This window comes from Pseudomonas sp. B21-019, assembly GCF_024749225.1.
Classification (GTDB): Bacteria; Pseudomonadota; Gammaproteobacteria; order Pseudomonadales; family Pseudomonadaceae; genus Aquipseudomonas.
Genome location: NZ_CP087193.1, coordinates 2405001 through 2458841, shown reverse-complemented (window position 1 = coordinate 2458841; position 53841 = coordinate 2405001). Strand labels below are relative to the sequence as shown.

64 protein-coding genes and 1 pseudogene (2 of these 65 running past the window's edge) are annotated in these 53841 nt (G+C 58.2%); 21 read left to right on the top strand and 44 right to left on the bottom strand.

Going from position 1 to position 53841, the window contains the following annotated elements:
* The 3 genes from LOY36_RS11155 to LOY36_RS11145 form a co-directional block, all read right to left on the bottom strand.
* Window positions 1–557, bottom strand: partial view of a DJ-1/PfpI family protein gene (locus LOY36_RS11155; RefSeq protein WP_258673512.1) — the 5' portion only. Its footprint begins 13 nt before the window's first position; the window shows 557 of its 570 coding nt (coding positions 1–557); its start codon is at window positions 555–557; the stop codon falls past the left edge of the window.
* Between the two features lie 153 nt (window positions 558–710).
* The gene (locus LOY36_RS11150) at window positions 711–1367 is read right to left on the bottom strand and encodes an HAD hydrolase-like protein (RefSeq protein WP_258673508.1); all 657 of its coding nucleotides are present in this window, start codon (window positions 1365–1367) and stop codon (window positions 711–713) included.
* Between the two features lie 130 nt (window positions 1368–1497).
* On the bottom strand, window positions 1498–1722 hold the full coding sequence (locus LOY36_RS11145; protein WP_258673507.1) for a hypothetical protein: 225 nt from the start codon (window positions 1720–1722) through the stop codon (window positions 1498–1500).
* Between the two features lie 2 nt (window positions 1723–1724).
* Here LOY36_RS11145 and LOY36_RS11140 point away from each other — a divergent pair, with 2 nt between their 5' ends.
* A complete protein-coding gene (locus tag LOY36_RS11140) occupies window positions 1725–2624 on the top strand; it encodes a DMT family transporter (RefSeq protein WP_018930051.1) in 900 nt (299 codons plus the stop codon).
* 259 nt (window positions 2625–2883) lie between these two features.
* Here LOY36_RS11140 and LOY36_RS11135 read toward each other — a convergent pair whose 3' ends face one another.
* The 5 genes from LOY36_RS11135 to LOY36_RS11115 all read right to left on the bottom strand — a co-directional run bounded on the left by LOY36_RS11135 (window position 2884) and on the right by LOY36_RS11115 (window position 7691).
* The gene (locus LOY36_RS11135) at window positions 2884–4494 is read right to left on the bottom strand and encodes a gamma-glutamyltransferase family protein (RefSeq protein WP_258673505.1); all 1611 of its coding nucleotides are present in this window, start codon (window positions 4492–4494) and stop codon (window positions 2884–2886) included.
* An 81-nt stretch (window positions 4495–4575) separates the two neighbouring features.
* Window positions 4576–5355, bottom strand: coding sequence for an amino acid ABC transporter ATP-binding protein (locus LOY36_RS11130; RefSeq protein WP_084320064.1), 780 nt, complete (start codon window positions 5353–5355; stop codon window positions 4576–4578).
* A gap of 2 nt (window positions 5356–5357) precedes the next feature.
* Window positions 5358–6131, bottom strand: coding sequence for an amino acid ABC transporter permease (locus tag LOY36_RS11125; protein WP_007941905.1), 774 nt, complete (start codon window positions 6129–6131; stop codon window positions 5358–5360).
* 12 nt (window positions 6132–6143) lie between these two features.
* The gene (locus LOY36_RS11120; RefSeq protein WP_258673502.1) at window positions 6144–6950 is read right to left on the bottom strand and encodes an ABC transporter substrate-binding protein; all 807 of its coding nucleotides are present in this window, start codon (window positions 6948–6950) and stop codon (window positions 6144–6146) included.
* A 72-nt stretch (window positions 6951–7022) separates the two neighbouring features.
* Complete coding sequence (locus LOY36_RS11115; protein ID WP_018930317.1) at window positions 7023–7691, bottom strand: GntR family transcriptional regulator; 669 nt, start codon at window positions 7689–7691, stop codon at window positions 7023–7025.
* Between the two features lie 1828 nt (window positions 7692–9519).
* On the opposite strand from LOY36_RS11115, the gene LOY36_RS11110 reads away from it, so the two are divergent.
* Window positions 9520–9816: a hypothetical protein gene (locus LOY36_RS11110; RefSeq protein ID WP_258673501.1), complete on the top strand. Its 297-nt coding sequence runs from the start codon at window positions 9520–9522 to the stop codon at window positions 9814–9816.
* A gap of 139 nt (window positions 9817–9955) precedes the next feature.
* Entirely contained in the window at window positions 9956–10273 is a 318-nt protein-coding gene (locus LOY36_RS11105; protein WP_258673500.1) for a hypothetical protein, read from the top strand.
* A 203-nt stretch (window positions 10274–10476) separates the two neighbouring features.
* On the opposite strand, the gene LOY36_RS11100 is transcribed toward LOY36_RS11105, so the two are convergent.
* Entirely contained in the window at window positions 10477–10854 is a 378-nt protein-coding gene (locus tag LOY36_RS11100; protein WP_081626537.1) for a c-type cytochrome, read from the bottom strand.
* Between the two features lie 347 nt (window positions 10855–11201).
* Between LOY36_RS11100 and LOY36_RS11095 the strand changes: the two genes are divergently transcribed.
* From LOY36_RS11095 to LOY36_RS11085, 3 genes are all read left to right on the top strand, one after another.
* Window positions 11202–11735, top strand: a complete 534-nt coding sequence (locus tag LOY36_RS11095; RefSeq protein WP_258673499.1) for an HD domain-containing protein — start codon at window positions 11202–11204, stop codon at window positions 11733–11735.
* 154 nt (window positions 11736–11889) lie between these two features.
* Window positions 11890–12618 (top strand): helix-turn-helix transcriptional regulator, encoded by a 729-nt coding sequence (locus LOY36_RS11090; protein WP_064617062.1) that lies wholly within the window; start codon window positions 11890–11892, stop codon window positions 12616–12618.
* Between the two features lie 332 nt (window positions 12619–12950).
* Window positions 12951–13625 (top strand): polysaccharide lyase family 7 protein, encoded by a 675-nt coding sequence (locus LOY36_RS11085; protein ID WP_258673498.1) that lies wholly within the window; start codon window positions 12951–12953, stop codon window positions 13623–13625.
* A 299-nt stretch (window positions 13626–13924) separates the two neighbouring features.
* Here LOY36_RS11085 and LOY36_RS11080 read toward each other — a convergent pair whose 3' ends face one another.
* Window positions 13925–14941, bottom strand: a complete 1017-nt coding sequence (locus tag LOY36_RS11080; protein ID WP_258673496.1) for an AraC family transcriptional regulator — start codon at window positions 14939–14941, stop codon at window positions 13925–13927.
* 131 nt (window positions 14942–15072) lie between these two features.
* Between LOY36_RS11080 and LOY36_RS11075 the strand changes: the two genes are divergently transcribed.
* From LOY36_RS11075 to LOY36_RS11065, 3 genes are read left to right on the top strand one after another with little or no spacing between them, the layout of a single operon-like run.
* On the top strand, window positions 15073–16257 hold the full coding sequence (locus LOY36_RS11075) for an acetyl-CoA C-acyltransferase family protein (RefSeq protein ID WP_258673494.1): 1185 nt from the start codon (window positions 15073–15075) through the stop codon (window positions 16255–16257).
* 16 nt (window positions 16258–16273) lie between these two features.
* Window positions 16274–17125, top strand: coding sequence for a 3-hydroxybutyryl-CoA dehydrogenase (locus LOY36_RS11070; RefSeq protein WP_258673492.1), 852 nt, complete (start codon window positions 16274–16276; stop codon window positions 17123–17125).
* Window positions 17112–17756 (top strand): TetR/AcrR family transcriptional regulator, encoded by a 645-nt coding sequence (locus LOY36_RS11065; protein ID WP_258673490.1) that lies wholly within the window; start codon window positions 17112–17114, stop codon window positions 17754–17756. Before LOY36_RS11070 ends, LOY36_RS11065 begins: the two co-directional genes overlap by 14 nt.
* A 163-nt stretch (window positions 17757–17919) precedes the next feature.
* On the opposite strand, the gene LOY36_RS11060 is transcribed toward LOY36_RS11065, so the two are convergent.
* Window positions 17920–18228 carry a cupredoxin family copper-binding protein gene (locus tag LOY36_RS11060; protein ID WP_007941931.1) on the bottom strand — a complete coding sequence of 103 codons (309 nt, stop codon included), beginning with the start codon at window positions 18226–18228 and terminating at the stop codon, window positions 17920–17922.
* 14 nt (window positions 18229–18242) lie between these two features.
* A complete protein-coding gene (locus LOY36_RS11055) occupies window positions 18243–19211 on the bottom strand; it encodes a metallophosphoesterase (RefSeq protein WP_258673488.1) in 969 nt (322 codons plus the stop codon).
* A 153-nt stretch (window positions 19212–19364) separates the two neighbouring features.
* Here LOY36_RS11055 and LOY36_RS11050 point away from each other — a divergent pair, with 153 nt between their 5' ends.
* Both LOY36_RS11050 and LOY36_RS11045 read left to right on the top strand, forming a co-directional pair.
* Window positions 19365–19877 (top strand): sigma-70 family RNA polymerase sigma factor, encoded by a 513-nt coding sequence (locus tag LOY36_RS11050; protein ID WP_007941935.1) that lies wholly within the window; start codon window positions 19365–19367, stop codon window positions 19875–19877.
* Entirely contained in the window at window positions 19870–20613 is a 744-nt protein-coding gene (locus LOY36_RS11045) for an anti-sigma factor (protein WP_258673485.1), read from the top strand. The genes LOY36_RS11050 and LOY36_RS11045 overlap by 8 nt, the downstream gene beginning before the upstream one ends.
* Window positions 20614–20817: 204 nt before the next feature.
* Here the strand turns inward: LOY36_RS11045 and LOY36_RS11040 are convergent, their stop codons facing one another.
* The 3 genes from LOY36_RS11040 to LOY36_RS11030 all read right to left on the bottom strand — a co-directional run bounded on the left by LOY36_RS11040 (window position 20818) and on the right by LOY36_RS11030 (window position 22299).
* Window positions 20818–21393, bottom strand: a complete 576-nt coding sequence (locus LOY36_RS11040; RefSeq protein ID WP_258673481.1) for a hypothetical protein — start codon at window positions 21391–21393, stop codon at window positions 20818–20820.
* A 237-nt stretch (window positions 21394–21630) separates the two neighbouring features.
* Window positions 21631–21762 carry a hypothetical protein gene (locus LOY36_RS11035; protein ID WP_256597093.1) on the bottom strand — a complete coding sequence of 44 codons (132 nt, stop codon included), beginning with the start codon at window positions 21760–21762 and terminating at the stop codon, window positions 21631–21633.
* Window positions 21763–22104: 342 nt separating this feature from the next.
* A complete protein-coding gene (locus LOY36_RS11030) occupies window positions 22105–22299 on the bottom strand; it encodes a hypothetical protein (RefSeq protein ID WP_019649233.1) in 195 nt (64 codons plus the stop codon).
* Window positions 22300–22477: 178 nt separating this feature from the next.
* Between LOY36_RS11030 and LOY36_RS11025 the strand changes: the two genes are divergently transcribed.
* The gene (locus LOY36_RS11025; protein WP_081625797.1) at window positions 22478–22672 is read left to right on the top strand and encodes a hypothetical protein; all 195 of its coding nucleotides are present in this window, start codon (window positions 22478–22480) and stop codon (window positions 22670–22672) included.
* A gap of 283 nt (window positions 22673–22955) precedes the next feature.
* On the opposite strand, the gene LOY36_RS11020 is transcribed toward LOY36_RS11025, so the two are convergent.
* The 3 genes from LOY36_RS11020 to LOY36_RS11010 form a co-directional block, all read right to left on the bottom strand.
* Window positions 22956–23291, bottom strand: coding sequence for a hypothetical protein (locus LOY36_RS11020; protein ID WP_019649234.1), 336 nt, complete (start codon window positions 23289–23291; stop codon window positions 22956–22958).
* A 107-nt stretch (window positions 23292–23398) separates the two neighbouring features.
* Complete coding sequence (locus LOY36_RS11015; RefSeq protein ID WP_018927984.1) at window positions 23399–23635, bottom strand: hypothetical protein; 237 nt, start codon at window positions 23633–23635, stop codon at window positions 23399–23401.
* A gap of 100 nt (window positions 23636–23735) precedes the next feature.
* The gene (locus LOY36_RS11010; RefSeq protein ID WP_258673478.1) at window positions 23736–24962 is read right to left on the bottom strand and encodes an RtcB family protein; all 1227 of its coding nucleotides are present in this window, start codon (window positions 24960–24962) and stop codon (window positions 23736–23738) included.
* A 91-nt stretch (window positions 24963–25053) separates the two neighbouring features.
* Between LOY36_RS11010 and LOY36_RS11005 the strand changes: the two genes are divergently transcribed.
* Both LOY36_RS11005 and osmE read left to right on the top strand, forming a co-directional pair.
* A complete protein-coding gene (locus LOY36_RS11005; RefSeq protein ID WP_258673473.1) occupies window positions 25054–25293 on the top strand; it encodes a hypothetical protein in 240 nt (79 codons plus the stop codon).
* Window positions 25294–25304: 11 nt separating this feature from the next.
* Window positions 25305–25664, top strand: coding sequence for an osmotically-inducible lipoprotein OsmE (osmE, locus tag LOY36_RS11000; protein WP_258673470.1), 360 nt, complete (start codon window positions 25305–25307; stop codon window positions 25662–25664).
* A gap of 52 nt (window positions 25665–25716) precedes the next feature.
* Here the strand turns inward: osmE and LOY36_RS10995 are convergent, their stop codons facing one another.
* On the bottom strand, window positions 25717–25920 hold the full coding sequence (locus tag LOY36_RS10995) for a hypothetical protein (protein ID WP_007941550.1): 204 nt from the start codon (window positions 25918–25920) through the stop codon (window positions 25717–25719).
* Window positions 25921–26142: 222 nt separating this feature from the next.
* On the opposite strand from LOY36_RS10995, the gene LOY36_RS10990 reads away from it, so the two are divergent.
* Complete coding sequence (locus LOY36_RS10990; RefSeq protein ID WP_258673469.1) at window positions 26143–26505, top strand: NUDIX hydrolase; 363 nt, start codon at window positions 26143–26145, stop codon at window positions 26503–26505.
* Between the two features lie 3 nt (window positions 26506–26508).
* Here LOY36_RS10990 and LOY36_RS10985 read toward each other — a convergent pair whose 3' ends face one another.
* From LOY36_RS10985 to LOY36_RS10945, 9 genes are all read right to left on the bottom strand, one after another.
* Window positions 26509–27207 (bottom strand): alpha/beta hydrolase, encoded by a 699-nt coding sequence (locus LOY36_RS10985; protein WP_258673466.1) that lies wholly within the window; start codon window positions 27205–27207, stop codon window positions 26509–26511.
* A 40-nt stretch (window positions 27208–27247) separates the two neighbouring features.
* A complete protein-coding gene (locus LOY36_RS10980) occupies window positions 27248–28021 on the bottom strand; it encodes a 1,6-dihydroxycyclohexa-2,4-diene-1-carboxylate dehydrogenase (protein ID WP_019649239.1) in 774 nt (257 codons plus the stop codon).
* 24 nt (window positions 28022–28045) lie between these two features.
* Window positions 28046–29059, bottom strand: coding sequence for a benzoate 1,2-dioxygenase electron transfer component BenC (benC, locus tag LOY36_RS10975; RefSeq protein WP_230172039.1), 1014 nt, complete (start codon window positions 29057–29059; stop codon window positions 28046–28048).
* 10 nt (window positions 29060–29069) lie between these two features.
* Window positions 29070–29558 (bottom strand): benzoate 1,2-dioxygenase small subunit, encoded by a 489-nt coding sequence (benB, locus tag LOY36_RS10970; RefSeq protein ID WP_258673464.1) that lies wholly within the window; start codon window positions 29556–29558, stop codon window positions 29070–29072.
* Window positions 29555–30919, bottom strand: coding sequence for a benzoate 1,2-dioxygenase large subunit (gene benA, locus LOY36_RS10965; RefSeq protein WP_258673463.1), 1365 nt, complete (start codon window positions 30917–30919; stop codon window positions 29555–29557). Before benA ends, benB begins: the two co-directional genes overlap by 4 nt.
* A 295-nt stretch (window positions 30920–31214) precedes the next feature.
* Window positions 31215–32174 (bottom strand): AraC family transcriptional regulator, encoded by a 960-nt coding sequence (locus tag LOY36_RS10960; RefSeq protein ID WP_019649242.1) that lies wholly within the window; start codon window positions 32172–32174, stop codon window positions 31215–31217.
* A 114-nt stretch (window positions 32175–32288) separates the two neighbouring features.
* Window positions 32289–33218: a catechol 1,2-dioxygenase gene (catA, locus tag LOY36_RS10955; protein WP_258673461.1), complete on the bottom strand. Its 930-nt coding sequence runs from the start codon at window positions 33216–33218 to the stop codon at window positions 32289–32291.
* Window positions 33219–33269: 51 nt separating this feature from the next.
* The gene (gene catC / locus LOY36_RS10950; RefSeq protein WP_007936026.1) at window positions 33270–33560 is read right to left on the bottom strand and encodes a muconolactone Delta-isomerase; all 291 of its coding nucleotides are present in this window, start codon (window positions 33558–33560) and stop codon (window positions 33270–33272) included.
* Window positions 33561–33570: 10 nt separating this feature from the next.
* Window positions 33571–34719 carry a muconate cycloisomerase family protein gene (locus LOY36_RS10945; protein WP_258673460.1) on the bottom strand — a complete coding sequence of 383 codons (1149 nt, stop codon included), beginning with the start codon at window positions 34717–34719 and terminating at the stop codon, window positions 33571–33573.
* A gap of 129 nt (window positions 34720–34848) precedes the next feature.
* On the opposite strand from LOY36_RS10945, the gene LOY36_RS10940 reads away from it, so the two are divergent.
* Window positions 34849–35751, top strand: a complete 903-nt coding sequence (locus LOY36_RS10940) for a LysR family transcriptional regulator (RefSeq protein WP_258673459.1) — start codon at window positions 34849–34851, stop codon at window positions 35749–35751.
* 144 nt (window positions 35752–35895) lie between these two features.
* Here the strand turns inward: LOY36_RS10940 and LOY36_RS10935 are convergent, their stop codons facing one another.
* From LOY36_RS10935 to LOY36_RS10915, 5 genes are all read right to left on the bottom strand, one after another.
* The gene (locus tag LOY36_RS10935) at window positions 35896–36147 is read right to left on the bottom strand and encodes a DUF1652 domain-containing protein (RefSeq protein WP_258673457.1); all 252 of its coding nucleotides are present in this window, start codon (window positions 36145–36147) and stop codon (window positions 35896–35898) included.
* Window positions 36148–36223: 76 nt separating this feature from the next.
* A complete protein-coding gene (locus tag LOY36_RS10930) occupies window positions 36224–37123 on the bottom strand; it encodes a polysaccharide deacetylase family protein (RefSeq protein WP_019649246.1) in 900 nt (299 codons plus the stop codon).
* 221 nt (window positions 37124–37344) lie between these two features.
* Complete coding sequence (locus LOY36_RS10925) at window positions 37345–37503, bottom strand: hypothetical protein (RefSeq protein WP_019649247.1); 159 nt, start codon at window positions 37501–37503, stop codon at window positions 37345–37347.
* Window positions 37504–37564: 61 nt separating this feature from the next.
* Window positions 37565–37876, bottom strand: coding sequence for an AzlD domain-containing protein (locus LOY36_RS10920; RefSeq protein WP_162830927.1), 312 nt, complete (start codon window positions 37874–37876; stop codon window positions 37565–37567).
* Window positions 37876–38574 (bottom strand): AzlC family ABC transporter permease, encoded by a 699-nt coding sequence (locus LOY36_RS10915; protein ID WP_258673455.1) that lies wholly within the window; start codon window positions 38572–38574, stop codon window positions 37876–37878. The genes LOY36_RS10920 and LOY36_RS10915 overlap by 1 nt, the downstream gene beginning before the upstream one ends.
* Before the next feature lie 379 nt (window positions 38575–38953).
* Between LOY36_RS10915 and dapA the strand changes: the two genes are divergently transcribed.
* Both dapA and LOY36_RS10905 read left to right on the top strand, forming a co-directional pair.
* Window positions 38954–39829, top strand: a complete 876-nt coding sequence (gene dapA / locus LOY36_RS10910) for a 4-hydroxy-tetrahydrodipicolinate synthase (protein WP_258673453.1) — start codon at window positions 38954–38956, stop codon at window positions 39827–39829.
* 60 nt (window positions 39830–39889) lie between these two features.
* Window positions 39890–40285: a DUF2784 domain-containing protein gene (locus LOY36_RS10905; protein ID WP_258673451.1), complete on the top strand. Its 396-nt coding sequence runs from the start codon at window positions 39890–39892 to the stop codon at window positions 40283–40285.
* Window positions 40286–40287: 2 nt separating this feature from the next.
* Here the strand turns inward: LOY36_RS10905 and LOY36_RS10900 are convergent, their stop codons facing one another.
* The 6 genes from LOY36_RS10900 to LOY36_RS10875 all read right to left on the bottom strand — a co-directional run bounded on the left by LOY36_RS10900 (window position 40288) and on the right by LOY36_RS10875 (window position 46343).
* On the bottom strand, window positions 40288–41865 hold the full coding sequence (locus LOY36_RS10900) for a sensor domain-containing diguanylate cyclase (protein ID WP_258673449.1): 1578 nt from the start codon (window positions 41863–41865) through the stop codon (window positions 40288–40290).
* 165 nt (window positions 41866–42030) lie between these two features.
* A complete protein-coding gene (locus tag LOY36_RS10895; RefSeq protein ID WP_258673447.1) occupies window positions 42031–42798 on the bottom strand; it encodes an ABC transporter ATP-binding protein in 768 nt (255 codons plus the stop codon).
* Between the two features lie 21 nt (window positions 42799–42819).
* Window positions 42820–43533: an ABC transporter permease gene (locus LOY36_RS10890; protein WP_258673445.1), complete on the bottom strand. Its 714-nt coding sequence runs from the start codon at window positions 43531–43533 to the stop codon at window positions 42820–42822.
* A complete protein-coding gene (locus LOY36_RS10885; RefSeq protein ID WP_019649253.1) occupies window positions 43530–44219 on the bottom strand; it encodes an ABC transporter permease in 690 nt (229 codons plus the stop codon). Before LOY36_RS10885 ends, LOY36_RS10890 begins: the two co-directional genes overlap by 4 nt.
* 84 nt (window positions 44220–44303) lie before the next feature.
* Window positions 44304–45083 (bottom strand): ABC transporter substrate-binding protein, encoded by a 780-nt coding sequence (locus LOY36_RS10880; protein ID WP_408981120.1) that lies wholly within the window; start codon window positions 45081–45083, stop codon window positions 44304–44306.
* 90 nt (window positions 45084–45173) lie between these two features.
* Window positions 45174–46343, bottom strand: coding sequence for a M20 aminoacylase family protein (locus tag LOY36_RS10875; RefSeq protein WP_258673440.1), 1170 nt, complete (start codon window positions 46341–46343; stop codon window positions 45174–45176).
* A gap of 84 nt (window positions 46344–46427) precedes the next feature.
* Between LOY36_RS10875 and LOY36_RS10870 the strand changes: the two genes are divergently transcribed.
* Window positions 46428–47417, top strand: a complete 990-nt coding sequence (locus LOY36_RS10870) for a LysR family transcriptional regulator (protein ID WP_196808882.1) — start codon at window positions 46428–46430, stop codon at window positions 47415–47417.
* Between the two features lie 6 nt (window positions 47418–47423).
* Here LOY36_RS10870 and LOY36_RS10865 read toward each other — a convergent pair whose 3' ends face one another.
* On the bottom strand, window positions 47424–47951 hold the full coding sequence (locus tag LOY36_RS10865) for a DUF3087 domain-containing protein (protein ID WP_258673437.1): 528 nt from the start codon (window positions 47949–47951) through the stop codon (window positions 47424–47426).
* Window positions 47952–48179: 228 nt separating this feature from the next.
* Between LOY36_RS10865 and ppnN the strand changes: the two genes are divergently transcribed.
* Window positions 48180–49553 (top strand): nucleotide 5'-monophosphate nucleosidase PpnN, encoded by a 1374-nt coding sequence (gene ppnN / locus LOY36_RS10860; protein ID WP_018928007.1) that lies wholly within the window; start codon window positions 48180–48182, stop codon window positions 49551–49553.
* A 286-nt stretch (window positions 49554–49839) separates the two neighbouring features.
* Here ppnN and LOY36_RS10855 read toward each other — a convergent pair whose 3' ends face one another.
* The 4 genes and pseudogenes from LOY36_RS10855 to LOY36_RS10845 form a co-directional block, all read right to left on the bottom strand.
* Entirely contained in the window at window positions 49840–50199 is a 360-nt protein-coding gene (locus tag LOY36_RS10855) for a DUF6124 family protein (protein WP_258673426.1), read from the bottom strand.
* Window positions 50200–50627: 428 nt separating this feature from the next.
* Window positions 50628–52064, bottom strand: a complete 1437-nt coding sequence (locus LOY36_RS10850) for an FAD/NAD(P)-binding protein (RefSeq protein ID WP_258673423.1) — start codon at window positions 52062–52064, stop codon at window positions 50628–50630.
* Between the two features lie 59 nt (window positions 52065–52123).
* A pseudogene (locus tag LOY36_RS29115) lies at window positions 52124–52214 on the bottom strand (ABC transporter ATP-binding protein); the annotation flags it as partial.
* Window positions 52215–52346: 132 nt separating this feature from the next.
* Window positions 52347–52910 carry a helix-turn-helix domain-containing protein gene (locus LOY36_RS10845; protein ID WP_018928010.1) on the bottom strand — a complete coding sequence of 188 codons (564 nt, stop codon included), beginning with the start codon at window positions 52908–52910 and terminating at the stop codon, window positions 52347–52349.
* Between LOY36_RS10845 and LOY36_RS10840 the strand changes: the two genes are divergently transcribed.
* On the top strand, window positions 52905–53841 hold the 5' portion of the coding sequence (locus LOY36_RS10840) for a DMT family transporter (protein ID WP_258673421.1). The gene runs 92 nt beyond the window's last position; 937 of the gene's 1029 nt are visible here — the first part of the coding sequence; its start codon is at window positions 52905–52907; its stop codon lies beyond the right edge, outside the window. The genes LOY36_RS10845 and LOY36_RS10840 overlap by 6 nt on opposite strands.

Here is a 53841-nt window from a genome sequence, read left to right as displayed (position 1 = left end):
GCTGCCAACATTGACCTGAACTGAGAAATGATCTCTGAAGATAACCCGGCAGCTTCGAACACTGCACAGGTAAAGCTAACGGGTGCAGGACCTGGCGCAGTTATGATGCGGTCAGCAACCACAGCTACTGGACTGCTTCGATAAAGCGAGGCCCCTTCATAACCTGCGGCATTCTGTTGTAAAAAGTCAGCGCTGTTCGAGGTATGAGAAACCGTGTCGAGAAGCCCGGCTCTCGCAAGTGCCAGCGTTCCCCCACAGATACCGGCAATTGTCGCGCCACTTGAACGACTAGTATGAAGAAAGTCCCGAATATCCGGTGCATCTGCACGTTCCCAGATCATTCCACCGATGACGACAACAACGTCCGGTTTCCAGTCCAGGCATTGTTGCAAGCTGCAATTCACAGTTACTTCCAATCCACCCTGCGAGCGGAACTGCCCCGTAGTAGAGGTGAAAAACCTAACGTCGATCCCGTAGAACGGGGATGCGGTTCCTGCAATGAAAGCATATTCCCAGTCCGCAAAACCGGGTGTCAGTATCAATCCCACGCGTGCCATCAGTCAGAATCCTCCATGAAAACGAATAACATAAAGCGACAACACATAGGTCTCAACGGCTGCCTTGGGTCGAAAGTTTCCCCTCACCACTGACAGCTCTCGGCCAGAGGCTGATTGTTGGAATCGGCTGAAATCGCCACTCAGTGGTCAAGCCTATAAACTTGCGGATGACTCAAGGTGCGTATCACTTCCTGCCAGTCGCCGTAATTCGCTCACATCGGCGAACCACTCATGGGACTGAAGACTGTGGAATGCATCATATGCTCCATACCCCCAGGCGACCGCACCAAAGGCGATACCGGCAGTCGCTGCTGCTTCACCATCCGTAGGCTGGTCGCCGATGTAGATAACTTCCTCTTGCGCCACGTCGAATTTGCGCATGACGCGGCGCAAGCGAGACGCCTTGCCGAAAATGGAGGCGCCGCACTCGAAGGCCCGGATATGTTGACAGCTGGAGCCCAAAATTTGCGTGATATTTTCTTGGGAATTAGAAGACACCACCGCCAGAATCAGTCCTCTCTCGTCAAGATGGGCGAGGGTATTGGCGATGTTATTAAACAGTGGGATCGAGCTTCGATGTTTCTTCATCAAGCTCATGAAGGTTCGCGCCACCAGAGGCAACTTCCAGCGAGGCATTCCGATATGAGCCATGATCTCCCGAGCCCCCTGCTTGCGCAGACCGTCCAACTCTTGCGGGTGAATTCGACTGAATGCGTGTCTGTCAGCGACCTGGTTGAACACTGAAACAAAGAACGGAAAGGAATCAGCGAGCGTGCCGTCGAAGTCGAAAATGGCAAGCCGGTATGACATGTGAAAGCTCCTTCCTGTGGTGGTGGCAGCCGAGTCCAGGCGGCTGCTTGTGCTGGGCGAGTAATTCACCCGGTTGGTGGGAAAGGCGCATTATCCCTGCTACGGAATCTGCCCGGAAGGAGTAAGTGGCTTAACGCTGTTGCCGTATCTGACTACCTTCAAGGCCTTGACTTGATTTATCGAACTCGCCGAGCATATTCCGATGATTGCCAAGGCCAAAGTCGTTTTTCTCGCCACCCGCAATCACCTCAACCATCCGCTTCAGCACGCCTTCACGGCGATGCACGGGAGTAAACGTCCCGTCGATGTGGGGCGGCATTCTATCGAACGACAAATCAGCGACAGGGATCGTCATCAATGCAATCTACTTTCAGCAAAGGCATCATATTTGCCCTCTCCGCCGCGGCACTGAACGCAACGATCGGTGTACTCAGCAAAGTACTCATGAGTAATGGCTTCACCGCCAGCAGTGTCGCTGTCATCAAGACCGTACTGGGTTGCATGCTTCTCTCGATCTTACTGCTTTTCCTCAAGCGCCCGGCGTCGACGACCAAATGGACTCAGGCGGCTATCTGCGCATTCCTTGGCATCTTTGTGCTGTTCCACTTCGAAACGTCCGCCTATCGACATTACGCTGCAGCAGGTGTGGTGGTTGTGCTGATGGCCAGTGCCTCAATTTCCTCGATCATTCTGGGGCGCATTTTCCTCAAGGATGCCATCACCGCGAACGCTACCGTGGGCGCCGCACTGGCTATCGCTGGGATCGCGGTGATCTTCGGCGCCGACCTGCAGCAGGGCTTTACCTTACAAGGTGCTGCGCTAGCCTCCATGGCCGGCTGCGGCTATGGGGCCTTTTCGGTTGCCATGAAGCGGATGGGTGTGTCGGGGGGGCTGCACTTCACGCGGCAATTGTTGTTCTTTGGCAGCCTGTACCTGCTGATGCCGGCAGCGGCCGATGGTTTCGCGATCGGCGAGCTGTCGCCGCTGGCGATCGCCGCACTGCTGGCGCTGGCCGCGCTGCCGACAATCCTGGGCTTCTTCTGCACCACCAAGGCCATCGAATATCTCAAGCCATCCCAAGTGCAGGCGCTGGAGCTGACCGAGCCGTTGTTCGCCGCGCTGCTGGCGTTTGTGGTGCTCAATGAAGTACCGCGCGAAAGCCTGTACGCAGGGGCAGTACTGATCATCGTCGGCCTGTGTTTTTCCAATGAGCTGATCCGCTTGGGCAGCAAAGCATCCGTCCCTTCGACCGAGTGAGCTACTTTCGGATCCTGATTGTTTTAGCAATCAGTGGTTTTGAAGTGTTTTCAGGGCTTTGTCGTTTCTGGGGATGCGAGCGAGCAGCCCCTCTAAGCCCCAGCAATCTCCACTGAACCTACCGCGCCCCAACCACGTCCAGTCGAACAAAGCTGGAGAACACGCGAGGCCACGCTGTGCATCAGTTCCGCGCACGGATGCACAGCGTATTTTTCACGCAGAAGAGACCGAGTCGTCTTCGTTTGTTTTCAGCTACCCGTTACCACACAGCAATATGGGAATCGGCCCGCGGCTCGGTGCCGCCGCACAACACACCGGTGTCAGGGTCGCGGATGATGATCTGCCCTCGGCCATAGTTGATCAGGTCGCAATCGACCTGAACCTTATGTCCGCGCCGGGCCAGCGAAGCGGCCAAGTCCCTCGACGCCCCCTGCTCGATGCCGACTTTCATGCCTCCCAGCCATTGCCATCGCGGTGCGTCCAGCGCCGCTTGAGGATTGAGACCAAAATCCACCAGGTTCATGACCATCTGCACATGGCCTTGGGGCTGCATGTAGCCACCCATGACGCCGAACGGTCCCACCGGCGCGTCACCTTTACTGATGAAGCCAGGAATGATGGTGTGGAAGGTCTTTTTGCCCGGTGCCAGGCAGTTGGCGTGGTCAGGGTCGAGACTGAATTCCTGCCCACGGTTCTGCAAGGCGATGCCGCTGTCTGGCAGCACCACGCCGGAACCGAAGCCGTGGTAGTTACTCTGGATGAAGGACACCATATTGCCCTGCGCATCTGCCGTGGCCAGGTACACCGTACCGCTGGCGTGAGGATCACCGGGATCAGGTTGCTGAGCCTGATCAACGATCTGTTCACGGCGTTGGCGGCTATAGGTGTCGCTGAGAAGATCAGCCACCGCCACACGCATGTGCAGCGGATCGGTGATGTAATGCAGGCCATCGCTGTAGGCCAGCTTCATGGCTTCCAATTGACGATGCCAGGTCTGCTGGCTGTCTCGGTGATCGAAGTCGAAACCCTGGAGGATTTTCAGGGTCATCAGGGCCACCAATCCTTGCCCGCTTGGAGGGATTTCCCACACATCGTAACCGCGGTAATTGATGCTGATCGGGTCCACCCATTGGGCGCGATAGTCCTGCAGGTCGCTGGCTCGCAGGTAGCCGCCGGTGGCGCGGGAATGGGCATCCAGCCGCTGAGCCAGAGCGCCGCGATAAAGGCTTTCGCAAGCACTGTTCGCCAGTTCTTCCAGCGTTCGGGCTTGCGCCGGATTGCGGAATAATTCACCGGCCTTTGGCGCACGGCCATCAATCAGGAACGTGTCGAACCAGGCGTCTAGCACCGGGTCTCGATGGGGGCTGAATTCATCCAGAGCAGTCTGCCATTGTCGGGCGACCACCGGCGACACTGGGAAGCCCTCCCGGGCCAGACTGATCGCGGGCTGCAGCAACTCGGCAAAGGGCAGCTTGCCGAACCGTCTGGACAACTCCGCCCAGGCCGAAGGGCAACCGGGCACCGTGACCGGCGTCCAGCCATAAAGCGGCATCTGCTCGTGACCACACGCCTTGACTGCATCGATCGTCAGTGCCGCCGGCGCTTGGCCGTTGCCGTTCAGTCCGTGCAATTGGCCTTTGCTCCAGACCAGAGCAAAGGCGTCGCCGCCCAAGCCGCAGCCGGTGGGTTCAACTACCGTTAGCGCCGCCGCTGTAGCGATCGCGGCATCAATGGCATTACCGCCGTTGCGCATAATCTCGATGCCGGCCTCGGCGGCCAGTGGCTGTGAAGCCGCGACCATGCCACGGCGGGCAAACACACTCTGACGTTGCGACGGATAGGGATATTCGTGGGCAGAAAATTTCAACATGGCAAAAGCTCTTCCAAACAAAGATTCATTGGCCGCAGGTATCCGGTTCCATTACCGGGTAAGAAAGACCCGACTGAAAAGTCACAGCACACGGCTGAGAAAGGCCTGAGTTCGCGGGTGTGTCGGTCGACTGAAGATCTGCTCCGGCGGACCCTGCTCAATCAGTTCGCCCTGATCGAGAACCACCACGCGATCAGCGACTTCCCGGGCAAAACCCATTTCATGGGTGACCACTACCATGGTCATGCCGTCATCGGCCAACTGCTTCATCACCTGCAGGACCTCGCCGACGGTTTCCGGATCCAGGGCGCTGGTGGGCTCGTCGAACAGCATGGCTTGAGGTTTCATCGCCAGCGCCCGGGCGATTGCCACGCGCTGCTGCTGTCCACCGGACAACATCGATGGATAATGCATGGCCTTGTCCGCCAGGCCGACCCGGGCGAGCAAGGCCCGGGCCTGTTCCAACGCTTCGGCGCGTGGCACACCGAGCACCTGGATCGGTGCCTCAATGATGTTTTCCAGCGCGGTCATGTGGGGGAACAGATTGAAACGTTGAAAGACCATGCCGATGTCCCGACGCTGGCGAGCGATGTTGCGCTCGGAGTCGCGCACCAGGCTGCCGTCGGCGCGCTCGCGGTAGCCCATGGAGCGACCGTTGACGCGTATGCGCCCGCCTTGAATGTCCTCCAGCAGATTAATGCAGCGAATGAAGGTGGTCTTGCCTGAACCCGATGCACCGATCAACACCACCACTTCACCGCGCCGCACCTGCAAGGAAATCCCCTTGAGAATCTCCAGGTCGCCAAAAGACTTATGAATGTCCAGGGCCTCGATAATCAGTTCTTCACTTTTGTGCGCCATGCTTAACGCCCCCTAAGCAATTTGAGCGTGCCGCGGCCAAACATGCGACTGCCGGCTGCTGGCGGTGCGGGTCGATCGGACTGTCCGAAACGCGCTTCCAGCCAACGCTGGAAGAAGCCCCAGAGGGTGGTCAGCAGCAGGAAATAAATCGCCACCACCAGGTACAGTTCAAATACCCGGAATGTCGCCGACGTGACCATTTGCGTACTCAGCAGCAACTCCTGCACACCAATCACGCTGACCAGCGTCGTGTTCTTGAGCATCACGTTGAATTCGTTGCCCAACGGCGGAACGATGACCCGGAACGCCTGAGGCAAAACGATACGCCGCATCAATTTGGCGAAGGTCATGCCCAGCGAACGCCCAGCCTCGTACTGACCCTTGTCCACGGCGCCAATCCCGGCACGAATGATCTCGGCCATGTAGGCGCCTTCGTTCAGGCCCAAGGCGATGATCGCTGCCTGAATATTGCCCGGCACCACCAAACCAAACAGTTCCACGTCCTCGAAACGGAAAATGCCGCCGGCCGCCAAAGCGGTATAGAGAAAAACGATTTGCACCAACAGCGGCGTGCCGCGCATCAGCCACACATAAAACCGTACCGGCAGGTTGAGCAACGGGTTGCGCGACAGACGCATCAGCGCCGCCGCCAGCCCCAGCACGCAGCCCAACGCCATTGCCAGCACACTGATCAGGCAGGTCAACCAGAGCCCAGTGAGGTACACCCCGCTGGGCTGCAAAAGGTATTGCCAGAACACATCCCAATTGAAATTCATCGAGCGCTCGCCTCAGTCGAGTGTGTCGCTGGAAACATGCCATTTGCTCAACAACTGCACATAACTGCCGTCACTGCGCATGTCACTGATGATCTGCTGTACTGCGGTGGTGAGCTGGGAATCATCCTTGCGGGTCCCTAAACCCGTGAGAATCCGGCTGAAGGCTGGCACCCCCTCCTCGAATAAATCAGGCGCCATTGCGGCGTAGTAACCTGCTGTTTCTACGGTGGTGCCGTAAGCGTCCACCTGACTGATACGCAGCGCCTGGAAGGCGTCAGTATCACTGTTGTAAACCACCAGTTTCATCGGTGTCTTGCCAGCCTTGGTGAGCTTTTCATTCTCGGCGTCCAACAAGGTTTTGATCGTGGAGCCATTGAGCACTGCCACCTTGTGCCCAGACAGTCCATCCAGGGTTTTGATCCCCTTGGGATTGCCTTTGGGAACGACCACTGACTGGCTGGAATACATGTAGTTGACGATGTCGATCACTTCCCGGCGTTCGGGCTTGTCGAACAGCTGATCGACGATCATGTCGCACTGCTGGGCGAGCAATGCCGGCAGCAACCCGGAGAATGGAATGACCCGCCATTGCACCGATTTGTCTCCCAGGCGCTTGGCGATTTCCAGCCCCAGATCGACAGTCAGGCCCCTGGGTTTTTGCGCCTCATCGAAAGACACCAAGGGTGGCGAGTCCATGCCCGAGCAATACGTGAGTTTTTCGGCCTTTTGCAGTCGTTCCGGCACTTGGGGCGTGGCGAACGCCCACTGTGCGCAGAGTCCCAGGGATACAGCAGCAAGCAACACACGGCGTTTATGCATGACCAGACACTCCAGTTGTTTAGTAACGGGGCAGTACTCAAAGTCAACACACGGTCGGGCTCGAGCCCGATTCTATTTTTCCGATTGCAGGAACTGAATCAGCGCCGGCACTGTGCCCTCGATGTGCTGACGCACCACCGACTCGGCCTGGTCGGCATCACCTGAGCGAATGGCATCAAGGATCACCGCGTGTTCCTGGCGGGCACTCAAGGGCTTTTCACCGTGTTGCAGCCACAGGCGCATGGGCGCCTCGATCAGCGAGTACAGGGCCGAGATTTGCTTCATCAAACGCGGACGGCCGCTGAGGCTGCACAGGTATTCATGGAAAGCCCGATGACGGCTGACCCATTCCGCGCTTTCGTCGCGGTAGTCATCCATCTCGTCCAGCATGCGTTCCAGAGCCGCCAGCTGACGCTCACCGATCTTGGCCACGGCGACGCGGATGGCCAGGCCCTCGAGGGCACTGCGCATCTCGAAGACTTCGTGCAGTTCGTCGATGTTCAGGCCGCTGACTATCGCCCCGCGGTTAGGCCGCAAGGTCACCAGGCCTTGAGCATCGAGGCGTCGGAAGGCTTCGCGCACCGGCATGCGGCTCATGCCGATCTCAGTGGCGATGTCCTCGGCGATCAACCGGTCGCCTTTGCGGTAACGGCCGCCACAGATCGCTTCCAGCAGAAAGTTGTAAGCCTCCTCCTCGGCGGTCAGGGGCTGACGCTCAATGTAAGCGGGAGCGAATTGCATAAAGTCACCTTTTGCAGTTTTGTATCCAATTATCCATGGATTCAAAAAAGCAGAAACCGTGCCAGACTGTGTAGCACTGCTTCAAGCGCTTAATTGGAAAGGAGTTTCGACTCAAGAGACGCTGATCTATAGATCAGCGTGGTACTCACCGTGTGCTACGAAATGGCCCAGTGCGCCCCAAATGGGTGAAAAATGGTACCCAGGTAACAAATCATTTCGCCGAATGCACCCAAAGCCCTTGGCGCGTTCTCTGAGTAATTGCACAGACTTGCCCACCCATTTACATTCGGCCTGACCAGTCATTTGCAACCGATTTGACCAGCACGTTTCGCGGACATGACCGGCAGAGAATGGCCCAAAGCTGACCCCTCAGGATTTCGTACTCTCAGACCCCATCCGCGAATTTGCACACCACTGACGACATATTGGTACGTCTGGAGAGGGGCATGACCACCACGCAAAAACTGACTCAAACAAGCTATGTGCATTGTCAGATTAACCAAAGGTTATGGTTTGTCATGAAATGAAAAAGCGCTGTCGCCAAATGAAAGGCTGGCGCGCGCCCTGCCTATAAACTCCTCCTCAAGCCTGCGCAGCAAGCCCAGGGCTCTCACGGGCACGAAATATCTATGGAGAAATCTGCGCATTTCCCACGAATGGAGAAGAGACAATGAGTGAGCGGTCGATCCAGCCACGGCTGATCGATACATCCTACGATTACCTGCTTCAACGTTGAATCTGGACAATTAAGAGTTTTATTAGTAAGCGCTTAATGTCCAGCCTACAAATATATTACTGAAAGCCCACGACCTACCGTGCACTCACCTTAATAAAACTCACCCTTAAAAACACGCCCCTAGAACTACATTGCGGAAGACAAAAATAAGTAATGTTTTTGCGATTTGTTTTTTGTTGCACTCATGAATCTTATAATCAGAAACCATGACAAAATTTGCAGAGATATCACTTCAACACCCTCAACGTTGGAAGCTTGATATAAATAATCGAATCTTATTCGACGACGCCATTCAAATACACTTAACAAATATTGAGGGCATCATTGTAAAAAACATGCTCCTCAAGGAGGAGCGCGTAATCAGTAGAGCAGAGCTAATTAGTAGTATTGGGAGAGATCCTGAGCGCTATCGCGGCCTGGAGATGAGTTTGAGTAGACTGCAAATAAAATTCAAGAAAAACGCTGGAGGAAGGCATCTCTTTCGCGCAGTCAGAAATCGCGGCTACTGCCTCACTCAAGCCATACATATTAATGGGGAGCCGTCTCGGGAATTTACGTGAGGTAAGCGGCAATACACCCCTCGCATGGTCATATGGCTGATGATGACTAACGAACGTATGAATTTAGGGGTGGCCGTGGGCGCAGCGTTCAAGATGAGTGAGTTCACTTTTTACGATTGACCTTGCGCTTTGATACTGGTGTAGCGGCGTTAAAAAACTGTCGCATAACTTCTAAGTTATGCGACGACTCACTCGGGCTTGACAGTAAAGGCTTTGTGATATCACGCAAGTCTGCCGCAGGTTCTCAATTATCTGCGACATGAAATGTGATAGATGTGACATTGAGAATGTTGGAATGTTAATCCGATATGCTCGTCCCCCACTCCAGGCAAAAATCTGGAGCCGCAGCAAGGCCTGCTGGCGAGTTTGTATCTGTCACGGTTGATCGGAAATGGCCGTTTTCAGCCGGCCGCGACCGACTGAAAACGCCCCAAAGCGGACGCTGGCAATGGTAGAGGTTGACTGTCCATCTAACTGCATAGCAGCATGCCGGCCAGCACTCTTTCGCTAATCCGCCGATGCAAGGATGCCTATGTCTGTAGATCTTTATGAGTTGTTGGAAAGCGTAAACGATGAGCAATCGTTCATCGGGTTTATCGAGGCGCTTGGTTCTGATTTTTCCAATGAGCGTGTGTTGAAGAAGACGACGCCATCATCCCCCTATGGACCCGGTGCCTTGGGGTGGGAAAATGGGTCTGTAGATACGTTTCTTGATGCAGCGGCTGCTTGGGCGAGCGCCAGTAGCAGGAGCTCTCTATCGAATGCTCCGGTATCAAACGTATGGCTGCGTTGCGCGACCATATTGTTGGCTGGCAAGTTTTATGAGTGAGCGCCAGCCCGCTCTACCTTCAGAGTGAATCGAAAAACTCATTCAGTCCGCTTTTGGTCGTTGGCAGTCGATCTCGATGGGCCGCAATCGACCAGAGGCATGCTGACCGCAAGTTATCTTAATCGAAGGAGCGTTTTTAGTGAGCGGCCATAACCACGACTTGAGAACCGACTTCATAGAGGCGCTCAAGGAAATCACCGCGCTGATGTCCATTGCATACGAACAAACCGGCCCAGTACCGGATGACCATGCGTTAGCTCAGGCAGGTTTAGAGAATGGTGGTGAAATCGTTCTCGATTATGTCGATCACAACGAGGCTGGAATAGCGTTCGAACACCTGCTTTACATGATTAATGAGCCACCGCTTATTGTTTCTGAAGAATGCACAAAGATATTGGCCCGAATCGCGAAGACCCTGGAGATGCCGTTTACAGGGGACGAAAGCAGCCGCCTATGAAGGGCCGCTATTGGCCGTTACTTGCCTGTCACGACCGCAGCCGACTGCTGCTTGATGCGAAGAGCCACCCGAGCTTGTATTAATCGGAGATTGTTCATTATCGATGTGCCCGCGCGAGGTCGACTGACTCACCGGCATTGCCCCACAAGCCCTAAAACCTGAAATGGCATTTAAATTTCTGTGCCTGCCTCTCATCTCTAAAATCATCGATTCTTTGAAATCACACCACCCATGTATTCATTTAAATCGCGTAGATCTTTAATCCTCCAAGCGTACGGCGATAGCTTTACACCATTCTCTCGCAACGTTCTTGGAATCAAGTCTCCATTTGGACGAAGTATTATCGATGATACAATTACGCCCGGATAATCATTTAATCGCTTTTTGAAAGCGGATGTTGTTAGATCAGGCGTAGGAGGATTGCTTTTATTAGCCAATGGTCCTGTTGCTTTAAGATCTACTCCGTGGCACATGCTGCATCGCTGTAAATAGAGATTTTTTCCATTAACATTATCCGCGAAGGATAGTGATGCTTGAATTAGCGATGCAATTCCTAGCGAAGCGATGAATAACACTTTCATTGTTTCTATCTTCCTTGATGGGATCAGCGCCGACTGGAGGCGATTTGGTGCGCAGGAAAGATATCAGCCATCGTGTCCGCACGCACCGTCATTTCTGATGCCCATTGAATCAACTCCTTTTCCAGGCGCATCCCGCCGACCGCTTCTGGCCGTTCTCTGCCGTACATGGTTGCAAAGCATGCTGCTCGAATCCAATGCAATCGGTAGTCAGAACGAATGCAAATGACTGGTCAGGTCGATGCAAACGGGTGTTCAAGTGGAGTGCAATTTCGCATTCTCCACTGGGCGCCTTTATGCAAGGCATCCAAGCCTATAAAGTAGCCCCTCCAAACAAGGAGGATGGAACAGTGCTCACCAAAATTGAGCTGCTGGACGAACTGCTTCAGCGCTATGCCGGAAACCTCGGCAATGACTTCACCGGATACCGAAATCATGTGTACCGAGTCATCAACTTTTGTTGCTCGCTCAGTACGCTGGACGCTGTGAATCTAGAAAAGATAGTTTTGGCCGGGGTATTTCATGATCTTGGTATATGGACGGCCAAGACGTTTGATTATTTGCCCCCCTCAGAGCAATTGGCAGAAGACTACCTTCAGGAAATCGACAAGCTGGATTGGGCGCAAGAAATTATCTTGATCATTCGCAACCACCATAAAATAACTCGGTCCCATCGCGATCCACAGAACCTAGCAGAGGTATTTCGCAAAGCCGATTGGGTCGACGTCTCCCGTGGTGCGGTTACTTTTGGACTCTCACGACAGAAGCGACGTGAGATATTCTCGGCCTTTCCTGATGCAGGATTTCACATTCGCTTAGTCCAGCTTTCGCTCAAACGACTGCTAACGAACCCACTGAGCCCACTGCCAATGATGCGGCTCTGAATTTAGTGAGCCCACCCAGGCTGTGGTGATCACAATGCTTCCAGACATTGAGCGCTTTTTTTGGGGGGGGGCGCCCATACAGGAACACCCATACCACATAAATAATAGGAATACCGACTTGCAAGAGTATGGGAGCGCCCGTAATACTTCGCGGATGGAATTTAAAGAAAGACTCAAAATCGCCCGTCGCCATGCCGGTCTAAACCAGACCGAGCTTGCCGAGCGCGCCGGCCTCACGCAGACATCAATTTCCGACCTTGAGCGCGGCAAATCGAAGGCGACAGCCTTTGCTGCTCAGATTGCTTCGGTCTGTGGTGTCTCCCCTATGTGGCTCGCTGAAGGCAGTGGCGACATGCTCAAAGGTGTTGCAGTAACCGCTGAGCGCACTCAACCAAACGTGGCAATGTCAGACATTGAGACATGGGATGACGAAACCCCGCTCGATGACGACGAGGTTTACGTGCCATTTCTCCAGGAAGTGGAGTTAGCAGCGGGCTCCGGCCGATTCGCGATTGCCGAAAGCGCCAGCGCCAGGCTGCGCTTCTTCAAGAAAGACCTTCGCCACAACAACGTTCAGTTCAGCAACGCGAAGTGCGTGGCGGTGAGCGGCAACAGCATGCTGCCGGTGCTGCGCGACGGTGCCACAGTTGGCGTGAATGTCGGCAAGAATACATTGAGCGATATCGTCGACGGCGAGATGTACGCAATCAACCACCACGGCCAGCTAAGGGTCAAGCAGGTGTACCGCACACCCACCGGAATTCGCCTGCGAAGCTTTAACCGAGACGAGCATCCGGACGAGGACTACACGTTCCAGCAAATCCAGGAGCAGCAGATTTCGATTCTGGGGCATGTGTTCTGGTGGGCGATGTATTCGCGTTGAAGGGCTGAGTTGGCTCCAACGGTTGCAGCCTTGGCAGAACAGATACACGCTCTGCTGGACGCCACTCCTCGATGCCTGGACGAGCTTGAGGCGTTCGTCGTACTGCGCGTGGCTGCACTCCCAAGAAGAATTTCAGCGCATCCAATCTCACCAAATACAGACCCCCTCTCACCATAAGAATGTGGGAGCGGCTGAATTATGGGAATACCCATTGACACAAATTACGGGAATACCTATATTTCAATTCAAGCCAACGCATCACAGGCCCAGCAGCACCAAACGTAAGGCTCAACTGAGCAAAGGGTGACATCAAATGAAATAGGGAAATGACCATGACCGTAGACATCAGCAACTACACAATCGCTACACCGCTTCCAATCTCCGACACCAACCCGATCGCGCTCGAATTGATCGGCTGGCGGGCACTGCTTGAATGCCCGGAAGTTGTTTCGATGCTTCCAGATGGCTCGCTGCAAATGACGGCGCCGACGCTCGGTGCTTCGAGCAAGAGCACCCTGCGGACGCGCTGCGAGTGGAAAGAGCCAGGCTATTGGTTGTTCGCCAGCGCTGCTGACCACTGGAACCGACAAGAAATGCGAGTCACGAAGGTCAACTCGCTGCAGAAGGTTGTGATCAGCCAGATTCATGTTCAGGGTTCGGAAAGGCCACCTGTAAAAGTGTTTTGGAACAAAGGCCGAATCACGATGGGATTTCGGTCGAGCTATCTCCAGGAAGACCCGGTGAACACGACGATTCTGGAAGACGTGCCACTCGGTGCACTTTTCAAAATCAACATTCACGCCAATTCGAGCGGCGCTGTATCCGTCTCGGCGAGCTGTAATGGCGTCAAATCCACCTCTGCAATCATGCACCTCGACAACACCTGGGACACGAAAACTCTCGCCTTCCACGGCGGCGTGTACAACCAGATCGATTACTCCGACACCACTGACCCGCAAGACGGTTCGGTCTGCATCATCAGCGACCTTTCCATCACCCACCTCTGAAATCGCGTATTTCGTGCGAGCATGACAACCAGCGTCACGTCAGCCTGACGATAACTGCCCGCCCCTCTCAATGAGAGCGCATCGGAGTGTGATCTGTAGCAAAGCAGGCACCTGACCGGTAATCAGACCAGCCACTGAGTACGCCGGGCAGAGACCGGCGCAGGCAGAGCCAGAGGTGACGACCTCGCGCAGATCACCCCGATGCGTACGGCACGGATGAGTGCAGCCGAGTAGATATCCGAGCGCAATGCTCAACACATCTCGAACTAAACAGACCACAAAAAGACTTCCCGGATGGGTCAATCATTACGACCTTGAAACCGCAAACGGTATTGCCCCGGGCTCTCCCCCGTCCATTTTTTGAAGGCACGGTGAAACGCACTCGGCTCCTGAAACCCCAACTGTTCGGCAATATCGCTGATGTTCGCCTTACTCTGGCGCAACCGTTCAAACGCCACCCCGCGCCGCACCTCATCCTTGATTTCCTGATACGAACAGCCTTCACGTCCCAGTTTCCGGCGAAAGGTACTGGGGCTCAGATGCTGTTCCAGGGCGAAGTCCTGCAAGGTCGGCCATTCGCTGTAATGGCTATGGCGCAGGCGCTGATGAACCTGCGATGCCAGCCCATGCTGGTTGCGGAAGCGGATCACCAGCCATTGCGGTGCGGTGCGCAAAAACACTTTCAGCGAGGCAAGGTCCTGAACCACCGGCAGCCGCAAGTAGTGACTGGCGAACTCGATTTCGGTGTGTTCGGTACCAAAGGTCAGGTTGGGGCCCCAGAGCAAGGCGTCATCACGCAGCGACAAACGCTGATGACGAAAGTCCGCACGATCGATGGGAATTCGCCGCCCGCCCAGCCAACACAGCAGACTGATCATCAACACCAGAAACGTTTCTTCGCCCAGCCGGCTGATCTCGCTGTTCTGCGAGCGGGTCTGCAAGCTGATGACCGCACGCTTGCCACGCACACTCAACGTGCCGCGAAAATCACGCAGGAACAAGGCGAAATTGGCCAGGCACTGACGCATGGCTTTTTCCAGCGTCGGCTCCTGAATCAATGCCCGACAGATCAAGGCAAAACTGCCCGGCGGCATACCATGGGAGTCCAACTGGAAAAATTCGTCGTTCAACTCACGAATCTGCGCCAGCCACAACGCGGCGAAAGCCGTGGCCGGCACCCGTGCTGTCGGCTGATCCATCAGTGCCGGATCAATTCCCACCTGTTCAAGGAGTGACCGCAGACGCTGCGGCTTCTCACGCAACGCATGGATCATGGGATACATGAAGTAAACCGCCACCGAATCCGTTTCCCGCATTTGAATGCCTCTCTCGTTACATCTGAACATGGCAAAAAACGCCATCACCCTTGAACAGTTTTGGCATAGGCCCGTGGCGCTGCTGATTCTAGACTTGTGACCAACAAAAAAGACCTGTTCAGAGAGCCAACATGAACCATTCCGATATTTTTGTAGTGAGCGCTGTCCGCTCTGCCATCGGCAGCTTTGGCGGTTCACTCAAGGATGTGCCGCCTATTCAGTTGGCAACCGACGTTTGCCGCGCCGCTATCGAACGATCAGGCCTGGCGCCCGAACACATCGGTCATGCGGTGATGGGGCATGTGATCCCGACCGAGGCACGCGATGCCTACATCTCCCGGGTTGTAGCGATGAATGCCGGTCTGACGAAAGAAACCCCAGCCTTCAACGTCAACCGCCTTTGCGGTTCGGGTTTACAGGCGATTGTCAGCGCCGCGCAAAGTCTGATGCTGGGGGATGCGGGCGCTGCGCTGGCCGGTGGCGTCGAGTCCATGAGCCGAGGCGCGTACCTGTTGCCGCAAGCGCGCTGGGGCGCACGAATGGGCGACATGCAGGCCGTCGACTACATGCTTGGCGCACTGCAAGACCCGTTTGCCGGTTTCCACATGGGGATCACCGCTGAAAATATCGCCGAGCACTATGGCATCACACGTCAGGTCCAGGATGAATTGGCGCTTCTCAGCCAGCAGCGTGCTGCCCGGGCAATTGCCGAAGGGCGTTTTTCCGGGCAAATCGTGCCGATTGAAATAGCGACCCGCAAAGGGACGGTTTCGTTTGCGACGGATGAGCATGTAAGGGCCGAGGTCAGTTCCGAACAATTGAGCGGCATGAAACCCGCCTTCAAAAAGGACGGTACCGTCACCGCCGGCAACGCGTCTGGTCTCAATGATGGTGCCGGCGCACTGATCATGGCCACCGGTCAAACTGTTCAGGAACAGGGTCTCAAGCCCATGGCTCGACTGGTGGGTTACGCCCACGCAGGCGTTGAGCCCTCAATGATGGGGCTGGGACCGATTCCCGCCACCCGTTTGGTGCTCAAGCGTGCCGGCCTGACCGTTGCCGACCTTGACGTGATCGAGTCCAACGAAGCCTTCGCCGCCCAGGCCTGTGCCGTAGCGCAAGAGCTGGGCTTCGATCCGCAGAAGGTCAACCCCAACGGTTCGGGCATCTCGCTGGGCCATCCGGTGGGCGCCACTGGCGCGATCATCGCCACCAAAGCCATTCATGAACTGCATCGCTGTCAGGGCCGTTATGCCCTGGCGACCATGTGCATCGGTGGTGGCCAAGGCATCGCCGTGTTGTTCGAACGGGTTTGATCACAAGGACATACGCATGAACCTACAGAACATTGGCGTTATCGGCGCCGGCACCATGGGCAATGGCATCGCGCAAGTCTGCGCCCTGGCCGGCTTCAACGTGACCTTGATCGACATTTCCGAGAGCGCTCTGCAAAAGGCAATCGCGACCGTCGATAAAAATCTCGATCGCCAGATCGCCAAAGACACGCTCACGCTTGAGCAAAAGCTCGCTGCCCTCGACAAGATTCGCACCAGCACCGATTACAGCAGCCTGTTGAACGCGCAACTGGTGATCGAAGCCGCCACCGAAAACCTCGATCTGAAACTGCACGTGTTGCAACAGATCGCCGCGCAGGTCAGCGCCGAGTGCGTGATCGCTTCCAACACGTCGTCGCTGTCCATCACCCAACTCGCCGCCAGCGTGAGCCGGCCTGAGCGCTTCATCGGCCTGCACTTTTTCAACCCGGTGCCGGTGATGGGCCTGATCGAAGTGATTCGTGGCCTGCAAACCAGCGATGCCACCCACGCCCTGGCGTTGGACATGGCAAAGACCCTCGGCAAGACCGCGATCACCGCGGGCAACCGTCCGGGCTTCGTGGTCAACCGGATTCTGGTGCCGATGATCAATGAAGCGATCCTGGTGTTTCAGGAAGGCCTGGCCAGCGCCGAAGACATCGACGCCGGCATGCGCCTGGGTTGCAATCAGCCGATCGGGCCACTGGCTCTGGCGGATCTGATCGGTCTGGACACAGTGCTGGCCATTCTTGAAGCCTTTTACGACGGCTTCAATGACAGCAAATATCGCCCTGCACCGCTGCTCAAGGAAATGGTCGCCGCTGGTTACCTGGGGCGCAAAACGGGACGTGGCTTCCATGCCTATGCCTGAGCGTTGCTCACGGTTTGCCGAGTACCGGGACAAGGTGCTGGAGCTGTTTGCCAGCAAGGGTTTCGGTCAGGTCGGCATGCGTGAGCTGGCGACGAGCCTGGGGCTCACTCCAGGCTCGTTGTATCACCATTACCCCAGCAAACAGCACTTGCTGCTCGACTTGATCGAGGAGTTCTACGAGGAGCTGTTGGCAACCTTGGGGCGCATTGAGCAACAGGCGCCGGCAAAACGCGACAGGCTCAACAGCCTGATCCGCGCCCACCTGAATCTGCACCAGGAAATGCCCTGGCATTTTCGACTGGCGGAGCGCGACAGCGGCTGCCTGAACGAGGAGCAGCAGGAACAGGTCCGCCACTTGCGCGAGCAATACGAATGCAAATTGCTGCTGATGCTCGGAGCCAAACCCCGCGTGAGCGAACCGGCGCAACGGGCCGCGGGTCGAGCCATTGCAGCCTTGCTCAACAGCGCGCCCAGTTGGCTGATGCAACATTCGCTGGATGAACAAGAGCGCGATAATTTGATGGAAAACATGGTGAGTGGCGCCATCGAGCGATTATTGGCGCCAAAGACGCGTAATTGGGTGACGACTGCCAACGCGGGCGACAGTACGAAGCAGCCAACGACGAAATAACAAGCCTGAGCGGCGCTTCCTCGAACTGCGTCATCAGCAGATTCCGTACGACAAAGCCCCGATTATTCGGGGCTTTGTCATTTCTGGGGATACCTGCTGAGTGAGCCGGCAGACGTCGGAACAGTCGAAGGCTGCGGTCTTTAAACCTTCCAGCGCCCTTTGTTTACTGGGTGACTACAATCTTCCCGATCATCTGCGGGTGCAGCGCACAAAAATACTCGAACTCTCCCGGCGTATTGAACACCCAGGAAAAACTGTCATTCGTATCCAGCGCCCCCGAGCGAAACACCTTGTGGGTTTCTGCCACCGTGTGCGGAATCTGGTCGTCATTCACCCACGTCACTTTGGTGCCCACGGCCACGGTCAAATCCTTGGGTGCAAACATGAACTCCTTGATATCGATCTTCACCTCCTGAGCCCACGCCGGCATCGACAGCATCAGGCACACCACCGCCAACAGTCGCGTTTTCATCTGACCGCCCTCCCCTAGACCAGTGTCGAATCAATCAGCGCCAGCGGATGATCGCCCTGTGTCGCTCGCACATCGGTGATCCCCAGATAATTGCGCAATTGATCGGCGGCCACCGTCATCGGCCCCGGTGCCGGCGCCGCACCCGGTGCAGGTTGTGGGTAAGCCGTGCCACGGGCGGTGTGGAAGGTGATGTTGCCTTCAACCTTCTGGATGACCTGATGGATGTGCCCGTTCAATACCGTCACTGAACCGTACTTGCGCAGCATCGCAATCGCCTGATCACCATCCTCGGTGCCCCAGCCCCACGGCTGATAAATCGTCCACAGCGGAATGTGGGTAAACACGACGATGGGTGTACTGGTCTTCACTGCCCGCAAATCATCGGCCAGCCAGGTCAGTTGATCGGCACCAAGGGTGGCTTCGTGACCGGCCTGGAAGTTAAAGACGTTTACCAGTGCGATGAAATGCACGCCGTGGTCATCGAAGCTGTACCAGCCGTTGCCTTTGGTGCCCTTGCCGTATCGCTCCAGGTAAAGCTTGCCGCCGCCCTCGTCGAGGGTGTCGTGTTCACCTGGCACGTAATGCACGGTGGACGGCAGGCCCTTGAGCAACTGTGCCGCAGTGTCGAACTCCTCAGGCTTGGACAGGTGCGTGATGTCGCCGGTATGCAGAATCAGCGACGGTGGTTTTGGCAGCGCGATGACCTTGTCGATCGCCACCTGTAACGTCTTGGCCGGCTCCGGGTTGGCTTCCTTGTTGAAGCCGATGTGCGAGTCGCTGATTTGCACGAAGTGAAACGTGCTGGCCAGTGCCTTGGGGTCGGCGACGTTGCCTGCCTCATCCAGCGCAAAGGCCCGGGGAATGCCGCCGCTCAGGGCCCAGATGACTCCTGCCCCAGCCCACGCCGAGCACTTGAGCAGCGTTCGGCGGTCAGGGTTCAGCAAGTCGTCGGTGCGCACTGGTGGGATTGATTGAATGTCCATCGGTATGTCCTCGCAAGCGGACTACAGTGATGTAGCTGACACGAGGTAAACCTTGCGGGACGAGTGTTTATTCCGCGTTGGAAAACAAATTCTTTTCAGGGAATAAAAGACCACGCATCACGGTTATAGGGGTGTGACAGTGCGGAAGCCACTATGAAGCGATTTGAGGACCTGATTGCGCCCCATCTGGACGCCGCTTACAACCTCGCGCGCTGGCTCACTGGCAACGACGCCGCCGCACGCGATGTCGTGCAGGAAAGTGCCCTGCGCGCCTTCAGGTTTTTGCAGCGTTTCGCCGATGGCAACGCCAAGGCCTGGTTTCTGACCATCGTGCGCAACGAAAGCTACACCTGGCTCAAAGCCTCGGCCGGGCGCCATTGGGTTGCTTTCGATGACGACATTGGCGATGACGAAGGGGCACTGAGCCATAGCCAGACCCCGGAATTGCTGGCTATTCACACGGAAAACGCGGCGCTGATCCAGCAGGCGCTGTGCGCCCTGCCGCCAGTGTTTCGTGAGGTGATTGTGCTGAAAGAACTCGAAGACATGCCTTACAAGGACATCGCTTTGGTGGTCGATATCCCCATCGGCACCGTCATGTCGAGACTGGCCCGGGGGCGCGCGATGCTCAAGCTCGAACTACTGAAGTTGCACGATCATGAATGAACTCGACTGCACGGTTTGCCAGACACGGCTGCATGGTTATCTGGATCACGAACTCGATCCTGCGACGACTGCGGATGTGGCTGCGCATCTGGCCGCATGCACCGAGTGCGCGCGGCTGCATGATGAAGTGAAACTGCTGAAGGTCAGTGTGAAGCGCCAGGCGCCGTATTACCCGGCGCCGGCATCGTTAGCGGCCAGCGTGTTTGCCGCAGGTGCTCCCGCGACTCGCGCCGTCGAGCGCTGGCAGAAATGGTTCGCACCGACGTTTTCCGCGGCCGCGCTGGCCTTGGCGGCAGTGCTTTATGTGATGACGCCGGGCAGCGAGCAACCGCTGATGGACGAGGCTGTCTCCAGCCATGTCCGCTCGTTGATGGGCGAGCATCTGAACGATGTGGTGTCCTCCGACCGCCACACCGTGAAGCCCTGGTTCACCGGTAAACTCGACTTCTCGCCGCCGGTATTCGATTACTCGGCGCAGGGATTTCCATTACTGGGCGGGCGGCTGGATTATCTGCAACACCAGACCACGGCAGCCCTGAGTTACGGGAGGGCCAAGCACATCATCAATGTGTTTATCCTGCCCGTGCCGGAGGCAGACAAGCCGCGGCAGACCCAGACGATTCGTGGCTTTAACGTGGTGTCCTGGCAAGTCAACCACATGCGCTTCGTGCTGGTTTCCGATGTGGAAAAAAGTGAACTGGAGGCGTTCAGCCAGTTGCTCAGGGACGGTGCCTGAAGGGAGCACGGTTTCGCGTGCGCCGTCATTCTCTCTGTCGAGAACAATCAAAAATGGGTGCTCGCCCAACCAAGGCCTAGCACTCCGTGCCTGGTAAAGAGCCGAAGCTGGGTGAGCGGTGAGAACTCTATCCAGAGTTGCGCCCTGTGTCCCGAACACAATTCTGAATAAACCTGAACAGCCTGCGTCCGGCATAATCAGGTTTTACTCACTCCCAGTGCGCGACCACTCATCATCCATGGCGCCCGCTGTGCTGGCGACTATCCACGCCACTGCACAAGCCACTAACGAAAACGCGGCAAAAGCACCCATCACATGCAAGTAAGGCAGTACGTGATTCCACGCTCGAGCCACCCCCAGGAATGCGGCAAATAACCAGCCACTCATAGAGAGAGCGCCCAACAGTGCAAGGCGAGTCCGGGCGCAGCTGCGTAAGAAAACAAAGGGAGCCTTCTGCAGCAGCGGAAAACCGATCCGATGCAACAAAGCGCCGTTGAGGCTAAGCAGCGCGACAACACTCACCTTGGCCCAGAGCTTTTGATTGAGCAGATACGCGGTTCCTTCATAGAGGTAACCCTGGAGCACCAGCAGCAAACCACTTCCCCAAAGAGCCAATAGCGCGAGCGTGACAATTTTTTGAGTCTCGTCGAGATACTCGCGTTGCACCTGGCTCAACACATCCTTGCGCCAGCTCCATAGCTTTTGATCTGCCTGCAGCACCCTCCCCAGAGCAATACAGGTGGCAATCAGATGACCGTACACGAGTAGCATTTTGAGCATTACCTGGACCTTATTTTTATGTGGGCAATGCACTCCCTCGCACCCTTGATTTGAAACTAAATGATACAGATTCATATTTGTATCAACAAGTTAACCGCTCGCCCACCCATCCGGAACCGCCTGCTCTCCCCCCAGGTTTTTCCGTATTGCGCTGTTCCGTGAGCAACGCCGGATACGAAAACGCCGCTCAATGAGCGGCGCTGGAGAATCCCGGTTCGCAACAATGACGAGCGGAATCTAATCCGAAGTCAGCGGCTGCCTGGAGCGACTCGGCGCGATGGCCGACTTCTCCCCGGTGTCGCGATGCAACAAGGCAACGTTGTAGTCATAGCGGGATATCAGCGGCACCGGCTCGTCATTGCGGGACATCTTGAGCCATTGTCTTGTGCGCTCGATGTCAAAGGATTCGTTCCTGCTCTTCATCTTTTTAATAAGGTTGGCCGAGACCCTGAAGCGTCCACATCCAGCCGAGCATGCAACTTCTGACCAGTCTTCAGCCACATGAACAGTGTTAGAGACAGCGTGACAAATTAAGCACTTCATGTTCGATCTCCGTATCCATGAATTACCAACTGTAGACGATCCACGAACAAAGAACTCAGCGCCCAAAAAAACCGGATCAGTCCATCGCGCCACCCAGTGACAGCCTGGCCAGGTGACCTGTCAAAGGGGCGAGAAGTGAAGAGCCCGGCGCAATGGCCGGGCTCCGTTTTATCTTCTGTTTTCAAGCATCTTGTCGGCGAGCGCTTTGGCCCTTTGGATCAGCAGTTTTTGCCTGTCTTCGTGGGTGGTTTCTCCTACCACCGGTGCCGTCAGATGGCTTTCGGCAATCAGCGCAGCACAGAAATATTGGTCCCAAACAGTGCTTTGCTCCGACGCCTGTCTAATCGTTTGGTCGGCGATCATATGCGGCTCCTTTTGATGAGGTAGCCTTTTCAGTTTACGCCCGAATCACCAACAACCTACGTTGCGCAGGACAGTCGGCACTGCCAATCGCTGGCGACAAATCGTTTCCTCGACTAGGATTTTTATCGCACAGGACTTCGCCCACTGTGTTGTCGGGCGACTCACAAGGGAGAGATAGATGACGCCTACTCGTATTACCGAGCAAACCTATCGTGGCTGGTCCAGCCCCATCTTGCTTGAACTCAAGGAGAGAGAACATCAACTGGATCCTTCGGCACGCCAGGCCCTGCGAAATGTCCTGGTCGAGAGAAGGCTTATAAACACTGGCAATCCTTCTGGCAGTGATCGGCGCAAGGCTGATCCGGCCGGGTAACAACTGGTTTTAGCAATAGCGCTTACCCACCTCATCACCGACGCTGCTGGCGCTCTGCCAGCAGCGTGCTTGCAAGCCATCCCTAAATGCCAGACAAAAAAAAAGCCCAGGCAGCTGATGGACGCCTGGGCTTTAAAAATGCATAAACCGTGGTGGTGAACGCGGGGCAATATTACCCAATCAATTGATCTGTAACAAGATATTTTGACTCACCATCCAGTTACTAAATCTCGTAACTCATTAAATATCCACACTATTTTTGAGTCATCTACTGAAGACGCCGTTACAGACAATCCCGGACAGCCTGGCGCAGCGCTCCTGACTTGGCCCATGGCGGTCCTTGGTAAAGCGATACCCGGCTGCCATCCTTCGACTTCACGATATCCAGAATCTCGTCAGCTGTGATGACGCTCGGTGCAGTAATCCGGTAGCCATTGGAAATCGCGGTTTGCGTCGTTCCCGCAATCTCCTGACGCCACAACGGCAATACACACCCGGCATATTCCTTGGGCGCCTTATCGCTGTATTTGCTGACATTGGGCTCACCGGGCACCAGGGATGCGGGCAATGAACAGCCCGCCAACGCAGCCACCGTTACTCCCGCTATCAACATCCGCATGATGCTTCTCTATCCTGAAAAATGGGAAATGTAGCCTGTACGTGGGCAGACATCCAACAAACGCGGGGGTTACGCCGCTCTAAAGGAGCTTTCTTATACAGAGGCTTCTATACAGAGGCCTCTCCCTGCCCCGGATCGACCCCCGAGCCGGAATCGGTATACGAACTCGCATTCAGATACTTCATCCACCGCTCGTACGCTTCATGCTGCCATTTCGTGACCCGTTCCCATTCCGGCCCACTGAGCTGATGGGCTGAAATCAACTTCATCATTTCCGTGGTGGCCGCATCCAGGTCCGCGATCAGTTCATGCGCATGGTGTCTGAAATCATCAGTCGCCGTCATTTGAGATACCTCGCCCCAGCGAATAGATCGCTATCTCAATACGACAGCAGAGCTGTTCGCTCCCGTTGATTTTCCCGACCAGTGGAAGCACCTTCCATCCTTAGCCCTTCACGCACACCACCTGCCGCAAGGTGTGGAGCACTTCCACCAGATCACGCTGGGCATACATGACTTTGTCGATGTCCTTGTAGGCCATCGGAATCTCGTCGATAACCGCAGCGTCCTTACGGCATTCCACATGAGCGGTCGCGCGGATCTGGTCGGCGACGGTGAAGGTGTTTTTGGCTTTGGTACGGCTCATGGTGCGACCGGCGCCGTGGCTGCAGGAACAGAACGATTGCTCGTTGCCGAGGCCGCGAACGATGAAGCTTTTGGCCCCCATGGAGCCGGGAATGATCCCCAGTTCGCCCTTCTGCGCCGAGACCGCGCCCTTGCGAGTGACCAGGATGTCCTCACCGAAGTGCCGCTCTTTCTGTACGTAATTGTGGTGGCAGTTCACGGCCTCCAGCGCGACCTCGAAGGGTTTGCGGATCACTTGCCGCGCCGCGTGAATCACCGCTTGCATCATCAAGGCACGGTTCTGCCGAGCAAAGTCCTGAGCCCAGCCCACCGCTTCGACGTAGTCATCGAAGTGCCGGCTGCCCTCCTTGAAGTAAGCCAGGTCGCGGTCCGGCAGGTTGGCGATGTGCTCGCGCATGTCAGCCTGGGCCAATTGAATGAACAGGGTACCGATGGCATTGCCCACGCCGCGAGAACCGCTGTGCAGCATGAACCAGACACGATCGGCCTCGTCCAGGCATACCTCGATGAAGTGGTTACCGGTACCGAGGGTGCCCAAATGGTGGCGGTTGTTGGTGCTGGCGAGTTTCGGGTACTTGTCGATGATCGCCTTGAACCGAGGGTTCAGCGCCGCCCAGGCCTGATCGGCCTGCTGTGGAACGCGCTCCCAGGCGCCTTCGTCACGGCGACCACGGCTCAATGTACGGCCATGGGGTACGGCCTTTTCAATGGCAGTGCGCAGACCGTGCAAGTTGTCCGGCAAATCGGCAGCGCTCAGCGAGGTGCGCGCGGCAATCATGCCGCAGCCGATGTCCACGCCCACGGCCGCCGGAATGATCGCGCCCACGGTGGGGATCACGCTGCCGATGGTGGAACCTTTGCCCAGGTGCACGTCCGGCATCACCGCCAGGTGCTTGAAGATGAACGGCATCTTCGCGGTATTGATCAGTTGCTGCCGGGCTTCGCTTTCAACCGGCACGCCTTCGGTCCAGAGTTTGATGGGCTTGCCGTTGGCGACTTCCAGCAGTTGGTAGGCAGGTTGTTGCATGATTTCGACTCTCTTTGGATCAGACGAACATAACGCTCCATTGAGGTAAATGGGATTACTATTTCGTAGCGGGGAATTGCAGGAGGTCATCATGTGGCTTAACGAATATGAACAGCAACTTCGGCGTGACCTGCAAGGTGTGGCGTCGGATCTGAGGTGGTCGGCGGTAGAGCTTTTGCGCATCGCAGAGCAGTTGCGCCTGGCCGGCAATGATGCGGACGCAGAGGCAACGCTAAGGCTGTGCGCGCTGTTCCAGGGCGATGAAGAGCGGCTGGCGGGCTATGCTGAAGAGGTGAAAGCAAAAACCATCACTCGAACGAAAGCTCACTAGAGAGCGCTGCCATGAACAAGCCTCTATGCGCGCTGATCGCCGTGCTGGCGGCGGCAGGTGGCTGCAACACCGAATCACAAATTTACCGGGACCAGCCGCTGGTCGCCAAGGTCGAAGCCGGCATGACCAAGGATCAGGTCGAGCAGATTGGCGGCAAACCGCTATCGATAACAGACCGCACGGTGGAACCTGGCACCTGCTTTGATTACAAGCTGACCCAGGCCGGCCATCAGCAGCCGTACAACGTCAGCTTCGACGGCAGGGGCCAGGTCGACCATAAAAGTTTCATGACGTGCGCGGAATGGAGTCGTGTCCAACAAAAAGCCAGAGAGCATTCCCCCTCAACGGGCGGGATGGGCGGCGGTTACTGACCCACGATCTTACAGCGCAAAAAAGCCCCGGCATGCCGGGGCTTCAGGCGCACTATTTGTCTGATTTGTGGCTACGCGACGATCTGCCCGAGCGGGCTCTGTAGGCAGGAAGTGCAGCCGCATAGGCCAGTGCTTCCTCTCGGCTGCCAAAGGATCCAAGCCGGTCACCTTTGGTGCACACCCGCCACGGGCCACTGTTCACGCTGAGTACGTCATAGCCGTTCATGTGCATTTTGGTCAGCATCGGAACGCTCATTAGTCACCTCCATTTCGGCAGTGATAGTCCAGGGTCCACTCAGTTACCTTACACCCGACTTTCACTGAAGTGCCGACCAGACGTCGCGTCAGGATTCCGGCAGTTAAATGCACTTTCAACCGCCCTGTCGACTCTAACCCTTGAAGCAGACACGTCTGCGGATTGCGGTCTGAATATTGCATTTTTATGACTGCTTTATGACAACCGGCAGTCAGGTAATCCATGAAAGTACGCGCAACCGTCATTTGCGAGCAGGACCGGCACATTCTCCTGGTGCGCAAACCCAGGGGGCGCTGGACCCTGCCGGGCGGAAAAATCGAGCCCGGCGAAACCATCGCGGGCGCGGCCACAAGAGAGCTCTATGAAGAAACCGGGCTTGGGGTCGACGGCCTGCTGTACTTGATGGAGCTGGACACGGCCAGCACCCGCCACCATGTCTACGAAGCGTCGGTCGTAAACCTGGCGGAGGCTCGGCCACGGAATGAAATCTTCGACTGCATCTGGTACCCGCTGGACGCCGTCCAGAACCTGAACACCAGCGACGCCACGCTCAGAATCGTCAGAGCATTTCAGCGTCGCTTGTAAGTCCTAGGCTTTGGCCAAAGCAGTCGCGGCCTTATCGATGAACCCGGCAATCTCGGCCGGCATCGAGGCCAGCGACGCATGGCTGGCATTCAGGGTCAGAATCTCCCGGGCGTTCAGCCGCGTCGCCATCCATTGCTGGTTTTGCGGCGCGATCATCCGGTCGAAGGCAGAAACCTGATACCACGACGGTTTGTTCTTCCACGCCACCGTGTTGATGGTGTCGCCAAAAGTGCTGGCCAACGGTGCTTTCTGGGTGATGCCCATGACCAACCCGTCGATGGCCGGCAGATCCTGACAGAAGCTTTCGTGGTAAAGCTCAGGCTTCACCCACAAATAGCCATCGCTGTCGGGGGCCAGGTTCGCGGCCGCTGCCGGTGGGTGCTGCTGGGTAATGCTGCCGGGGCTTTCACCGACGTCCGGGGCAAACGCGGCGATGTACACCAGCCCCACGACGTTCGGTTGATCGCCGGCCTCGGTAATCACCGCACCGCCATAGGAATGCCCCACCAGCAGCACCGGCCCCGGTACCTGAGCGACCATTTTGCGGGTTCGCTCGGCGTCGTCGGCCAGGGAGGTCAACGGTATTTCAACCGCGCGGATGTTGGTGTAGCCCTTGTGGATCAGTTGCGCGATAACCTTGTTCCAGTGGGCGGCACCGCCCCAAAAACCATGGACCAGGACAATGGTGGGTTTATCGCTCATCAGGATGACTCCCGTTCATGGAGGGTGTGTTGCGAGCCTGTCAGCCCAAATCGCCGCCACCGACCGGCATGACCATGCCGGTGATGTAGGAGGCTTCTTCACTGGCCAGAAACAGGATAGCGCTTGCTTGCTCATCCAGCGTGCCGTAGCGCTTCATCAAACTGCTGTCGAGGGTCTGGTCGACGATCTGCTGATACCACAGCTTTTCCTGAGCGCTTTGTTCCGCGGTGTTGCGCGGAATCAGCCGCGGCGGCGCTTCGGTGCCACCGGGAGCGGTCGCGTTGACCCGTACCCCACGGCCGGCGGTTTCGAACGCCAGGCACGCGGTCAACGCGTTGACCCCACCCTTCGCCGCACCGTAAGGCACGCGATTGACGCTGCGGGTGGCGATGGATGAAACGTTGACGATAGCGCCGTTGCCTTGCTCAAGCATGAACGGCAGCGCGGCATGGCAACACCACAGCGTCGGGAACAATGAACGGCGCACTTCGGCTTCGATCTGCGACTCTTCATAGTGCTCGAAAGGCTTGGCCCAGATCGTGCCGCCGACATTGTTGACCAACACATCGAGACGCCCGAAGCGCTCGACGGCGGTGCGCATCACGCGGCTGCATTCGCTGTATTGCTCAAGGTCGGCGGTCAGGGCGAGCACCTGGCTGTCCCGCCCCAGTTCTTTCTGCAACTCGAACACCAGATCGGAGCGGTCGACCAGAATCAACCGCGCACCTTCGGCGGCCATGCGTTCCGCCACACGCCGGCCGATGCCTTGGGCGGCACCGGTAATCAGCGCGATTTTTTCGTGGAATCTATTCATGTATCTCTCCCACAACAGCGCAGCTCAGGCCGCGCTGGCGGCAAATTTCTCGTAGTAGAAGTTCGCAGGCGCGATGCCTTGCTCGCGAATGAACTGGCTGACCGCTTCGACCATCGGCGGCGGGCCGCACAGGTAGACATCGACGTCGCCATCGTTCAGATGCCGTGGCTCGATGTGCTGGGTCACATAGCCCTTGAGCGGGTGCCGGCTGTCGGGGTTGGCCACGCAGGCGCTGAAGCTGAAGTTCGGGATTCGTGCGGCAAAGGCTTCCAGTCGATCGATTTCCACCAGGTCGAAATCGTTGGTCACGCCATAGATCAAATGCAGCGGATGTTCGCTGCCCTGCTCGGCGATTTTTTCCAGCATCGCGGTAAACGGCGCCAGACCGGTGCCACCGGCCAGCAGCAACAACGGCCGGCGGATATCGCGCAGATAGAAGCTGCCCAACGGTCCGGCCAGGCTCATGCTGTCGCCGGCCTTGGCCATGCCGGTCAGGAAACTGCTCATCAAGCCGCCGGGCACGTTGCGAATCAGGAAACTGACTTCGCCGTCACGCTGCAACGAGCTGAACGAATACGCGCGGGTCTGCTCGCTGCCGGGAACCCCGAGGTTCACATACTGCCCCGGCAAAAACGCCAGTTTGCTCAGGGCTTCGCCCTTGATCGACAGTGCGATGGTGCTGTCGGACAGCTGACGCACGGCGCTGATGGTCGCGTCGTAACTGGCCTGACGAGTACGGCAGACATCCGATGAAACCGGCACCCGCACCACGCAATCGCTCTGCGCTCGCATCTGGCAAGTCAGGACAAAACCCTGCTGCGCTTCGTCAGCGCTGAGGGCGTCTTCGATGTAGTCCTCGCCCAAGTCGTAGCGCCCGGCTTCGGCGAAACACTTGCAGGTGCCGCAAGCGCCGTCGCGGCAGTCCAGTGGGATATTGATGCCCTGGCGGTACGCGGCATCGGCCACGGTTTCGCCGGCGTTGGCGTCGATGAACCGGGTGACGCCATCTTCGAAATTGAACGCAATGGAATGAGTCATGACGGCCGCCTCAGAGGTGGTAAACATCAATGACCTGGCGAACGTAGTCGTTCTTCAGGATCACTTTCTTGGCCAAGATCAGCGGGTTCTCGCCGCGCACATCCAGGGTGTAGAAACTGCTGCCGAAATAGCTGTCGACGGTCTTGTAGCGAAAGCTCAGGGTGTGCCAGTTGAAACGCACCTTGCACAGGCCGTCGGCCTGTTCGATCAGCTCGATGTTGCTGAGGTTGTGCGAGGTGCGGGTGTCCGGCACGCTGGCGCTGGAACGCTCGGTCTTGATGCGGAAGATGCGGTCTTCCAGGCCCGTACGGTTGCCGTACCAGATCAACGAGATTTCCCGCTGCGGGTCTTCGGTCAATTCGTCGTTGTCATCCCAGGACGGCATCCAGAAGGTCGCGTCCGGCGCGTACAACTCCAGCCAGTCGTCCCATTGCTTGTCGTCGAGGTAGCGCGCTTCACGGTAGAGAAAATCACGCACCGCGTCATAGGTCATGGTCATTGCACGGCCTCCACTGCAATCAGGTCGGACTGTTCGGCGGCCAGGGCCTTGAGCATGGTCTGCTGCCAATATTTGTGTTGCAGCACGAACAGGCCTTCATCTTCGGTACGCACCCCGCTGAGCAACGGGTGCAGGTCGATTTCCTTGGCCGCGTCATCGGCGCCTTCAATCCAGTGTTCGGCACCACGGGACATGTCGTTCCAGGTGGTGACGCTGCCCTGATAACCGGTCTGGCAGGAGCGAAACTCTTCCAGATCGTCTGGAGTCGCCATGCCGCTGACGTTGAAAAAGTCCTCGTACTGACGAATGCGGCTCGAACGGGCGTGGTCGCTTTCACCTTTGGGGGCGATGCAGTAAATGGTGATTTCGGTGCGGTTGACCGAGATCGGCCGGGCGATGCGGATCTGCGAGCTGAACTGGTCCATCAGGTACACGTTCGGGTACAGGCACAGGTTGCGCGAGTTCTCGATCATCCAGTCGGCGCGGGCCTGGCCGAAGTCCCGGGCCAACTCGTCGCGACGCTCGTACAGTGGACGGTCCTCGGGGTTGGACCAACGGGTCCAGAGCAGCATGTGGCCCTTGTCGAAGGAATAGAAACCACCGCCCTGCTTGGCCCAGGTGCCGGCGCTCATGGTGCGGATGTCTTCGCCCGCTTCGCGCTGTTTGCGCTGATTCTGGGTGGCGGCGTAGTTCCAGTGCACGGAGCTGACGTGATAGCCGTCGGCACCGTTCTCGGCGGTAAGTTTCCAGTTGCCTTCGTAGATGTAGCTGGAGGAACCGCGCAGTACTTCCAGGCCGTCGGCGGACTGGTCGACGATCATGTCGATGATCTTCGCCGACTCGCCCAGGTGCTCCACCAACGGCACCACGTCGGCCTTGAGGCTGCCGAACAGGAAACCGCGATAGGACTCGAAACGCGCGACTTTGGTCAGGTCGTGGGAGCCTTCGCAATTGAAGCTCGCCGGGTAGCCGGCCGCCGCCGGGTCCTTGACCTTGAGCAGCTTGCCGGAGTTGTTGAACGTCCAGCCGTGGAACGGGCAAGTGTACGAACTCTTGTTGCCGGTCTTGTGCCGGCAGAGCATCGCCCCGCGGTGGCTGCACGCATTGATAAAGGCGTTCAACACGCCATCCTTGTTGCGCGCGATGAAGATCGACTGGCGCCCCATGGTGGTGGTGTAGAAGTCGTTGTTGTTGGGGATCTGGCTTTCGTGCGCCAGGTACAGCCAGTTGCCTTCGAAGATGTGTTCCATCTCGAGGTCGAACAGCCGCGGGTCAGTGAACATCTCCCGCTTGCAGCGATAGATACCCTGTTCAGGGTTTTCTTCAAGCAGGGAGTGAAGGTATTCGGGTCGCAGGGACATGGCCGCCGCCTCCATTGTTTTTATTCAGGCAGGGCCATGCTAGGACGTGGGGATGGGGCGGACTATCCGCGGGGTGCAGACCTGTATCCGTTTTGTGCAAAGGGCGGTCGGTGGTTGATGGTTGCCAATGTGGCGAGGGAGCTTGCTCCCGCTGGGCTGCGAAGCGGCCCCCGGCATTCTGTCAGGCACACCGCGTCGGCAGGATTTACGACTGCTGCGCAGCCGAACGGGGGCAAGCCCCCTCGCCACAAGCAAGCTCCCTCGCCACAGGTTATGCGTCAAACCTCCCTGGCAATCAGTGACGGCGCTTGAGGGTGTCAGAAGGCAATTCGCCGAACTGTTTACGGTAGCTGTCGGAGAACCGGCCCAGGTGCAGGAAGCCGTAATCCATGGCCACTTCCGTGACGTTGCGCACGTTGCAGGTCGGGTCGCTCAGGTTGGCGTGAATGCGTTCGAGCTTCTTCTGCCGGATGTAGTTTTTCGGCGTGTCCCCCGCATTGCGTTCGAACAGCCCATACAGCGAACGCAAGCTCATCCGCGCCTGGCGCGCCAGTTCTTCGCTGTCGATGTCTTGCTTGAGGTTGCAGGCGATGTAATCGACCAGCGCCTCGAACGTGGCCGAGGCTGAGCCGGGATCGGTGCGCATGACGTTGGTTTTCATCAGGCCGAGCATCTTGCTGACCACGATTTGCGCATAGTGCTCCTGCACGCGAGGAATCGGCTCGGAAGCCTCGGCTTCCTGGCAAATCATCGCCAGCAGGCCGACGAAGCCTTCCAGTTGATTGAGCTGATAACGGTTCTCCAGAAACCGCACGCCCTGCCCCGGATACCGCCAACGCTGCTCCTCGCACACCGATTCCAGCAGCCGGGTGGGGACTTTCAGGATGAATTTTTCGCAATCACTGGAATAGGTCAGATCCACCGGATCGTCCGGATTGATCAGCAGCAACTCGCCGGGCGCGAAGTAATGTTCCTGACCATGGCCACGCCACAGACAATTGCCGCGCAACAGCACTTGCAAGTGATAGATGCTGTCCAGCGCGCCAGAGGTAACCCGCACGCTGGCGCCATAACTGATGCGGCACAGATCAAGGCTGGCAAACTTGCGATGATCGAGGCTGGCCAGCGGCCGGCCGGCCCTGGGCATCTGCAGGCAATGGTTGCCGACATGCTGATTGACATAGCCCGACACCGCATACGGGTCTGCATGGTCGAAGACTCTGCTGCGATGACTCAACAATTGCGCTTGCATCATCGGTTCACTCTCATTGTTGTTATCAGTGGCGCCGCCATTCTAGGGCCGAAACACAGAAGGCCACGAGATAAACGGTCGGTTATCTCGTGGCCCGGTTCGGCTGGTCGAGGGGTATCAGTCCTCGAGCGCACGCACCCGCTCGTGGCGTTGTTGCTCTTCAGGCTGGGCGGACGACTGCAAGGTGAAGTCAAAATTGATTTCGGCAAAACGCCCGCTGACGCCATGGGCCGCCGCACGCTGCTGATCGTCACTGAAAGTGATCTTGGCGATCAGTTCGTCACGGGTGGCGTAGGCGAAATCGTCATGCAGGTACTGATCACCATCGAGGTTGATCTGGGTGGTCAGGTGACGATGATCCGGCGCCGAAATGAAGAAGTGAATGTGCGCCGGCCGCTGGCCATGACGGCCCAGTTGATTGAGCAGTTGCTGGGTCGGACCATCCGGCGGGCAGCCGTAGCCCGACGGCACGATGCTACGGAAGCGATAACGGCCCTCGGCATCGGTGACGATCCGGCGACGCAGGTTGAACTCGGACTGGGTGGTGTCGAAGTACGAATAGGTGCCGCCGGTGTTGGCGTGCCAGACATCCACCACCGCGCCGGCCAGCGGTTCGCCAGCGGTGTTGAACACCCGGCCCTGCATGAACAGAGTCACACCCGGATCGACGCCGTCATCGAGACGCGCTTCGCCTTGCGACAGCGGTGCACCCGCCACATACAGCGGCCCCTCGATGGTCCGCGGGGTGCCGCCGGATTTGCCGGCCTGCTCGTCTTCGGCATCCATCAACAGGTCGAGGTAATGCTCAAGACCGAGCCCGGCCACCAACAGACCGGCCTCCTGCCGCGCGCCCAGCACGTTGAGGTAATTGACGGCTTTCCAGAATTCTTCCGGGGTCACGGCCAGGTCTTCGATGATGTTCACCGAATCGCGCAGGATGCGGTAAACCAGCGCTTTGACCCGCGGATCGCCGGCCTCGTTGAGCAGGCCGCTGGCCTCTTCGAGAAACTTCTGGACACTGGCGTTGTGGGAAATCTTGACGTTCATGGTGGATCCTCATCTTGTAATTATTAGCGTAGCGAACTGAACAGGCTGGGTTCAGCGGTCATCCTCGCGAATGGAAGAAGGATGCCGGCACAGCGCGTTGACCTCGATGGCCATGTACGGGTACAGCGGCAATTGCATCAGCAAGTCGTGCAGTTCCTGAACGCTGTCGACATCGAACACGCTGTAATTGGCATAGAGCCCGGCGATGCGCCACAGATGACGCCACTTGCCTTGCTCTTGCAGGCGCTGGGCCAGGGCTTTCTCGTCGGCCTTGAGCTGAGCGGCGCGCTCCGGGTTCATGTCGACCGGTAAATTCACGGTCATTTTTACGTGAAACAGCATGATGCCCTCCTCAGGCTTGATGAACGGCAGTGGATATTTTGTCTCGACGGAAAAACGCCAGGCGTTCTTCATCCAGAACCAGGCCCAACCCCGGTGTTGACGGGACGTGCAGTTGGAAATCGCGGTAGACCAAGGGCTCGCTGAGGATGTCTTCGGTCAGCAGCAGCGGGCCGAACAGCTCGGTATCCCAGCTCAATGTGTTCAGCGTGACGAAGGCATGGGCCGAGGCCAGCGTGCCGATTCCGCCTTCGAGCATGGTGCCACCGTACAGGCCGATACCGGCCGCCTCGGCAATCGCGGCGGTTCGCAGCACCGCGCGCGGGCCGCCGTTCTTGGCGATTTTCAGAGCGAACACCGAAGCGGCGCCTTCCCGTGCCAGGTTAAAGGCATCTTCCACGCATTCGATGGATTCATCGGCCATGATCGGCGCCGGGCTCATGGCATTCAGGCGCACCATGCCGGCGCGGTTATTGCGCGAGATCGGTTGTTCGATCAGGTCGATGCCGTTGGTGCCGAGGATCCGGCAGGCCCGCAGAGCGACTGCTTCATCCCAGGCCTGATTGACATCGACCCGCACGCTGGCGCGATCACCCAAGGCTTTTTTGATCGCAATGACGTGAGCCAGGTCGCGGTTGACCTCGCCAGCGCCGATTTTCAGCTTGAAGATCCGGTGGCGGCGCAGGTCGAGCATTTTTTCCGCTTCAGCGATGTCCTTGGCCGTGTCGCCGCTGGCCAGGGTCCAGGCCACCGGCAACGCATCGCGAACCCGTCCTCCCAGCAGTTCACTGACCGGCAGGCCAAGGCGCTTGCCCTGGGCGTCGAGCAAGGCGCTTTCGATACCCGATTTGGCGAAGGTGTTGCCACGAATGCTGCGCTCCAGGCGCAACATCGCGGCATTCACATTGCCGCTGTCCTGGCCGATCAGCAGTGGCGCGACGTGTTTGTCGATGTTGGTCTTGATGCTGTCCGGGCTTTCGTTGCCGTAGGCCAGGCCGCCGATGGTGGTCGACTCACCGATACCCTCAATGCCATCGGCACAGCGCACCCGAATGATCACCAGGGTCTGGTTCTGCATGGTGTGCATCGCCAGCTTGTGTGGGCGAATGGTCGGCAGATCGACGATGATCGTCTCGATCGATTCAATGGCTGTTGCAAGCATGTCGCGATACCCGTCAGGTTCTTAAAGTTCTGGAACCGATTCTGGTACGGCTTTTTTCGGGAAGCCAATATAGAATTGGTCTGACTCGATACCTTAAAGGTATTTAACAGATCGACATCCGGAGGCCCCATGGAACTGCGTCACCTGCGGTATTTTCAGGTGTTGGCTCAAACCCTCAACTTCACCCGCGCCGCCGAACTGCTGCACATCGCCCAACCGCCGCTGAGCCGGCAGATCCAGCAGCTGGAAGACGAACTCGGGGTACTGCTGCTGGAGCGCGGCCGACCGTTGAAGTTGACCGACGCCGGGCGTTTTTTCCATGAACACTCCACCGCCCTGCTCGAACAACTGGGCAAGGTTTGCGACAACACGCGGCGGATCGGCCTGGGCGAAAAAACCTGGCTGGGCATCGGCTTTGCGCCCTCGACACTCTATGGCGTGCTGCCGGAACTGATTCGCCGGTTGCGCAGCGGTGAGCCTCTGGCGCTGGAGTTGGGGCTCTCGGAAATGACCACGTTGCAACAGGTGCAGGCGCTCAAGGCCGGGCGTATCGATATCGGCTTCGGGCGCATCCGCATCGACGACCCGGCCATCCTGCAGACCGTGCTCACCGAAGACCGACTGGTGGCCGCCCTGCCCGCCGGCCACCCGCTCCTCGCCAGGCCCATCAGCCTTCGGGAACTGGCGAAAGAACCTTTTGTGCTCTACCCCGGCAATCCGCGCCCGAGTTACGCCGACCACGTGATCGCGTTGTTCGAAGCCAGTGGCGTGCACATCAAGGTGGCGCAATGGACCAACGAGCTGCAAACGGCGATTGGTCTGGTGGGGGCGGGAATCGGGGTGACGCTGGTACCGGCCTCGGTGCAGTTACTGCACCGCGACGACATTGGCTTCACTCCGGTGCTGGAAGACAACGCGATCTCGCCGATCATTCTCAGCAGGCGCGTGGGCGATGTATCGCCAGGGTTGAATCATTGCTTGCAGATGATCGATGAACTGCTGCCGCGCGAAAAGCTTGAAACCAGCCGTTAGGCAATCTGTAGCAGCTGTCGAGCCCCAGCGAGGCTGCGTTCGGCGTAGGAGCTGCCGCAGGCTGCGATCTTTTGATTTTCAGCGGTTCCGAACATGCCGAAGATCAAAAGATCGCAGGCTTCGCCAGCTCCTACAGGGAGTGCGTTAGGCCACGACACCGGCGAACGCTCGGCGACCGGCACGCATTTCTGTGCGAAGTTCGCCGATCAGGTTGGAAATATCGCGAACACTGATCAGTTTGTCGGGGGATACGCCGGTGATCAACAACTCAATCCGCCCGGAGCTCTGATCGAAAACCTTGATCCGCAAGGTTTCATTCTGGTTCAAGGTGCATTCGCAGGAGAGCGGCTTGAAACCGGACTCGACAATCTGGCAAAGCTGCTCAATTGAAACCATGACAGACGCCCTCCCTGGACGGCCTCCCGATTGGATCCACTGAGATTAGTCCAGCTTGCGCAATGCGCCAGCGGGTTCAGTGAGCATCCCCATCCCATATCCAATTCCAGATCCCCGGCAAACGAACAGGCTCGGAACTCTGCTTGACGGTGCGCGCCATGGCCGCCCGCTGTAGCGCTGCCGTGTCGTCGTAAAACGGTTTCTGCGCCGTGGCCAGACCGGTGGCGTTGGCACTGTCGAGGAGGATTTGCAGGTATTCGCGGGCATGCCGGGCGGTGTAGCGGTTGAGGTCGTGAAAGGTCACCACCACCGGAATCACCCCATCCACCGTCGGCAACTCGCCAAGGGCGATGCGCTCGCGGACTTCGGACAGCTGCCGCAGCATATTGGCCCGCCGCCGAGGGCTGGCGTTGAAGCCCCAGATCTTGCCGTCATTGGCGCTCAGGTCGGTCAGCAGTACGTGCATGCCATGCTGTTGGTAGGCGGCGAAAGTGCGTTTGTCGTAGTTCCAGAACGGCGGACGCACCAGGTTTGGTGGAGTGCCAGTGATCGCGGCGATGTCTGCGCTGCCGTTGGTCAGCGATTGCTCCAGTTGCTCCGGCTCCAGGGAGCGATGGTTGGTGTGGTGGGGAGTGGCCGTGTGGAAACCCAGCAAGTGACCTTCGGTCTTTTCGCGCTGCATGAGTTGGCGGCCCACGTCACTGCCGCCGGCGCCCGAGGCTCGGGTCTGCACGAAGAACACGGCTTTGATGTCCGGTTGCAGCGGATTGTGCGCCAGGCTGTCGAGTACAGTGGCGGTCGGGTTGTAGAAACCGGACGCGCTGGGCCCGTCGTCGAAGGTCAGCAGAAAGCGGATCGGCGCTTGCGCGCGCAGGCGCTGTTGCGTCTGCGGCGTCATTTCAATGGGGGCGGCGATACAGCCAAACAGGCCGACGGCGATGGCGAATACGGATAGAACCTTGATCAACTGCTTCATGTTTTGCCTTGGGCCAGACCTTGCGACCGTCACGTTTAATGGCAAAAACCCCTCGCCCATTCATCCCTTCGATCGACCCGCCAATCGCTGCGAGCCGAGGTTGGATAAGGGTACACAGTGTTTGGTTCCAGCGCCTGCTCCCCAGGTGATTGCATTTCAAACTACAAAAACTAAAAAGCCCCGCCATCAATTGGCGGGGCTTTTGGCTATGTGCAAGCGGATCAGGGCTTCAGCGGACGCTCCTGGTCGCGGTCCGACAGTTCTTTACCATCGTCGGGGTGTTTCCAGTCCGGCATCGAACGCTTCTGCCGCTCGATTTCTTCTTCCGTCGGTTCATCTGTGTCTTCATCCAGGTCCGGACGCTTTGGTTCAGTGGCCATGTCCACCTCCCGTCCTCAAGGGATCATCCGTTAAGCGTAGAACAGTTTCACGCCGGACGACTCAGAGCCACCAGCGCAGCAAAAAGAAAAAGCCCATGCTCAACAACATGCTGAGCAGAGTATTGCGGGTGTAAAGCACCAGGCCCACGGCCACCAGCGAACTGATCAGATAGGGGTTGTCCCACTGCAGGTTCAACTGTTTGTCGGGCATGAACACAATCGGCCCGCAGATCGCGGTGAGCATGCCCGGGACCGCGAAACCGAGGAACTGCCGGGCATTGCTGCTCAAGCGCACCGGCAGCCGAGGTTCAAGAAATACGTAGCGGTTCAGGAACACCAGCAGGCCCATCCCGATAATCACAGCCCAGACCATCATGTGCGCCCCACGTAGAGTTTGTTGCAGATGAACCCTGCGGTCATGCCCGCCAATCCCGACAGCACCAGCGCCGAGCCCCATTGCCAATAGCTGAACAGCACCGAACAGAACAGCGAGACTGCCACGCAAACCACTGTCGGAACGTTGCGCACCACCGGCGTGATCAAGGCGATAAACGTCGCCGCGATGGAGAAGTCCAGTCCCAAGTGTTCAAGGCCCGGAATGCTGCTGCCCAGCACAATGCCCGCCAGGGTGAAGAGGTTCCAGGCGATGTAAAACGTCAGGCCCACACCGAGGGCGTACCAGCGATTGAACTGCTGTTTGTCATGCTGGCTGGTCAGGGCGAACAACTCGTCGGTGAGCAAAAAGCCCAGCCCGATACGCCAGCAGCCCGGCAACGGGGAAATCACCGAACGCATGCTCATCCCGTACAGCAAATGCTGGGAGGTCAGCAGCAACGTGGTCAACAGAATCGAAAAGACCCCAGCACCGCCCTTGAGCATGCCAATGGCGACCAATTGCGCCGCGCCGGCAAACACGATGCTCGACAGCCCCTGGCCTTGCAGGGGCGTGAGGTTGGCCTCGATGGCCATGGAGCCGGCCAGCAATCCCCAGGGCGCGGTCGCCAGGGACAACGGCATGATGGCCGCGGCGCCACGAAGGAATGCAGTACGCGGCATGAATGAGTTGGACATAACGCTCTACAACCAGGAAAAGACTTCAGACTGTGCCAGCAGTCATGGCCGATGGCTTGAACAATCTTGCGCACTTGCAACGACTTCACGATTGACAAATACCCCGTCGGCTTTTAAAACTGGGCGCCTCATTCAGGGTGTAAGCAACCATGTCCGCAACTTTCAACCTCAACACTGTCGTCATTGGCTTGAATGCCAAGGCGCAAGGTTGCGTTGCGCACGCCCCTAAATCGAAGAAACAGTCGCTCATGTGACCGGGGCGCGCTGTCCCGTCAGATGAGCTGACAGGACATTGAGCGCGGCGGACACCCCTCCTCTTGCTGACTTCCTTCTACGCTTCTGACGGTGACGAAATCGGTCAACCTTCAGGAGAAAGTGCATGTCATCGTTTCAAGGTATCTGGGTTCCCATCGTTACGCCGTTTCACAATGGTGCGATCGACTTCGCCGGGCTGCGACGGCTGGTCAGTCATCTGCTGGAAAAAGGCGTCGATGGCATAGTGGTCTGCGGCACCACCGGGGAAGCCGCGGCGCTGGGTAAACACGAGCAACTGGCGGTGCTCGATGCGGTGCTGGAACAGGTTCCACCAGAACGCGTGGTCATGGGCCTGGCCGGCAACAACCTCACCGAGTTGCTGCAATTTCAAAGCGAAATCCTGAAGCGTCCCCTGGCGGGCTTGCTGGTGCCGCCGCCCTACTACATCCGCCCTTCCCAGTCCGGCCTCGAAGCCTTTTTCAAGACAGTCGCCGATGCGTCCAGCGCCCCGATTATTCTCTACGACATCCCCTATCGCACCGGCATAGCCTTCGAGCAGACGACCCTGCTCCGGATCGTCGCCCATGAGCGGATCGTCGCGATCAAGGACTGCGGCGGCAACCCGGCCAACACCTTCGCGCTGCTCTCCAGCGGTAACGTCGACGTGCTGTGCGGCGAAGATAATCAGATCTTCGGCGCGCTATGCCTGGGCGCCAAAGGCGCGATTGCCGCCTCGGCCCATGTTCATCCCGAGCTGTTCGTGACGCTGTATCAACAGATTCGCGACAACCGCTTAGCGGCCGGCCGAACGACCTTCTTCCAGTTGCTGCCGCTGATCCACAGCCTGTTCATCGAGCCCAATCCCGCTCCGGTGAAAACTGCCCTGGCCCTTGGAGGATTGATCCACGACGAGCTGCGAGCGCCAATGCAACGCAGCAGTGAAGCCACCGTCGTACGTTTGAAAGAAGTACTGGCAGCGCTCGAAGGCGGCAATCGATAGAGCACAAGCGTCCAGCCCGAGTACCATGGAGCGATTCATATAACGCGCCAGGGAATCGACATGCTTTACCGAATCGCCGCCGACGGGCTGGTGCTGTCTCACTTGTTGTTCATTCTGTTCGTGCTGTTCGGCGGGCTGCTGGTGCTCAAATGGCGCCACCTGATCTGGTGGCACCTGCCCGCCGCTGCATGGGGCGTGACCGTGGAAGTCTTCCACCTGACGTGCCCGCTCACCGAATGGGAAAACCGCATGCGCCACGCGGCCGGGCAAACCGGTTACGGCGGCGGTTTTATCGAACATTACGTGTGGCCGATCATTTATCCGGCCGGGCTGACGCCCACGATTCAGCTGGGGCTGGGCAGCGTGGTGCTGGCGCTCAACGTGTTGATCTACGCACGGCTGTTCCGGCAATGGAAGCATCCGACCCGTTCAGGCAGTAACCACCGCTCCGGTTGAACTCAGTTGGCGATAACACTCATGTTCCGGCCACTGGCCTTGGCCACATACAGCGCCTTGTCCGCGGCGCCGACAATGTCGTCGGGTTGGGCTTGCGAGGCCGGGTCGTAGGCGCAGACACCCAGGCTGACCGTGACCACGCCTTCCACGCCCCCAACGTGCTCGATGCCGGCCTGCTGAACCGCACGGCGGATTTTTTCCGCCACCAGAAATGCCCCCACATAATCGGTGGCGGGCAACACCACCGTAAACTCCTCACCACCGAAGCGGGCTGCGAGATCGCCGGGACGCTTGATGTTTTCGGTGATGATCGCGCTGATTTTGCGCAAACACTCATCGCCCGCCAAATGACCGTAGTGGTCATTGAAGCTCTTGAAGTGGTCGACATCGATCATCAGCAGCGCAAGATGGGTCTGGCTACGCCTGGCACGGCCCATTTCCGCGAGAATGAACAGGTCGAATTGACGCCGGTTGGAAAGCCCGGTCAGTGCATCTTCCAGCGCCAGCAACTCCAGGCTGCGGTTGACCTCAATGAGTTTGTCCTGAGTCTCCAGCAGATTGTTCTGAATATGATTCTGCTGCTTCATGAGGCGGATCAGGCGATAACCGAGAGCCCCCAGAAACCCCAGCAGCAACAGGACGATGCCCGCACTGAATATCGACTCCTGCCGCCAACTGGCCAGGACTTCATTCTTGTCGAGCGCGGCAAAGACGACAAGCGGATACCCCTCGACCCGTCGAAACCCCACCACCCGCACCACCCCATCCACATAAGACCTCACCGTTGCCGTACCGGAATCGCCCTTGGGCAACAGTTGGGTAAACAGCGGCCCCTTGGCGACGCTGGTGCCGATATCGGCTTCGTTGAACGGGCGCCGAACGACGATGGTGGCGTCATCGGCGATCAGGTTGATCACCCCGTTATTGCCCATATCGATACTGTTATACAAATCCAGAAAATGCTTGAGGTAGATCGAAGCCACCACCACGCCGGCAAACCGGCCATCAGGGTGATTGATCCGGCGTGACACGGTCATGATCCACTCACCGGTCGAGCGACTTTTTATCGACGGACCGATATGAGGACCGCGGTCGGGATGATCACGGTGGTAGATGAAATATTCACGATCGGAATTATTGGCATTGGGCGGTATGACGTTAATGGCGTTGGCGAGCCAGCGTCCTTCTTCGTCGAACACGAACAGCCCATGGATCTGCGCCAGTTCACTGCGCTGGGCCTGGAGTAAACGTTGCAGCCGGGGAAATTTATCCGGTTGCATACCGTCGATTTCGAGGCGGTCCACCAGGGAAAACAGCAGCGTGTCGGCCTGTTTGATCGATGCCTGCGCCTGCGAAGCCAGGGTTTGCGCCAGGTTGGACATCGCCACTTCGCTCTCACGCAGATGGTACTGGCGCGAGTTCCAGCTTTCCCCGATCACAATGGCCATCAAGGACAGGCACACCGCAATGAGCAGAGAAACCGCGTATCGAACCTTGAGCGTTGACTCAACCGGCTCGGGCACCCAAGGCGTGGCGAGCGGGGTGTGTTCAATACGATCTTTGACGGACGGATGCCCCATGACGCTCCCTGAATCCCTTATGACATGGCGAATTTTCCCGTTCGCCCTTTTAGCGCCAGCCAGCCGTGACCGGCGCTCAAACCTTTACAACCCGATACGATAGGTGATTTGCACGAAAACGCTCATCGAAATCATCCGCCGGATCAGCGAGGATGATAGCACCCGTTACTTAAGGCTTCCCGCCAGAAACTGCTTCAACCGCTCGCTCCGAGGCTGCTCCAGCACACAGCTCGGTGCTCCCTGTTCCTCCACTCGTCCCTGATGCAAAAAGATGACCTGATTCGACACCTGCCTGGCAAATGCCATTTCATGGGTGACCACCACCATCGTCCTCCCTTCCTCTGCAAGCTGCTGCATGACTCTGAGCACCTCGCCCACCAGTTCGGGGTCCAGCGCGGAAGTCGGCTCATCGAACAGCATCACTTGCGGCTCCATGGCCAGCGCGCGAGCAATGGCAACGCGCTGCTGCTGGCCGCCGGACAACTGGACCGGATACTGGCCCTCGACCTTTGCCGGCAAGCCGACCTTGAAGAGGTAATGCCGCGCCCGCTCCAGGGCTTCCAGGCGCCCGACACCCAGCACGCTCATCGGGCACTCAATGAGGTTTTCCAGCACCGTCATGTGACTCCACAGGTTGAAATGCTGAAACACCATCGACAGCTTGCTGCGCATGACCTGCAACTGCCGGGGGTCGACCACGCACAATTCGCCCCTCGAGTTCTTGCGGGTCAGCAGCTCTTCGGCGTTGACAATGATGCGCCCGGCTGACGGTTGTTCGAGGTGGTTGATACAGCGCAAAAAGGTACTTTTTCCCGACCCCGAGGAGCCGATGATGCTGATCACATCGCCAGCCCTGGCCTTGAGCGAGACGCCCTTCAACACTTCATGGCTGCCGTAGTTCTTGTGTACGTCTTCAACGATCAATTTATACATTCGAGCATGTCCCGTCAGGAGTCAGTGCGTCCGGGGTTTGAGGTAGGCAAGCCAATGCAATTCACCGCGACGGAACAGCCAGATCAGCAAAAACGCGCTGCCGGCATACAACAATCCGGCAATGCCGAATGCGGTGAAGGAGGCGTAAGTCGCCGAGTTGACGTCGCGGGCAATTTTCAGCAAATCGGGAACCGTGGCGGTAAACGCCACCGAGGTGGAATGCAGCATCAAAATCACTTCATTGCTGAAGAACGGCAGGGCCCGGCGCAACGCCGACGGCAGAACGATCCGGCGATAGAGGGTGAAACGGCTCATCCCGTAGGCTCGGGCGGCCTCGATTTCGCCATGGGCGGTCGCCCTGATGGAACCGGCGAAAATTTCGGTCATGTAGGCACAGGTATTGAGCCCGAACGCCAGCACCGTGCAGTTGAACCCGTCACGGAAAAACGCGTTGAGAAAATCCTGGGACCGCACCACATGCAAGCTGTACACACCGGTGTAGAAGAACAGCAGCTGGATGTACAACGGGGTGCCGCGAAACACGTAGGTGTAGCACCACACCGGCAGGCGGATCAGCGGATTACGGCTGACGCGGGCGATCGACAAGGGAACCGCGAGCAGGAAACCGCTCACCACCGAAAGAATGAGCAGCCACAAGGTCACCGCCAACCCGGAAAAGTGCGGCCCGTCGCTCCACAGGTAAGCCTGCCAGTAGTCATCGAGAATGCCGGTCATGGTGCAACCTTCCTGACACCCACCGAGTAGCGGTGCTCGAGCCACATCAAGACAACGTTGGAAACGGTGGTAATGGCCAGGTAGATCAGGCCGCCGACCAGCGTGAAATAAAAGAACTGCAACGAGCCCTTGCCCGCATCCTGCGTGGCCTTGACCACATCGGTCAGGCCGATGATCGATACCAGGGCAGTCGACTTGATCAGCACCTGCCAGTTATTGCCAATGCCCGGCAAGGCATGGCGCAGCATTTGCGGGAAGAGGATTTTGCGAAAGGTTTTCCCGCGGCTCATGCCGTAGGCCCTCGCGGCTTCGATCTGGCCAGCCGGGACTGCCTGGAAGGCACCGCGAAAAGTCTCGGTGAAATATGCCCCGTAGATGAATGACAGGGTGGCGACACCGGCCAGGAACGGGTCGATATCGATCTGGTTGATGCCTAGCCAATCCGTCATCCGGTTGAGCAGCATCTGCAAGCTGAAGAACAACAGGAGCATGATGACCAGGTCCGGCATGCTGCGAATCACCGTCGTATAACCCGTGGCCAGCGCTCGCAACAAACGACTGGAGGACAACTTGGAGCTGGCGCCGAGCAGCCCTGCCAGAACGGCGATCAGCAGTGATCCCAAGGCCAGTTTGAGGGTGGCCAGGGTGCCCAGCAGGATTTGCGGGCCAAAGCCTTCCAGAAGCATTTCGCTCTCCTTGTTTTTATTAGTGAAGAGGATGGTCAAACAGAGCGGCCCGGACGGCCGCCCTGTTTCAGGTATCGAGAGGCATCATTTCGCGCCGTAGACGTCGAAATCGAAGTACTTCTTGTTGATCCGCTCGTAAGTGCCGTTGGCCAGAATCGTCGCCAGCGCTTTGTTCAAGTCTTCGCGCAGTTCGACATCGCTCTTGCGCAAGCCAATGCCATCACCGACGCCAAAAAAACCGGGGGCATCCAGGTTGGCACCCGCAAATTCATAATCCTTGCCCCGCGCAGTGTTCAGAAACCCGTAACTGGCCTGGATCGCGCCCTGCAGCGAGGCATCGAGTCGCCCCACTACCAGGTCGGCGTACACCTGGTCCTGATTCTGATAGGAGAGAATGTCTACGCCCTTCGAACCCCAGACAGCTTTGGCATAAGCCTCCTGGGTCGACCCCTGCTCCACGCCAATACGCTTGCCCTTGAGCGACTCCAGGGAGGGCAGCAAGCCCGATCCACGCCTGACCACCAAACGCGCCGGCGCATTGGACACCTTGTCGGTAAACGCAATCTGCTCCAGGCGCTTGGGCGTAATGGTCATCGACGAAGCCACCGCGTCGAACTTGCGCGCCAGCAGGGCCGGGATCATGCCGTCCCAGCTGCTTTCAACCCAGACACAGCGAGCATGCAACTCGGCGCAAAGCGCCTCGGCGATGTCGACCCCGAAGCCGGTCAGCGTGCCATCCTGGTTCTTGTATTCCAGCGGTGGGTAGGTCGGGTCGACGCCCAGCTTCAACACTTTGCCGGACCAGTCGGCCGCCCCGGCCAGGCCGGATGCCGTGAATAACACCAGTGATACAGCCGCGATCATTTTTTTCATTGTTATTTTTCCTCTATAGGCTCGCCGAGCCAGGTTACCGACAGCTTTTTGTACAGCCGCAGCGCTTGAAAGCGCCGCCGCTCAACGCAGAAAACCCTCGACCAGCTTCACCCAATAACTCGCCCCGATCGGCAGGCAGGCATCATTGAAGTCATAGCCGGGGTTGTGCAGCAGACAGCCGCTGTCGCCCTGGCCATTGCCGATCACCAGATAGCTGCCCGGGCACTTTTCCAGGATGAAAGCGAAGTCCTCGCTGGCGGTGAAGGGGCGCAGGTCGTCAATCATTTGTCCTTCGCCCAGCCAGTCCTGCGCGACCTGACGGGCGAACGCTGTCTGCTCGGGATCATTGATCAACACCGGATGACAATGCTGATAGTCGATATGGGCCTGTGCGCCGAAACTGGCGGCCTGGCCCTCGACCAGCTCGGTAATTCTGAGTTCGAGCAGCCGGCGAACCTCAGGGGTCAACGCTCGCACGCTCAGACTCATTTCGGCGAACACGGGAATGACATTCGAAGCGCTTCCGGCATGTATGGAACCCACCGTGATAATTGCCATGTCCTGCGGATTGACGTTGCGCGACACGATGCTTTGCAAGGCAATCACGATCGAGGCGCACACCACCACCGGGTCGATGGCCTTGTGCGGCACAGCGCCGTGGCCGCCGTGACCGATGATTTTGATCGTCACCGTATCGGCAGACGCCATGAACGGGCCGCTGTAAAACCCCAGATGCCCGGCGGGATAACCCGGCACGTTGTGCATGGCAAACACCGCATCACACGGGAACCGTTCGAGCAGGCCGTCTTCAAGCATTTTCCTGGCACCGCCCAGCCCCTCTTCGGCCGGCTGGAAAATCAGATGCAATGTGCCGTTGAACGCCCGGGTTTGCGCCAGGTATCGAGCGGCCGCCAACAAGGTTGCGGTATGCCCATCGTGGCCGCAGGCATGCATCACACCGTCAATCCGGCTGGCATACGGCAAGCCGGTGGTTTCCTGAATCGGCAGTGCATCCATGTCGGCGCGCAAGCCAACGGACCGCCCCTCACCATTTTTCAGGGTGGCGACAACTCCGGTCCGGCCCACACCGGTGCTGACCTCAAACCCCCACTGCGTCAAACACTGTGCAACCCGCTCACTGGTGGCGAATTCCTCAAAGCCCAACTCGGGGTGCGCGTGAATGCTGTGCCGCAAGGCGATCATTTCATCCTGGATCGCTGCGATACCAGGCAAGACGGGGCCGGCGTTCATTGTTGTATTCCCTCGATAGGTCTGGGCGGCTGTTGGGGTTGATCTTAGGGAACGGAATACAGGCTGGGGAGACGCAGTTTGGTTATGATGACAACCATTGGTTGTCGTCACGGTGAGCATATGAAACTGCATCAACTACAAGCGCTGATCGCCAGCGCCGAAACCGGCAGCATCCGCGCAGCCGCGCGTTCGCTGGATATGTCCCAGGCCGCCGTGACCAAAGCACTTCGCGAGCTGGAAACCAGCCAGCAGTTACCGCTGTTCACCCGAACGCCCAACGGCCTGAACTTCACCGAGTACGGCAAAGTGCTGCTGACTCACGCCCGGCTCGTGATCAAGCAACTCGAACATGCGCAGACAGAGCTCGATCACCTGCGAGGCAAGGCTCAGGGGCGGCTCTGTGTGGGGATCACGCCATGGATTGCCTTGACCTTCTTGCCCGAAGTGGTACTGGCCTTTCGGGAACGAATGCCGGAAATCCGGTTGGAGTTGTTCGAAAGCCTGATGGCCGTGGCCCAACCGCTGCTGCGCGATGGCAGCATGGATTTTGCGATCGGCCAACTTCACCCGGCGCAATCAACCCAGGAATTTGCCTGCGAAACCCTGCTCGATTACCAAACGTCGGTGTTGGTCCGCCAGGGCCATGCACAACAGAATGCTCGATCGATCCATGAGCTGCTGGAGCAGAACTGGACCTTGAACTATGCACCGGACGGTCACGATGGGCTGATGCAGGAGTTATTCTGGAAACACGGTGCACAAATTGATGAGAGCCGAATCGTCCGCGCCCATTCACTGGCGATCTTGCAGATGATGGTCGAACGGGCCGACATGTGCACCTGGGGGCCATCCATCGTGAGTATCGCCCCGCCCTTTCTCGGCCGAGTGGTTTCCCTGGGGCTGACCGAACAATTCGAACCCAGGCAGTTGAGCATCGTGACACGCCGCAATGGTGCGCTGAGCAATCCGGCACTGTGCTTCACCGATTGCCTGTTGCAGGTCATTCGGCGTCACGCCCGCTCGGCCAAAAAGGAAGACCGACAACTCTTTGAAACGCTGCACCTGCGGGTTTGAGAGGGATCAGGCGCGCGCCTGTTTCAATGCCTCAAGCCAGGCCGGATTCAATTGCGTCTGCTCAGTATCGATGCCCAGTGCTTGCATCCGCGCCGCGTGTTGATCCATCTCACGGGTCAGTTGCCCCTGGTCGCTGGAGTTGCCGTCCAATTGGTGCATCTGGCTCAATCCCAAGTGATAGAAGCGCAGCAGCTTCATGGCGCCCGGATCGCCCTGCTCCACCGCCGCCGTCACCTGGTGCATGACGTTGGTGACGCTCATCAGGCTGCGCTTGAGCTGCCAACCGTAAACCGCTGGCGCCATCCATTCCTGACTCCAGAACCTGCCGCGCATCAACGCCACTGTCAGCAACAACGCGGCAAACACCCCGCCCACATTGAAGCGCAGATTATCGCCGCCGGGTTCACCGAACAACGTCACCGCCGCCGTCGACAGCACCATCGCCAGCGCCAGGAACATCAGGGCGATGATCACCGTGCTGCGCCGCGTCTGGCGTCGATAGGTTTCGGCATTCATTGGCTGGATTTCGAACATCGCGACGGGGTTCCTTGCATCGATGGTAAAAGGCGCTGTGACAAAAAGACTGCGAGGCATTATCGCCTCCCCGAAGGATTTAGCTATGCTGGAGCTCCTTTTCATCTTTTCATCGTCAAACGGGAGCATGGCGATACAGCGCAGTTCGTGCCATCTTCATCATGGATACACACTATTCGGATGCCATGCGCCGTTGCTGGCGGGTGACATCGTTTTAAGGATCATTGAATGACCCAACGACATGTAATCAACGCCTCGGTCAGCCCTAAAGGCAGCCTGGAAACGCTCTCCCAGCGTGAAGTACAGCAACTGAGCGAAGCCTCATCCGGTATCACCTACACCCTCTTCCGCCAGTGCGCCCTGGCCATCCTCAATACCGGCGCCCACGTTGATAACGCCAAGACCATTCTGGAAGCCTACAAAGACTTCGAAATCCGCATTCACCAGCAAGACCGTGGCGTACGCCTGGAACTGCTGAACGCCCCGGCCGACGCTTTCGTCGATGGCGAAATGATTGCCAGCACCCGCGAAATGCTCTTCAGCGCCCTGCGCGACATCGTCTACACCGAAAACGAACTCGACGCCTTGAGCATCGACCTGAGCACCTCCCAGGGCATCAGCGACTACGTCTTCCACCTGCTGCGCAACGCCCGCACCCTGCGCCCCGGCGTCGAGCCGAAAATCGTGGTGTGCTGGGGCGGCCACTCGATCAACACCGAAGAATACAAATACACCAAGAAAGTCGGCCACGAACTCGGCCTGCGCAGCCTGGACATCTGCACCGGTTGCGGCCCTGGCGTGATGAAAGGCCCGATGAAAGGCGCAACCATCGCCCATGCCAAGCAACGCATCCACGGCGGTCGCTACCTCGGCTTGACCGAACCTGGGATCATCGCCGCCGAAGCGCCAAACCCGATCGTCAACGAACTGGTGATCCTGCCGGACATCGAGAAACGCCTGGAAGCGTTCGTGCGGGTTGGCCACGGCATCATCATTTTCCCGGGTGGCGCGGGCACGGCCGAAGAGTTCCTGTACCTGCTCGGCATCCTGATGCACCCGGACAACCAGGACCTGCCGTTCCCGGTGGTCCTTACCGGGCCGAAAAGCGCCGCGCCGTATCTGGAGCAACTGCACGCCTTCGTCGGCGCAACCCTCGGTGAAGAAGCGCAGCAGCACTACGAGATCATCATCGACGACCCGGCCGAAGTGGCGCGGCAGATGACTCAGGGCCTCAAAGCGGTCAAACAGTTCCGCCGCGAGCGCAACGACGCGTTCCATTTCAACTGGCTGCTGAAGATCGACGAAGGCTTCCAGCGCCCGTTCGACCCGACCCACGCCAACATGGCCAACCTGCAACTGAGCCGCAACCTGCCGCCCCACGAACTGGCCGCCAACCTGCGCCGCGCGTTCTCCGGCATCGTCGCCGGCAACGTCAAGGACAAGGGCATCCGCCTGATCGAAGAACACGGGCCGTACCAGATTCGCGGTGATGCCGAGGTCTTGCAGCCGCTGGACCACTTGCTCAAAGCCTTCGTCGCCCAGCACCGGATGAAACTGCCGGGTGGCGCGGCGTATGTGCCGTGCTACCAAGTGGTGGCTTGATACGCAAAACCCTGTGGAAGCGGGCTTGAGTTGCCGTTTAAACCACCGGAAACAAGAAACCCCGCGTGATGCGGGGTTTCTTGCATTTAAGGCGCTCAGTCAGGAACCCATTGTGGCGAGGGGGCTTGTCGGAACGCCGCACCGCCCCGTTGGGTTGCGAAGCGACCCCAAAACCTGCAACTGCATGTTTTCAGATACACCGCATATACCGGTTTTGCGACGGCTGCGCCGCCGAACGGGGGCAAGCCCCCTCGCCACAACAAGCCCCTTTTGCCAAAGATCCTAGCTAGTCTTGTGGATCGAAATTATCCAGCACCCGGTTCACCGCCAACTCCCCAAGCATGACCACCGATTGAATCCCCAACATCACATTGCGATGTGGCATGTCCATCAGTCCGGCGAACTCACTGAGCATCATGCTCGCTGACGCCAGGGATTCGCAGGCGTTGACCAGCAGGGTTTCGTTATCGACCTTCGCACCCACATGGTAAATGGTACTGGGTTTGCGCTTGGTGGCTTTGGGGATGGGTGGTTTGAGGTAGTGGTCGAGGGCGCGGTCGGCGGCTTCGTGGAGTTTTTTGGAATCGAGGGATTCGTAGGGGGAAACGTCGTCGGTTTCCGGAGGATTTGGTGTTGGTTTGAACATAAATGAAGCTCCTTGATCAGTGGAGCCGACATCTATCGCTGCTAAACGAAGAAGGTGGCGGCTGTACGCGGGTTAGCAGACCAGGGATCAAGGAACCCGGCGCACCGAAGTGCCCCACGCATAGCCGCCATAACGCGAATGGCGACACTGACGTGCCTTGATATTCATCGAGCTGCTAAACCCGATCGCTGATTCGTCAGCGACCCGGAAACGATAGAGCCCGGCCTCAAGGCGCACAAGCCGGCGGATTCTGGCGTAGTCGTAGGCAACGGCGCAAGGCTGTGTAGCCTGGGTGAGTATCTGGAGATGTCGATTAAACATCGACTGTTTATTGGTCTTACTGTGGATTTTGCGGTGGATGGGCTGGCCTCTTCGCGAGCAAGAGACTTGGCCTGCCCGTAGCAGCTGCCTCGCGGGCTCGGCAGCTGCTACAACAGATCGCTTACTAATCGCGCCGCAAGAAACTTGGCCTGGCTCGCCACGTCAGTCACCGCCGTACTCTCCCACCACATGCCGCGCAACGGCGGCCCCATGGCGAACAAACGGCTGGCGACCTGCCCGTCGGCACCCAGTACCGCGCCATCCACCGCCGCGGCAATGCCCAGCGCCAATGGCCCCGGACGCACCAGCCCGCGAGCGAGCAACTGCTGGGGCAACGGCCGCGCCACCCGACGCCAGTCGTATTCGATGCCGCTGGAGTTGATCAGCGCCGCGCCATGCACCACGCAAGTTTGCGTCTCGCCACGACGACGAATGCGGATACTGACCTCGCCGTCCGACGCAGGCTCGAGCCCCTTGAACGATGCGGCCTGAATCCGCAACCGCCCTTCCCCGTGCAGCCGCGCCACCAACTCGGCACTCAACGGCGGCGAGCGATGGTGATGGCTTTCCCACCATGGCCGTACATGCCGCACAAATTGCCGGCGTTGCCGATCCGTCGCCTGACTCCACAACCGCCCGATGTGCGCCCGCACCGTGTCCAGCGGCGCTTGCCAGTCAATGCCTTGAGCGATGGCATCGCGACAATGCCGACGCAGTTCCCGCACCAGCTGACGCGGTGTGCGAATACTGTGGTCCGCGGCTAAAAAATCCACCCACGCCGACGGTTGTCGGCGCACATGCGGTAGCAGACCATGACGGGAGAACACTTCGATTGGCCCGCGATGCCCGGCCTGCTCCAGCGACACCACGGCGTCGACCATAGTCAGGCCCGAGCCGATGATCAGCACCGTCGACTGCGGATCGAGCTGACGCATGGCGGCCACATCCCACGGGTCGAGCGCCGCTGCGTTCAAGCCGCTGGATTCGGTTTGCGGTGTGCGCGCGGCGGGGAACATACCAGTGGCCAGCACCGCATAGGCGCCTTGCAAACGTTGCCCGTCACTCAAGGTCAGCAATACAGCGTTGTCCCGGGTTTGCAGGTCGACCACCTCGGCCCGCACATGCTCGACACTCGAACCATTCAATGCGCCCACCGCCTGCGCCTCGGCCAAACGCTGCTGCATATAAACGCCAAACAGCCCGCGCGGCGGAAACAATTCGCTGATCGGCACATGCTGCTGATCCGACTCCGGCCAGCCGCCGGCCGCAATGTACTCGGTCAGCCATTGAGTCAAATCATCAGCGTTGTCGGGGTCAACGCTCATCCGCGCCGCGTTGCCGTTGAGCGTATGGCCCAGTTCGACCGCGCTATACGCTTCGCCCCGACCAAGTTCGGCCCGGGGTTCGATCACCAGCACCTGACGCTTGCCCGGCAAACGCAACAACTGCGCCGCCAGCATCGCGCCGCTCAGGCCGCCGCCGATGATCAGGATGTCCGCGTGGCGGATGGCGTCGGTCGCCTGTCCGCGTGGGGTGTCAGTCATGGCGTACTCACTGATCAATGTTTACCTGAATAGAAGTCGTGCTGATCGCCCCGTGCCAGTCACTCACCGGACGCTAGCCTGTGAAGCGTACTTGAGTGCCACGTTAATATTTTGCTCGGCCATCAGGAAGCTCACCTGCTCGTCTCGATGCCATCCCCACTGTTTTTCAGGAGCCGCACCTGAATATAATTTTCTTTTATTTCAACAGGTTGAAGAGTTATTCAAGAAATACTTGCAGCTTTAAAACAGCAAAGCGTTTATCCAGTGTTAGCCGGTAAACAGTCAAATCACCACATTACGCACAAACCGCGCCGCCACGTCCCCATCATTGCGATAAGAATGCGGTTGATGACTGGCAAACATAAAGAACTCGCCAGCCGCAATTTTCTGCGGCTGACCGCCAAGCATCAGGGTCAGGCAACCTTCGAACACATAAAGCTGTTCGCTGTAGCCTTCGGCATCCGGCTCCGAGGGGTAATGCTCGCCCGGTTCCAGGCGCCATTCCCAGAGTTCTACTTCGCGGGTGGCGGTGGCTTTGGCCAGCAGCACCGCTTTACTGCCCGGGATCGTACCGGCCCAGGCCAGTTCGTTGATGCGGCTCGGGTCGCGGGCGTCGGGGGCCTGGATCAGGTCGCTGAAGGCCACGTCCAGCGCTTCGGCCACGCGGTCGAGCGTGGTCAGGCTGACGTTCTTCTCGCCGGCCTCGATGGCCACCAACATCCGGCGGCTGACCCCGGACTTTTCGGCCAGGGCGCTCTGGCTCATGTCGGCGGCGTGGCGCAGACGTCGCACGTTCAGGCTGACGTGCTGGAGGACCGAAGCCCGTTGGGTGGAATCTTTGTGCACTATATTGCTCACTGGGTGGCGTTGCGCAGTATACTGCCCAACTTCGGGCGCATTGTGCGTCTCCCTCAGATGGCGCGCAAGGTCATGACGTCAATGAACGCTTCTCATACATCCCCCCGTTTCTCCCGGTTCAGCAAGGCCGAGTGCGTGCTGGTGCTGATCACCATGGTCTGGGGCGGGACCTTTTTGCTGGTGCAGCATGCGATGACCGTCAGCGGGCCGATGTTCTTCGTCGGGCTGCGTTTTGCCGCGGCGGCGAGCCTTGTGGCGCTGTTCTCCTGGCGCCATCTGCGTGAACTGACGCTGTTCGAACTCAAGGCCGGGGCGTTTATCGGCGTGGCGATCATGCTTGGTTACGGCTTGCAGACCGTGGGTTTGCAGAGCATTCCCAGCAGTCAGTCGGCGTTTATTACCGCGCTGTATGTGCCGTTCGTGCCGCTGCTGCAATGGCTGGTGCTGGGGCGTCGTCCGGGGTTGATGCCGAGCATCGGGATCATGCTGGCCTTTACCGGGTTGATGTTGCTGTCGGGGCCTTCCGGCGCGTCGCTCAATTTCAGCCCCGGTGAAATCGCCACATTGATCAGCGCCGTGGCGATTGCCGCGGAAATCATTCTGATCAGCACCTATGCCGGCCAGGTCGACGTGCGGCGGGTGACGGTGGTGCAATTGGCGGTGACGTCGGTGCTGTCGTTCCTGATGGTGGTGCCGACTCAGGAAGTGATTCCGGATTTCTCATGGTTGCTGTTGTGCAGCGCTTTAGGCTTGGGCGCGGCGAGTGCGGCGATCCAGGTGGCGATGAACTGGGCGCAGAAGAGTGTTTCGCCGACCCGGGCGACGTTGATCTATGCCGGGGAGCCGGTATGGGCCGGGATTGCCGGGCGGCTCGCCGGGGAACGCTTGCCGGCGATTGCGTTGATGGGTGCGGGGTTGA

Coding starts and splice junctions, on each gene's coding strand:
- LOY36_RS11115 (WP_018930317.1), bottom strand. CDS start 7,691: ATGCAATTCGCTCCCGCTTACATTGAGCGTCAGCCCCTGACCGCCGAG.
- LOY36_RS10930 (WP_019649246.1), bottom strand. CDS start 37,123: ATGAAGCAGTTGATCAAGGTTCTATCCGTATTCGCCATCGCCGTCGGC.
- LOY36_RS11015 (WP_018927984.1), bottom strand. CDS start 23,635: ATGACGGCGACTGATGATTTCAGACACCATGCGCATGAACTGATCGCG.
- LOY36_RS11125 (WP_007941905.1), bottom strand. CDS start 6,131: ATGAATTTCAATTGGGATGTGTTCTGGCAATACCTTTTGCAGCCCAGC.
- LOY36_RS10865 (WP_258673437.1), bottom strand. CDS start 47,951: ATGTTCGAAATCCAGCCAATGAATGCCGAAACCTATCGACGCCAGACG.
- LOY36_RS11140 (WP_018930051.1), top strand. CDS start 1,725: ATGCAATCTACTTTCAGCAAAGGCATCATATTTGCCCTCTCCGCCGCG.
- LOY36_RS10890 (WP_258673445.1), bottom strand. CDS start 43,533: ATGACCGGCATTCTCGATGACTACTGGCAGGCTTACCTGTGGAGCGAC.
- LOY36_RS10935 (WP_258673457.1), bottom strand. CDS start 36,147: ATGGTTTCAATTGAGCAGCTTTGCCAGATTGTCGAGTCCGGTTTCAAG.
- LOY36_RS10880 (WP_408981120.1), bottom strand. CDS start 45,083: ATGATCGCGGCTGTATCACTGGTGTTATTCACGGCATCCGGCCTGGCC.
- benA (WP_258673463.1), bottom strand. CDS start 30,919: ATGTCCCTGCGACCCGAATACCTTCACTCCCTGCTTGAAGAAAACCCT.
- catA (WP_258673461.1), bottom strand. CDS start 33,218: ATGAACGTCAAGATTTCCCACAACGCCAGTGTCCAGAAGTTTCTCGAA.
- LOY36_RS10870 (WP_196808882.1), top strand. CDS start 46,428: ATGATGACAACCATTGGTTGTCGTCACGGTGAGCATATGAAACTGCAT.
- LOY36_RS10985 (WP_258673466.1), bottom strand. CDS start 27,207: ATGAGCGATAAACCCACCATTGTCCTGGTCCATGGTTTTTGGGGCGGT.
- LOY36_RS10895 (WP_258673447.1), bottom strand. CDS start 42,798: ATGTATAAATTGATCGTTGAAGACGTACACAAGAACTACGGCAGCCAT.
- LOY36_RS11070 (WP_258673492.1), top strand. CDS start 16,274: ATGAACCTACAGAACATTGGCGTTATCGGCGCCGGCACCATGGGCAAT.
- LOY36_RS10850 (WP_258673423.1), bottom strand. CDS start 52,064: ATGACTGACACCCCACGCGGACAGGCGACCGACGCCATCCGCCACGCG.
- LOY36_RS11035 (WP_256597093.1), bottom strand. CDS start 21,762: ATGTCCCGCAATGACGAGCCGGTGCCGCTGATATCCCGCTATGACTAC.
- LOY36_RS10905 (WP_258673451.1), top strand. CDS start 39,890: ATGCTTTACCGAATCGCCGCCGACGGGCTGGTGCTGTCTCACTTGTTG.
- LOY36_RS10885 (WP_019649253.1), bottom strand. CDS start 44,219: ATGCTTCTGGAAGGCTTTGGCCCGCAAATCCTGCTGGGCACCCTGGCC.
- LOY36_RS11040 (WP_258673481.1), bottom strand. CDS start 21,393: ATGCTCAAAATGCTACTCGTGTACGGTCATCTGATTGCCACCTGTATT.
- LOY36_RS11025 (WP_081625797.1), top strand. CDS start 22,478: ATGACGCCTACTCGTATTACCGAGCAAACCTATCGTGGCTGGTCCAGC.
- LOY36_RS10940 (WP_258673459.1), top strand. CDS start 34,849: ATGGAACTGCGTCACCTGCGGTATTTTCAGGTGTTGGCTCAAACCCTC.
- LOY36_RS11080 (WP_258673496.1), bottom strand. CDS start 14,941: ATGCGGGAAACGGATTCGGTGGCGGTTTACTTCATGTATCCCATGATC.
- LOY36_RS11065 (WP_258673490.1), top strand. CDS start 17,112: ATGCCTATGCCTGAGCGTTGCTCACGGTTTGCCGAGTACCGGGACAAG.
- LOY36_RS11110 (WP_258673501.1), top strand. CDS start 9,520: ATGTCTGTAGATCTTTATGAGTTGTTGGAAAGCGTAAACGATGAGCAA.
- LOY36_RS10915 (WP_258673455.1), bottom strand. CDS start 38,574: ATGTCCAACTCATTCATGCCGCGTACTGCATTCCTTCGTGGCGCCGCG.
- LOY36_RS11010 (WP_258673478.1), bottom strand. CDS start 24,962: ATGCAACAACCTGCCTACCAACTGCTGGAAGTCGCCAACGGCAAGCCC.
- LOY36_RS10900 (WP_258673449.1), bottom strand. CDS start 41,865: ATGGGGCATCCGTCCGTCAAAGATCGTATTGAACACACCCCGCTCGCC.
- benB (WP_258673464.1), bottom strand. CDS start 29,558: ATGACCATGACCTATGACGCGGTGCGTGATTTTCTCTACCGTGAAGCG.
- LOY36_RS11030 (WP_019649233.1), bottom strand. CDS start 22,299: ATGATCGCCGACCAAACGATTAGACAGGCGTCGGAGCAAAGCACTGTT.
- LOY36_RS11075 (WP_258673494.1), top strand. CDS start 15,073: ATGAACCATTCCGATATTTTTGTAGTGAGCGCTGTCCGCTCTGCCATC.
- dapA (WP_258673453.1), top strand. CDS start 38,954: ATGTCATCGTTTCAAGGTATCTGGGTTCCCATCGTTACGCCGTTTCAC.
- LOY36_RS10995 (WP_007941550.1), bottom strand. CDS start 25,920: ATGAGCGTTCCGATGCTGACCAAAATGCACATGAACGGCTATGACGTA.
- LOY36_RS11135 (WP_258673505.1), bottom strand. CDS start 4,494: ATGTTGAAATTTTCTGCCCACGAATATCCCTATCCGTCGCAACGTCAG.
- LOY36_RS11090 (WP_064617062.1), top strand. CDS start 11,890: ATGGAATTTAAAGAAAGACTCAAAATCGCCCGTCGCCATGCCGGTCTA.
- benC (WP_230172039.1), bottom strand. CDS start 29,059: ATGACTCATTCCATTGCGTTCAATTTCGAAGATGGCGTCACCCGGTTC.
- LOY36_RS11055 (WP_258673488.1), bottom strand. CDS start 19,211: ATGGACATTCAATCAATCCCACCAGTGCGCACCGACGACTTGCTGAAC.
- LOY36_RS10960 (WP_019649242.1), bottom strand. CDS start 32,174: ATGATGCAAGCGCAATTGTTGAGTCATCGCAGCAGAGTCTTCGACCAT.
- LOY36_RS11150 (WP_258673508.1), bottom strand. CDS start 1,367: ATGTCATACCGGCTTGCCATTTTCGACTTCGACGGCACGCTCGCTGAT.
- LOY36_RS10920 (WP_162830927.1), bottom strand. CDS start 37,876: ATGGTCTGGGCTGTGATTATCGGGATGGGCCTGCTGGTGTTCCTGAAC.
- osmE (WP_258673470.1), top strand. CDS start 25,305: ATGAACAAGCCTCTATGCGCGCTGATCGCCGTGCTGGCGGCGGCAGGT.
- LOY36_RS10980 (WP_019649239.1), bottom strand. CDS start 28,021: ATGAATAGATTCCACGAAAAAATCGCGCTGATTACCGGTGCCGCCCAA.
- ppnN (WP_018928007.1), top strand. CDS start 48,180: ATGACCCAACGACATGTAATCAACGCCTCGGTCAGCCCTAAAGGCAGC.
- LOY36_RS11020 (WP_019649234.1), bottom strand. CDS start 23,291: ATGCGGATGTTGATAGCGGGAGTAACGGTGGCTGCGTTGGCGGGCTGT.
- LOY36_RS10990 (WP_258673469.1), top strand. CDS start 26,143: ATGAAAGTACGCGCAACCGTCATTTGCGAGCAGGACCGGCACATTCTC.
- LOY36_RS11100 (WP_081626537.1), bottom strand. CDS start 10,854: ATGAAAGTGTTATTCATCGCTTCGCTAGGAATTGCATCGCTAATTCAA.
- LOY36_RS11120 (WP_258673502.1), bottom strand. CDS start 6,950: ATGCATAAACGCCGTGTGTTGCTTGCTGCTGTATCCCTGGGACTCTGC.
- LOY36_RS11130 (WP_084320064.1), bottom strand. CDS start 5,355: ATGGCGCACAAAAGTGAAGAACTGATTATCGAGGCCCTGGACATTCAT.
- LOY36_RS11050 (WP_007941935.1), top strand. CDS start 19,365: ATGAAGCGATTTGAGGACCTGATTGCGCCCCATCTGGACGCCGCTTAC.
- LOY36_RS10925 (WP_019649247.1), bottom strand. CDS start 37,503: ATGGCCACTGAACCAAAGCGTCCGGACCTGGATGAAGACACAGATGAA.
- LOY36_RS11085 (WP_258673498.1), top strand. CDS start 12,951: ATGACCGTAGACATCAGCAACTACACAATCGCTACACCGCTTCCAATC.
- LOY36_RS11045 (WP_258673485.1), top strand. CDS start 19,870: ATGAATGAACTCGACTGCACGGTTTGCCAGACACGGCTGCATGGTTAT.
- catC (WP_007936026.1), bottom strand. CDS start 33,560: ATGCTGTTTCACGTAAAAATGACCGTGAATTTACCGGTCGACATGAAC.
- LOY36_RS11005 (WP_258673473.1), top strand. CDS start 25,054: ATGTGGCTTAACGAATATGAACAGCAACTTCGGCGTGACCTGCAAGGT.
- LOY36_RS11145 (WP_258673507.1), bottom strand. CDS start 1,722: ATGACGATCCCTGTCGCTGATTTGTCGTTCGATAGAATGCCGCCCCAC.
- LOY36_RS10855 (WP_258673426.1), bottom strand. CDS start 50,199: ATGTTCAAACCAACACCAAATCCTCCGGAAACCGACGACGTTTCCCCC.
- LOY36_RS10875 (WP_258673440.1), bottom strand. CDS start 46,343: ATGAACGCCGGCCCCGTCTTGCCTGGTATCGCAGCGATCCAGGATGAA.
- LOY36_RS10945 (WP_258673460.1), bottom strand. CDS start 34,719: ATGCTTGCAACAGCCATTGAATCGATCGAGACGATCATCGTCGATCTG.
- LOY36_RS11060 (WP_007941931.1), bottom strand. CDS start 18,228: ATGAAAACGCGACTGTTGGCGGTGGTGTGCCTGATGCTGTCGATGCCG.